This window comes from Vibrio sp. R10-SG-ISO4 (assembly GCF_059834135.1).
Window position 1 is genome coordinate 1 of sequence record NZ_JCBDHJ010000005.1, and the last position, 43,337, is coordinate 43,337.

Annotated in this window: 34 protein-coding genes, 1 tRNA gene and 2 rRNA genes; 20 read left to right on the forward strand and 17 right to left on the reverse strand. The window is 52.8% G+C overall.

Annotated elements, in window-relative coordinates; all coding sequences use genetic code 11:
• From AC6R03_RS03465 to AC6R03_RS03475, 3 genes are all read left to right on the forward strand, one after another.
• Positions 1 to 2,782, forward strand: a 23S ribosomal RNA gene (locus tag AC6R03_RS03465); the annotation flags it as partial.
• 85 nt (positions 2,783 to 2,867) lie between these two features.
• A 5S ribosomal RNA gene (rrf, locus tag AC6R03_RS03470) occupies positions 2,868 to 2,983 on the forward strand.
• A 162-nt stretch (positions 2,984 to 3,145) separates the two neighbouring features.
• A tRNA-Ser gene (locus AC6R03_RS03475) sits at positions 3,146 to 3,236 on the forward strand.
• A 235-nt stretch (positions 3,237 to 3,471) separates the two neighbouring features.
• Here the strand turns inward: AC6R03_RS03475 and add are convergent.
• From add to glnA, 6 genes are all read right to left on the reverse strand, one after another.
• Complete coding sequence (gene add / locus AC6R03_RS03480; protein ID WP_487903088.1) at positions 3,472 to 4,476, reverse strand: adenosine deaminase; 1,005 nt, start codon at positions 4,474 to 4,476, stop codon at positions 3,472 to 3,474.
• A 96-nt stretch (positions 4,477 to 4,572) separates the two neighbouring features.
• Positions 4,573 to 7,128 carry a phosphodiesterase GepA gene (gene gepA, locus AC6R03_RS03485; protein ID WP_500630190.1) on the reverse strand — a complete coding sequence of 852 codons (2,556 nt, stop codon included), beginning with the start codon at positions 7,126 to 7,128 and terminating at the stop codon, positions 4,573 to 4,575.
• A 139-nt stretch (positions 7,129 to 7,267) separates the two neighbouring features.
• Positions 7,268 to 8,671, reverse strand: a complete 1,404-nt coding sequence (gene glnG, locus AC6R03_RS03490) for a nitrogen regulation protein NR(I) (RefSeq protein ID WP_334554965.1) — start codon at positions 8,669 to 8,671, stop codon at positions 7,268 to 7,270.
• Between the two features lie 79 nt (positions 8,672 to 8,750).
• Positions 8,751 to 9,797 carry a nitrogen regulation protein NR(II) gene (gene glnL / locus AC6R03_RS03495; RefSeq protein WP_334554963.1) on the reverse strand — a complete coding sequence of 349 codons (1,047 nt, stop codon included), beginning with the start codon at positions 9,795 to 9,797 and terminating at the stop codon, positions 8,751 to 8,753.
• A gap of 118 nt (positions 9,798 to 9,915) precedes the next feature.
• Positions 9,916 to 10,536, reverse strand: coding sequence for a DUF4124 domain-containing protein (locus AC6R03_RS03500; RefSeq protein ID WP_500630189.1), 621 nt, complete (start codon positions 10,534 to 10,536; stop codon positions 9,916 to 9,918).
• A gap of 142 nt (positions 10,537 to 10,678) precedes the next feature.
• A complete protein-coding gene (glnA, locus tag AC6R03_RS03505; RefSeq protein WP_500630188.1) occupies positions 10,679 to 12,088 on the reverse strand; it encodes a glutamate--ammonia ligase in 1,410 nt (469 codons plus the stop codon).
• 542 nt (positions 12,089 to 12,630) lie between these two features.
• Here glnA and typA point away from each other — a divergent pair.
• Positions 12,631 to 14,460, forward strand: a complete 1,830-nt coding sequence (gene typA / locus AC6R03_RS03510; protein WP_487903085.1) for a translational GTPase TypA — start codon at positions 12,631 to 12,633, stop codon at positions 14,458 to 14,460.
• 131 nt (positions 14,461 to 14,591) lie between these two features.
• Here typA and AC6R03_RS03515 read toward each other — a convergent pair whose 3' ends face one another.
• A complete protein-coding gene (locus AC6R03_RS03515; protein ID WP_500630187.1) occupies positions 14,592 to 15,230 on the reverse strand; it encodes a DUF2959 domain-containing protein in 639 nt (212 codons plus the stop codon).
• A 103-nt stretch (positions 15,231 to 15,333) separates the two neighbouring features.
• Between AC6R03_RS03515 and AC6R03_RS03520 the strand changes: the two genes are divergently transcribed.
• Genes AC6R03_RS03520 through AC6R03_RS03530 form a run of 3 tightly spaced genes read left to right on the forward strand, consistent with a single transcriptional unit; the run spans position 15,334 to position 17,642 of the window.
• Positions 15,334 to 16,275 carry a virulence factor BrkB family protein gene (locus AC6R03_RS03520; RefSeq protein WP_487903083.1) on the forward strand — a complete coding sequence of 314 codons (942 nt, stop codon included), beginning with the start codon at positions 15,334 to 15,336 and terminating at the stop codon, positions 16,273 to 16,275.
• Positions 16,247 to 16,681, forward strand: a complete 435-nt coding sequence (dtd, locus tag AC6R03_RS03525) for a D-aminoacyl-tRNA deacylase (RefSeq protein WP_500625617.1) — start codon at positions 16,247 to 16,249, stop codon at positions 16,679 to 16,681. Before AC6R03_RS03520 ends, dtd begins: the two co-directional genes overlap by 29 nt.
• A gap of 22 nt (positions 16,682 to 16,703) precedes the next feature.
• Positions 16,704 to 17,642, forward strand: coding sequence for a bifunctional GNAT family N-acetyltransferase/hotdog fold thioesterase (locus AC6R03_RS03530; protein ID WP_500628046.1), 939 nt, complete (start codon positions 16,704 to 16,706; stop codon positions 17,640 to 17,642).
• Between the two features lie 8 nt (positions 17,643 to 17,650).
• On the opposite strand, the gene AC6R03_RS03535 is transcribed toward AC6R03_RS03530, so the two are convergent.
• From AC6R03_RS03535 to hslR, 4 genes are all read right to left on the reverse strand, one after another.
• On the reverse strand, positions 17,651 to 19,594 hold the full coding sequence (locus AC6R03_RS03535; RefSeq protein WP_500630186.1) for an AsmA family protein: 1,944 nt from the start codon (positions 19,592 to 19,594) through the stop codon (positions 17,651 to 17,653).
• A gap of 113 nt (positions 19,595 to 19,707) precedes the next feature.
• A complete protein-coding gene (gene pckA / locus AC6R03_RS03540; protein ID WP_500630185.1) occupies positions 19,708 to 21,336 on the reverse strand; it encodes a phosphoenolpyruvate carboxykinase (ATP) in 1,629 nt (542 codons plus the stop codon).
• Between the two features lie 338 nt (positions 21,337 to 21,674).
• The gene (gene hslO, locus AC6R03_RS03545) at positions 21,675 to 22,550 is read right to left on the reverse strand and encodes an Hsp33 family molecular chaperone HslO (protein ID WP_500630184.1); all 876 of its coding nucleotides are present in this window, start codon (positions 22,548 to 22,550) and stop codon (positions 21,675 to 21,677) included.
• 45 nt (positions 22,551 to 22,595) lie between these two features.
• On the reverse strand, positions 22,596 to 22,982 hold the full coding sequence (gene hslR, locus AC6R03_RS03550; RefSeq protein ID WP_334554939.1) for a ribosome-associated heat shock protein Hsp15: 387 nt from the start codon (positions 22,980 to 22,982) through the stop codon (positions 22,596 to 22,598).
• A 374-nt stretch (positions 22,983 to 23,356) separates the two neighbouring features.
• Between hslR and gspC the strand changes: the two genes are divergently transcribed.
• The 12 genes from gspC (at position 23,357) to AC6R03_RS03610 (ending at position 34,645) form a co-directional block, all read left to right on the forward strand.
• Entirely contained in the window at positions 23,357 to 24,229 is an 873-nt protein-coding gene (gene gspC / locus AC6R03_RS03555) for a type II secretion system protein GspC (RefSeq protein ID WP_500630192.1), read from the forward strand.
• Between the two features lie 87 nt (positions 24,230 to 24,316).
• On the forward strand, positions 24,317 to 26,323 hold the full coding sequence (gene gspD, locus AC6R03_RS03560; RefSeq protein ID WP_500630183.1) for a type II secretion system secretin GspD: 2,007 nt from the start codon (positions 24,317 to 24,319) through the stop codon (positions 26,321 to 26,323).
• Entirely contained in the window at positions 26,323 to 27,813 is a 1,491-nt protein-coding gene (gspE, locus tag AC6R03_RS03565; protein ID WP_500630182.1) for a type II secretion system ATPase GspE, read from the forward strand. Before gspD ends, gspE begins: the two co-directional genes overlap by 1 nt.
• Complete coding sequence (gene gspF / locus AC6R03_RS03570) at positions 27,813 to 29,036, forward strand: type II secretion system inner membrane protein GspF (RefSeq protein ID WP_500630181.1); 1,224 nt, start codon at positions 27,813 to 27,815, stop codon at positions 29,034 to 29,036. The genes gspE and gspF overlap by 1 nt, the downstream gene beginning before the upstream one ends.
• 23 nt (positions 29,037 to 29,059) lie before the next feature.
• On the forward strand, positions 29,060 to 29,503 hold the full coding sequence (gene gspG / locus AC6R03_RS03575) for a type II secretion system major pseudopilin GspG (protein ID WP_334554933.1): 444 nt from the start codon (positions 29,060 to 29,062) through the stop codon (positions 29,501 to 29,503).
• Positions 29,503 to 30,093, forward strand: coding sequence for a prepilin-type N-terminal cleavage/methylation domain-containing protein (locus AC6R03_RS03580; RefSeq protein WP_500630180.1), 591 nt, complete (start codon positions 29,503 to 29,505; stop codon positions 30,091 to 30,093). Before gspG ends, AC6R03_RS03580 begins: the two co-directional genes overlap by 1 nt.
• A complete protein-coding gene (gspI, locus tag AC6R03_RS03585; protein WP_500630179.1) occupies positions 30,086 to 30,484 on the forward strand; it encodes a type II secretion system minor pseudopilin GspI in 399 nt (132 codons plus the stop codon). Before AC6R03_RS03580 ends, gspI begins: the two co-directional genes overlap by 8 nt.
• Positions 30,471 to 31,124 carry a type II secretion system minor pseudopilin GspJ gene (gene gspJ, locus AC6R03_RS03590; protein ID WP_500630700.1) on the forward strand — a complete coding sequence of 218 codons (654 nt, stop codon included), beginning with the start codon at positions 30,471 to 30,473 and terminating at the stop codon, positions 31,122 to 31,124. The genes gspI and gspJ overlap by 14 nt, the downstream gene beginning before the upstream one ends.
• Positions 31,111 to 32,136, forward strand: coding sequence for a type II secretion system minor pseudopilin GspK (gspK, locus tag AC6R03_RS03595; protein WP_334554925.1), 1,026 nt, complete (start codon positions 31,111 to 31,113; stop codon positions 32,134 to 32,136). Before gspJ ends, gspK begins: the two co-directional genes overlap by 14 nt.
• Complete coding sequence (gspL, locus tag AC6R03_RS03600; protein WP_500630701.1) at positions 32,096 to 33,337, forward strand: type II secretion system protein GspL; 1,242 nt, start codon at positions 32,096 to 32,098, stop codon at positions 33,335 to 33,337. Before gspK ends, gspL begins: the two co-directional genes overlap by 41 nt.
• Positions 33,338 to 33,381: 44 nt before the next feature.
• Positions 33,382 to 33,873, forward strand: a complete 492-nt coding sequence (locus AC6R03_RS03605; protein ID WP_500628058.1) for a type II secretion system protein M — start codon at positions 33,382 to 33,384, stop codon at positions 33,871 to 33,873.
• Positions 33,874 to 33,877: 4 nt separating this feature from the next.
• Complete coding sequence (locus tag AC6R03_RS03610; protein WP_500630702.1) at positions 33,878 to 34,645, forward strand: type II secretion system protein N; 768 nt, start codon at positions 33,878 to 33,880, stop codon at positions 34,643 to 34,645.
• Between the two features lie 117 nt (positions 34,646 to 34,762).
• Here AC6R03_RS03610 and envZ read toward each other — a convergent pair whose 3' ends face one another.
• From envZ to AC6R03_RS03630, 4 genes are all read right to left on the reverse strand, one after another.
• Complete coding sequence (gene envZ / locus AC6R03_RS03615; RefSeq protein ID WP_500653634.1) at positions 34,763 to 36,094, reverse strand: two-component system sensor histidine kinase EnvZ; 1,332 nt, start codon at positions 36,092 to 36,094, stop codon at positions 34,763 to 34,765.
• Between the two features lie 78 nt (positions 36,095 to 36,172).
• Positions 36,173 to 36,892: an osmolarity response regulator transcription factor OmpR gene (gene ompR / locus AC6R03_RS03620; RefSeq protein ID WP_500630597.1), complete on the reverse strand. Its 720-nt coding sequence runs from the start codon at positions 36,890 to 36,892 to the stop codon at positions 36,173 to 36,175.
• 164 nt (positions 36,893 to 37,056) lie between these two features.
• A complete protein-coding gene (gene greB, locus AC6R03_RS03625; RefSeq protein ID WP_500630596.1) occupies positions 37,057 to 37,542 on the reverse strand; it encodes a transcription elongation factor GreB in 486 nt (161 codons plus the stop codon).
• 43 nt (positions 37,543 to 37,585) lie between these two features.
• Positions 37,586 to 39,535 carry a putative ATP-dependent zinc protease gene (locus AC6R03_RS03630; protein ID WP_500630595.1) on the reverse strand — a complete coding sequence of 650 codons (1,950 nt, stop codon included), beginning with the start codon at positions 39,533 to 39,535 and terminating at the stop codon, positions 37,586 to 37,588.
• A gap of 240 nt (positions 39,536 to 39,775) precedes the next feature.
• On the opposite strand from AC6R03_RS03630, the gene AC6R03_RS03635 reads away from it, so the two are divergent.
• Positions 39,776 to 42,103: a Tex family protein gene (locus AC6R03_RS03635; RefSeq protein ID WP_500630599.1), complete on the forward strand. Its 2,328-nt coding sequence runs from the start codon at positions 39,776 to 39,778 to the stop codon at positions 42,101 to 42,103.
• A 130-nt stretch (positions 42,104 to 42,233) separates the two neighbouring features.
• Here the strand turns inward: AC6R03_RS03635 and AC6R03_RS03640 are convergent, their stop codons facing one another.
• Both AC6R03_RS03640 and AC6R03_RS03645 read right to left on the reverse strand, forming a co-directional pair.
• Positions 42,234 to 42,704 (reverse strand): ATP-dependent Lon protease, encoded by a 471-nt coding sequence (locus AC6R03_RS03640; protein WP_500630594.1) that lies wholly within the window; start codon positions 42,702 to 42,704, stop codon positions 42,234 to 42,236.
• Positions 42,705 to 42,933: 229 nt separating this feature from the next.
• The coding region (locus AC6R03_RS03645) for an alpha/beta fold hydrolase (protein ID WP_500653635.1) at positions 42,934 to 43,337 on the reverse strand (404 nt) is incomplete at its 5' end.

The window sequence follows — 43,337 nt, forward strand, 5'->3', positions numbered from 1 at the left end:
GGGATTTCCGAATGGGGAAACCCACCTGCATAAGCAGGTATCGTTATGTGAATACATAGCATAACGAGGCGAACCGGGGGAACTGAAACATCTAAGTACCCCGAGGAAAAGAAATCAACCGAGATTCCGAAAGTAGCGGCGAGCGAAATTGGACTAGCCCTTAAGCTTTATATGCGTTAGACGAACGGTCTGGAAAGTCCGGCAATAAAGGGTGATAGCCCCGTAGTTGACAACGCACATTCAGTGAAATCGAGTAGGGCGGGACACGTGATATCCTGTCTGAATATGGGGGGACCATCCTCCAAGGCTAAATACTACTGACTGACCGATAGTGAACCAGTACCGTGAGGGAAAGGCGAAAAGAACCCCTGTGAGGGGAGTGAAATAGAACCTGAAACCGTGTACGTACAAGCAGTAGGAGCACCTTCGTGGTGTGACTGCGTACCTTTTGTATAATGGGTCAGCGACTTATATTCAGTGGCAAGGTTAACCATCTAGGGGAGCCGTAGGGAAACCGAGTCTTAACTGGGCGCTCAGTCTCTGGATATAGACCCGAAACCAGGTGATCTAGCCATGGGCAGGTTGAAGGTTGAGTAACATCAACTGGAGGACCGAACCGACTAATGTTGAAAAATTAGCGGATGACTTGTGGCTAGGGGTGAAAGGCCAATCAAACCTGGAGATAGCTGGTTCTCCCCGAAAGCTATTTAGGTAGCGCCTCGGACGAATACTACTGGGGGTAGAGCACTGTTAAGGCTAGGGGGTCATCCCGACTTACCAACCCTTTGCAAACTCCGAATACCAGTAAGTACTATCCGGGAGACACACGGCGGGTGCTAACGTCCGTCGTGGAGAGGGAAACAACCCAGACCGCCAGCTAAGGTCCCAAATTATAGCTAAGTGGGAAACGATGTGGGAAGGCTTAGACAGCTAGGATGTTGGCTTAGAAGCAGCCATCATTTAAAGAAAGCGTAATAGCTCACTAGTCGAGTCGGCCTGCGCGGAAGATGTAACGGGGCTAAGCTATAAACCGAAGCTGCGGCAATACCTTTTAGGTATTGGGTAGGGGAGCGTTCTGTAAGCCGTTGAAGGTGTGTTGTAAAGCATGCTGGAGGTATCAGAAGTGCGAATGCTGACATGAGTAACGATAAAGGGGGTGAAAAACCTCCTCGCCGGAAGACCAAGGGTTCCTGTCCAACGTTAATCGGGGCAGGGTAAGTCGACCCCTAAGGCGAGGCCGAAAGGCGTAGTCGATGGGAAACGGGTTAATATTCCCGTACTTCAACTTATTGCGATGGGGGGACGGAGAAGGCTAGGTGGGCCTGGCGACGGTTGTCCAGGTTCAAGTGCGTAGGCTTGAGAGTTAGGTAAATCCGGCTCTCTTTAAGGCTGAGACACGACGTCGAGCGCCCAAGGGCGTGAAGTCATTGATGCCATGCTTCCAGGAAAAGCCTCTAAGCTTCAGATAAGTTGGAATCGTACCCCAAACCGACACAGGTGGTCGGGTAGAGAATACCAAGGCGCTTGAGAGAACTCGGGTGAAGGAACTAGGCAAAATGGTACCGTAACTTCGGGAGAAGGTACGCTCTTGACGGTGAAGTCCCTTGCGGATGGAGCTATTGAGAGTCGCAGATACCAGGTGGCTGCAACTGTTTATTAAAAACACAGCACTGTGCAAAATCGTAAGATGACGTATACGGTGTGACGCCTGCCCGGTGCCGGAAGGTTAATTGATGGGGTTAGACTTCGGTCGAAGCTCTTGATCGAAGCCCCGGTAAACGGCGGCCGTAACTATAACGGTCCTAAGGTAGCGAAATTCCTTGTCGGGTAAGTTCCGACCTGCACGAATGGCGTAATGATGGCCACGCTGTCTCCACCCGAGACTCAGTGAAATTGAAATCGCTGTGAAGATGCAGTGTACCCGCGGCTAGACGGAAAGACCCCGTGAACCTTTACTACAGCTTGGCACTGAACATTGAGCCTACATGTGTAGGATAGGTGGGAGGCTTTGAAGCAGGTACGCCAGTATCTGTGGAGCCGACCTTGAAATACCACCCTTGTATGTTTGATGTTCTAACTTAGCCCCGTTATCCGGGGTGAGGACAGTGCCTGGTGGGTAGTTTGACTGGGGCGGTCTCCTCCCAAAGAGTAACGGAGGAGCACGAAGGTGGGCTAATCACGGTTGGACATCGTGAGGTTAGTGCAATGGCATAAGCCCGCTTGACTGCGAGAATGACAATTCGAGCAGGTGCGAAAGCAGGTCATAGTGATCCGGTGGTTCTGAATGGAAGGGCCATCGCTCAACGGATAAAAGGTACTCCGGGGATAACAGGCTGATACCGCCCAAGAGTTCATATCGACGGCGGTGTTTGGCACCTCGATGTCGGCTCATCACATCCTGGGGCTGAAGTCGGTCCCAAGGGTATGGCTGTTCGCCATTTAAAGTGGTACGCGAGCTGGGTTTAGAACGTCGTGAGACAGTTCGGTCCCTATCTGCCGTGGGCGTTGGAAGATTGAAGGGGGCTGCTCCTAGTACGAGAGGACCGGAGTGGACGAACCTCTGGTGTTCGGGTTGTGTCGCCAGACGCATTGCCCGGTAGCTAAGTTCGGAATCGATAACCGCTGAAAGCATCTAAGCGGGAAGCGAGCCCTGAGATGAGTCTTCCCTGGCACTTTAAGTGCCCTTAAGGGTTGTTCGAGACTAGAACGTTGATAGGCAGGGTGTGTAAGCGCTGTGAGGCGTTGAGCTAACCTGTACTAATTGCCCGTGAGGCTTAACCATACAACACCCAAAGGGTTTTGATGGACTCAATGTAAGAACATTGAATGTGTAAGAACGTAAACAGCTTTCCGAATTAAAGAATTTGCTTGGCGACCATAGCGATTTGGACCCACCTGATTCCATGCCGAACTCAGAAGTGAAACGAATTAGCGCCGATGGTAGTGTGGGGCTTCCCCATGTGAGAGTAGGACATCGCCAGGCTTCGATTGTAAATTGTTCCCGTAACTTGCATCTTTTGTTGCTGCGATGCTCATGTGCGACTGCACACTGCGCTTCTCACACCAAAATCTGCGGCGTTACAGAAACAATTTCTTAATCAAAGCGACCTTTAAGGGTGAGTAAGACTTTGATTACACAATTTGTGGAGAGATGGCTGAGTGGTTGAAAGCACCGGTCTTGAAAACCGGCATACGTTAATAGCGTATCTAGGGTTCAAATCCCTATCTCTCCGCCACTATTGAAAGCCTCGCTAGTGATAGCGAGGCTTTTTTCATATCTGCGCATATCTATTTTTTCAAATCTATATCTACCGACTGCGACTGTCACTATCATGTGTTTTTCGAGTCGCTGCAACCTACCTGTCCTTGACCTTTCCCCTCAAAAACGACACCCACAAACGCCAAATACAAAAAAGCCAGCACGATGGCTGGCTAGATGCGGTCGGCTAGATACGGACGGTAAGGCGTGTTCTAGACGCGCTGGGCGACTTTCTCTCTCAGGGCTTGTTTGTCGGCTTCGGACAAAAAGGCCAACTCTAAACCATTGATCTGAGCTTGACGAATTTGCTCTGCTGACAAGCCTGCTTGCGGCGCAGCGACCTCATACTCATAAGGAAGCTCAATACCCTCAACAGCAGGGTCGTCGGTGTTGAGACAGGCTAGCACGCCATGTTCAAGGAAGGTCTTAATTGGGTGGTTGGCCAATGAATCCACGGTACTGGTTTGGATATTAGACGTTAGGCAGGACTCAATGCCAATGCGCTGCTCTGCGAGATAATCCATCAATTTCGGGTCGTGGATGGCTTTTACACCGTGGCCAATACGCGTCGCACCAAGTTGGTTGATCGCTTGCCACATGCTTTCTGCTCCCGCCGCTTCGCCAGCGTGAACCGTGACGTTGAGGCCCGCATCCTTCACTTGCTTAAAGTGCTTCACGAAGCGATCACCGGGTTGGCCGAGTTCGTCACCGGCGAGGTCAACGGCAACAATGTGATCTTTCTGTGTCAAAATCGCATCCAACTCTTGCTGACAGGCATCGGTGCCAAAGGTGCGGCTCATGATCCCAATCAGATTGGCTTGAATGCCAAAATCTCGCACACCCGCTTTTACACCATCGACGACGGCTTCCACCACACCAGCCACGGGCAGTTTGTGTTTCATCGCCATGTAGTAAGGAGAGAAACGCAGCTCGGCATAGTCAATACGAGCATTCAGAGCGTCTTCCACGTTTTCATAGGCGACTCGGCGACACGCGTCAAGATCGCCCAAGACCGCTACGCCCCAATCAAGCTTGGACAAAAAGGCAACCAATGAAGGCTCTGCTTCCACAATTTGTACGTGGGGGGTTAACGATGCCACATCATACGCGGGCAAGGCGACGCCAAACTTCTGGCCCAGTTCTAAAATCGTTTGAGTGCGAATATTGCCGTCAAGGTGACGGTGCAAATCGGTAAGCGGGAGATTTTTCGTTATCATTATGACGGATCCAATGGGTCTAATTTGAGCTAAGTATAAGAGTCAATGATGTGAGTGTCAGTAGGATAAGCGCGCAAAATCGACCCGATGTGCTGATTATCGCTTCATGTTAACCAGATCTGTTGGCCAATCCTGATAGGTAATGGGGCGGCTGTAGAGGAAGCCTTGACCTAATGGACAGGCGAGGGAGGTGAGCATTTGCGCTTGCTCTTGGGTCTCGATCCCTTCGGCAACCAGTTCCACTTTCATGCTCTTGGTCATGTTGACAATCGCAGCGACGATCGACGTATCGAGCTGCTCTGGGCGCATTTTGTTGACAAAGGTGCGATCGATCTTTAGACAATCGAACGGCAGCTTGTGCAAATACGCCAGTGAGCTATAACCGGTACCAAAATCATCGATGGCGATGTGGACACCAAGATCGCGAATGGCCCGCATGTTTTTGATGATCACTGGGTCATTATCGACAATACGGGACTCGGTGATTTCCAACGTCAGGTTATCGGCATCGAGACCGGACTCATCAAGGATGCGCTTGAGTGAGGCAATCAAATCGACATTCGACAGTTGTTTAACCGACAAATTGACGTGGATATGGAAATTCTCATCCCATTTGCCGTCTTGCATCCCCTTCACCGTGTCGTTGCACGCTTGACGCAAAATGGTCTCACCGATGGCGCCAATCAGTCCGCTCTCTTCAGCGATAGGGATGAACTCCATAGGAGAGATAAGCCCTGAATCTGCGGATTGCCAGCGTGCTAGCGCTTCGGCGCCGACCACTTTGCCACTGGCTAAATCAACGATCGGTTGATAGAAAGGTAAGAACTCTTGCTTCTCCACGCCGGATTGGATCTTCGCTTGCATTAGCGTGCGTTTGCGCGAAATATCCGCCATCTCGGGTTTGTAGTAACTGATGTTGGACGGCTCTTGCTTAGCGTTACTCAGGGCAATACTGCCGTTTCTTAGCCACAGGGTCATGTTGTGGCTCGGCCCTTCTTCCACAATCCCGACGGAGACATTGACTACCACATTTTCACTCGCCATGGAAAACGGCGAGGCAAACATCTGCAACACTTGGTTAGCGTAGACATTTGCAGGTTCGTTGTCGCGATGAGCGGGAATATAAATCGCAAACTCATCGCCACCGATGCGCGCCAAATAGCTGTTTTGTTCAAACCGTGTTTTCAGCCGCTCTGCAATGATCGCCAGCAGTTGATCGCCTTGCAGGTGGCCGAGGCTGTCATTGATATCACGGAATTTGTTGATCCCGACTAACAGCAGGGTCCCCTCGAGCTTTCTCAGGCTATCACAGGTATCGACCAGCCCTTCACGGCTGTATAAGCGAGTCAGCGAGTCGTACAGCAGTTGCGATTTTAAGGCTTTGAAAGAGGCTTTGAGGTTGTTTGCCATTTCGTTAAACGCGAACACCAAGAGATTGGTTTCATAGATATGGCCAGGTTTAGGCATGTGGCTATCCCAATCGCCTTTGGCAAGATGCTTGGCGGCATCAGCGGTTGAGGTGATGGGTTTGACCACTTTGTTCAGAGCGATAAGGCAGACGAGGACCCCCAAGACGCTGACCAATAAACCCGTTAACCAACCGTTGCGCTGACTTTGTGCCAAATCGCCCAGTAAATCTTGCTCAGCGATGGCGACGCCGATATACCAGGTCAAACCATGCGAGTCGGTGTAGGGCGTAATGTGGTTGAAGTAACGTTGGCCATTTAGCGAAAGCGGGAAGCGATAATATTGCTGCTGCTCGAAACGTCCTTGCTGGAATAGATTGGCCTCGCTGGCGTGCAAGGCACTGGCTTTGACCACCGGATGACCACTCTCGATGGCAAGCAGGCGGTCGCCTTTTTTGCTCTGCGCGGTACCCCAAGAAACGACGCTCCCTTCGGTGGAATGGGCGACTAAACGCTGCTCGGCATCCGTAATGTAAATAATCACGCTGTTCTTATCGCGCTGCTGACGCAAGAAGGCATTAAACGTGTCGATTTTCAGATCGGCACCCACCACGCCGACAAACTTTTCTTCAGCAAACACGGGCGTCAGTGCGGTCAGCGTGATATCTTGCCGCTCATCGGCATTGGCGTAAATGGACGACCAGGCACCATGGTGATGGTCTGCGATTGGCGTGTACCAAGGGCGCACACGCGGGTCATAGTTATCGATGACGGAGCGAACCTCTCCAGAGACCTGTTGACCGCGATAAATCACCAGTTTGTCTAAAGTGCGGCGGTCTTTTAGCATCAAGGTCAGCCCTTGATTGGCTTCGCGGCGATAACCGACATATTCGGCGCCTTCACCACCAAAACCAATCGCATCCAAGTTAGGGATCGAGCGATAGAGATCCGAAAAGCTGCTGCGCAGATACGCTTCGATTTGGCGCATATCATCATGACGATAGAGCTCACCAAAGCCGATGGTGTGGCTGATCGCCAGACTGGCATCAAAGGCGGGACTGAGAAAGTGATTGAGCTCTAAGGTGACGTTGTCGGTCAGTGACGAGAGCGCCTGGTCACTGACGTTCACGACCATGTCTTCATAACTGCTTTTTTGTACCGCAACAATCACACCCAGCGTGATGATAAAGATCATCACGAATGGGAGAACAACGGCAGTTCTTAGAGTGATTTGAGTGGTCGCCATAAAGTCCGGATTCTTGCGTGTGCGTTAAGTCATCTTATCGGCTTTAAAACAGTCAAGCGAGGAAAAAATCAGAGAAAAATCGAGACCTTGGATCCTTATAATGCAAAGGGTTGCATCTCGATTTTCTCTTTAAATACAATCAGTAAAGCTCTTTCAGTTTGCGGGTAAGTGTATTGCGCCCCCAACCAAGGAGCTTTGCGGCATCCTGCTTGTGACCGTTGGTATGTTCAAGTGCTGCTTCTAAAAGTATACGTTCAAATTCAGGAAGTGCGTAAGAGAGCAGCTCAGAGTCGCCTTTGGAGAGTGCGTCTCGCGCCCAGCTCGACAGTTGTTGCTGCCAGTTGCCTTCGCCACTGCTTTGCGTAGTATGGCTGTCTTGCAGTAACTGCGTCGGCAAATCGTTGGGCAACACTTCACTGCCACTGGCCATCACGGTCAGCCAGCGACAGACGTTCTCTAGCTGGCGCACGTTACCCGGCCAATCGAGGCGGTTTAACGTGTCTACTGTGGTCGGATGCAGTGTCTTCACGTCTACGCCCAGCTCTTCGGCGGCCAGTGCTAAGAAGTGCAGCGTCAGTTTCTCAATGTCTTGTTTGCGTTCGCGCAGTGACGGAATCTTGATGCGGATGACATTCAGGCGGTGGAACAAATCTTCGCGGAATTTGTTCTCATGAACCAATTTTTCTAAGTTTTGGTGGGTCGCAGCGACGATACGCACATCCACTTTGATTGGCGAGTGGCCGCCGACGCGATAGAACTGACCATCGGCCAAGACACGGAGCAAGCGAGTTTGAATATCGAGCGGCATGTCACCGATCTCATCCAAAAACAGGGTTCCCCCATTGGCTTGCTCAAATCGGCCTTGGCGCACGTTGTTGGCACCGGTGAAAGCGCCTTTTTCATGGCCAAACAGCTCCGATTCAATCAAATCTTTGGGAATCGCGGCCATGTTGAGGGCAATAAACGGTTTACTCGCTCGAGGGCTATGACGGTGCAGTGCGTGTGCCACCAGCTCTTTACCGGTACCGGACTCGCCATTAATCAGCACCGAAATGGACGAACGTGATAGGCGGCCGATGGCGCGAAATACCTCTTGCATTGCCGGTGCTTCACCGATGATTTCTGGCGGGCTGTAGGTGTCATGGTCGGCGGTGGCGTGCTCACGCTTTTGCTCGTGGCTGTGCGTAATCGCACGCTCCACTAAGGTGAGGGTTTCGTCGACATCAAAAGGTTTGGGCAGATATTCAAACGCCCCTTTTTGGTAGGCGTTGACCGCGGCATCCAGATCAGAGTGCGCCGTCATGATGATAACAGGCAGGTCGGGTGAGGCCTCGTGAACCTGCTTGAGTAGCTGAATGCCATCAATGCCCGGCATGCGAATATCCGACACCAATACATCGGGTGACTCGCGCTCAAGAGCCATTAAGACACTCTCAGCATCCGCGAAAGTTTCGCATTTAATATTGGCCGACGATAAGGTCTTCTCCATTACCCAACGAATCGAGCTGTCATCATCGACGACCCAAACGTATCCTTTACTCATAACTTCCTTTCCTCACAGCATCGCCAAATGACAGTCTTTCCCTTCGCCTTTGACGTCGGGCAGCAAATAAATCTCTACCTTAAATGGGCAGATAAATCGTAAATGTGGTTCTTCCTGGCCAGCTTTCGACATCGATTTTTCCTTGATGTTGATCGATAAGGTTCTGCGCGATGGATAATCCTAGACCCGTTCCGCCGTCTCGGCCGCTGACCATAGGGTAAAACAGCGTATCTTGCAGTTCAGATGGAATGCCGGGGCCGTTATCAATCACTTCAATGCGCGCTGCCAGTTTGCAGCGCTGGCCATGGATATTGGTTTGGTGCACCGTTCTGGTGCGAATGGTGATCTTGCCATTGTCTTGCGATGACAAAATCTGTCCGGCATTACTCACGATATTGAGCAGTGCCTGCTCAATCTGGTCGGCGTCCATCAAAATTTCCGGCAAACTTGGGTCGTAGTCGCGTTCTATCTCGATACGCTGATTGACTTCAAGATCCACTAACTGACGGACTTTTTCCAAAATGAGGTGTAAGTTTTCGAGCTGCTTTTTGCCCGGTTTCTGCGGGCCAAGCAGTCGGTCGACCAAGGCGCGCAGGCGATCCGCTTGCTCGATGATGATGTGGGTGTATTCGGTCAGTGTTGGATCGGGCAAGGTACGCTCGAGCAGCTGAGCGGCGCCACGCAGGCCGCCAAGTGGGTTTTTGATCTCGTGCGCAAGGCCACGCACTAAGAGTTTAGCGGCTTGCTGCTGCGCATGCTGATTCAACTCTTGTGATAAGCGACGCTGTTGACCAATCTTACGCATCTCAACCAGCAGCATCAGTTTCTTTTCCCAAGATATTGGGCTGACGGTAACCTCCAACATCAGCGGTTTGCCATCAACAACAAAGGTCACGTCACTGTCGGTAATGCTTTGACCACTTTGCAGGGGCTGCGACAACAAGGCGAGATCCATCGAAGCGTGCTGAACTAAATGAGAGAGTGGTTGGCCCACAATGCGTTTCATGCTCTGGGCAAAGAGTTGCTCGGCAGCAGGGTTGGCGTAGCGAACCTGAAGCGACTCGTTCATGATGAGTATCGCGGTCACTTGATGATTCAAGATGATGTCGTTTAATCCACTTTCCACTCGGTTTACCCTCTTCCGTGAACCTGAATAGTGCAATGCACAAAAATGGTGCACTGCAACACCCAAGTATGGCGCAATCCCAGAGAGAGTAAAAGCTCAAAAGCTTGATTTTATGGGCTTAGGGCGAGCTCGGCGCCGCAGCGGTACTGACTCTCTGTAGATGCACCGTAATAGGGTTGGAAGATGCAATAAGCTTGCCGTCTCTAAAGGCTTGAATAATAAAAGAGTGTGAGCCTCTGTCCACATTGGTCAAGGACCAGTTTGGGCGGTGTGTTGGCGCATCGAAGGGTTGACCGTTCATCAACAGTTGAAACTGCTCGCCAATCGCCAGTTTTCGGTTGGCTTCGCCTTGAATCGTCAAACGGCCGCTGTTGCTGCGCACGGCTTGATCGTCACTGGGTGAGATAATCGTCACTTGCAAAGGTGTATTCACTTGCAAAGAGGTAGCGGCGTGCTCCGAAGAGGCGCTTGTGGTCTCTTGGCTGCGCGCGTCTGCTTGTGCGTTTGAATGGTCTCTGCTTGGCACTGGCTCGGCAGCATCAAATTCCGGTTGGGGCGGCGGGGAGTCGACGTCAGGCAAGGTTAAAGCGCTCGCCCGCTCATGACCGGGTGAATCACTGAAGTGGCGCACCCCCTCATCATTGACCCAAGTGTAGACAGTCTGGGCGTGACAAAGCGGCAGGCTTACAAAGGATAGACTCAGTAAAGTGAACGCAGTGAAAGGGGCTAGAGGTTTCATACTTAAGCTCTCACGTTGACGGTGTGAACCCATAGTAGTCAAGAGTGGTAAAGTGCACAGATAAAAAAAGCTCGCCTGCGAGGCGAGCCTTAGAATTATGTAACGTGACGAAACGTCGCGACTAGATTTCTTATACCGAGACTTATACTGAGTAGTAAAGTTCGAATTCTAGTGGGTGCGTTGTCATGTTCACTTTCTCTACATCTTGCGCTTTTAGGCCGATGTAAGAGTCGATGAAGTCGTCAGAGAATACGCCACCAGCTGTCAAGAACTCACGGTCTGCATCCAGCTCTTCTAGTGCGTCTTTCAGTGAGTAGGCAACAGTTGGGATTTCTGCTGCTTCCTCAGCTGGTAGGTCGTACAAGTCTTTGTCCATTGCTTCGCCTGGGTGGATCTTGTTCTTGATACCGTCAAGACCCGCCATCAGCATTGCTGCGAAACATAGGTATGGGTTCGCTGCTGGGTCACCGAAGCGGACTTCGATACGACGCGCTTTAGGGCTTGGTACCACAGGGATACGGATTGATGCAGAGCGGTTACGCGCTGAGTAAGCGAGCATAACAGGTGCTTCAAAGCCTGGAACAAGACGCTTGTATGAGTTAGTTGACGGGTTAGCAAATGCGTTGATTGCGCGAGCGTGCTTGATGATACCGCCGATGTAGTAAAGCGCAGTTTCAGATAGGCCGCCGTACTTATCGCCAGCAAACAGGTTTACGCCGTCTTTCGCTAGAGATTGGTGAACGTGCATACCGCTACCGTTGTCACCCACGAGTGGCTTAGGCATGAAGGTGGCTGTCTTACCAAACGCGTGAGCTACGTTGTGTACGACGTACTTGTAGATTTGGATTTCATCCGCTTTTGTTGTTAGCGTGTTGAAGCGAGTTGCGATTTCGTTTTGACCCGCAGTCGCCACTTCGTGGTGGTGTGCTTCAACAACCAAACCCATCTCTTCCATGATCAAACACATGGCGCTACGGATGTCTTGAGAAGAATCAACTGGCGCGACTGGGAAGTAACCGCCTTTCACACCAGGACGGTGGCCTTTGTTGCCTTCTTCGTAGTCAGAGCCTGTGTTCCACGCTGCTTCAACGTCATCAATCTTGAAGAATGAACCTGACATGTCAGTCGCAAATTTTACGTCATCAAACAGGAAGAATTCTGGCTCAGGACCGATAAGCACTGTGTCAGCAATACCTGTTGAACGCATGAAGTCTTCCGCGCGTTTTGCGATAGAGCGTGGGTCGCGATCGTAGCCCTGCATGGTTGCAGGCTCTAGGATGTCACAACGAATGTTCAGAGTCGCATCTTCGGTAAATGGGTCAAGTACAGCGCTTGTTGCGTCTGGCATCATCACCATGTCTGACTCGTTGATGCCTTTCCAGCCAGCAACAGAAGAACCGTCAAACATTTTGCCTTCTTCGAAGAAGTCCGCATCAATTTGGTGAGCCGGGATAGAGATGTGTTGCTCTTTACCCTTTGTATCTGTGAAACGTAGGTCAACGAACTTAACTTCGTTCTCTTGGATCAGCGATAGAACATTTTCTACTGACATCTTGGAAAACCTCCAGTGTTGATAAAGCGTGAATGACTCGATTTGGAAAAATCCAGCATTGATTAATTCCGTGTCGCTTGATTAACCGATGCTGATCCAAACTAAGCCAAAATCATGCCAAAAAAATTAATCCATTAATTTCAATTAATTAGCGGATGGGGCTTAAGTTTGGTGCACGTTGTTGCACCAAAATGATCTTGTAGTGCATTGTTTTGGTGCAATTTCATTTTTATGCACCAATATGACTCAAGACCGAACACCATTCAGCCTAGATTTTGCTCAATTGTCAATCCGCATTTTTCACCTAATCTGCACTGTGCGTCGGTACGTCAGGCCGTATTGGAATGCCTGCGAGAAAAAACGGAAAATAAAGGTGAAAAGAGCCGAAGCAGATCACATATTTCTGGGTTTTTTGCGAAAATCTGGTACATTATGGCCGTTTTTTTAATCAAGTAAGCACGCGGTTTGATAGGTAATAGGGCAATGACCCTTATTCACCTAAGATAAACGGCGTGTTTCTCATATTCGAGTGAATCAAATCCATGGCTACTCCACAGATTGATAATTTAAGAAATATCGCGATCATCGCGCACGTTGACCACGGTAAAACCACGCTGGTTGACAAACTGCTCCAGCAATCAGGCACGCTTGAGTCTCGCGGTGAAGCGGAAGAGCGAGTCATGGACTCGAACGACATCGAGAAAGAGCGCGGCATCACCATTTTGGCGAAAAACACCGCCATCAACTGGAATGACTACCGCATCAACATCGTTGATACCCCAGGACACGCGGACTTCGGTGGTGAAGTAGAACGTATCATGTCGATGGTAGACTCAGTGCTACTGATCGTTGACGCGGTAGACGGCCCGATGCCGCAAACCCGTTTCGTAACGCAAAAAGCCTTCGCACACGGCCTAAAGCCTATCGTTGTCATCAACAAGATTGACCGCCCTGGTGCTCGTCCTGATTGGGTTATGGACCAAGTGTTTGACCTATTTGACAACCTAGGCGCGACCGACGAACAGCTAGACTTTAAAGTGGTCTACGCGTCAGCACTGAATGGCTGGGCTACGCTAGAAGAAGGCGCAACAGGCGAGAACATGGAACCTCTATTCCAAACCATCGTTGATGTGGTTGATGCGCCAAATGTTGACCTTGATGGTCCACTGCAGATGCAGGTTTCTCAGCTAGACTACAGCTCTTACGTGGGTGTTATCGGTGTGGCTCGTGTGACTCGTGGTAGCGTGAAAGCGAACCAACAAGTGACGATCATCGGTGCAGACGGTAAAACGCGCAACGGTAAAGTTGGCACTGTTATGGGCTACCTTGGCCTAGAGCGTCACGAAGTGGAGCAAGCGAACGCGGGTGATATCATCGCCATCACAGGTCTGGGTGAGCTTAAAATTTCTGACACCATCTGTGCACAAAACGCAGTTGAAGCGCTCCCACCACTGTCTGTTGATGAGCCAACAGTGACCATGACGTTCCAAGTCAACACGTCTCCATTCGCGGGTAAAGAAGGTAAGTTCGTGACGTCACGTAACATCCTTGAGCGTCTAGAGAAAGAACTGGTTCACAACGTAGCACTGCGTGTTGAGCAAACGGACGATCCAGACAAATTCCGTGTATCAGGCCGTGGTGAGCTTCACCTCTCTATCCTGATCGAAAACATGCGTCGTGAAGGCTTTGAGCTTGCGGTATCGCGTCCTGAAGTTATCATCAAAGAAGAGAATGGTCAGCTATTGGAACCATTCGAGACGGTAACGATCGACGTGATGGAAGAGCACCAAGGCGGCATCATGGAGAACATCGGCCTGCGTAAAGGTGAGCTGAAAGACATGTCTCCAGATGGTAAAGGCCGCGTTCGTATGGACTTCGAAATGCCATCTCGTGGTCTGATTGGTTTCCAAACCGAATTCATGACGCTAACGTCGGGTTCTGGTCTTCTTTACCATACGTTTGATCGCTACGCGCCACACAAAGGCGGTAACATCGGTCAACGTGTCAACGGTGTACTGATTGCTAACGCTATGGGTAAAGCGCTGACTAACGCGCTGTTCAACCTTCAAGAGCGTGGTCGCCTATTTATCGGTCACGGTGTGGAAGTGTACGAAGGCATGGTGATTGGTATTCACAGCCGTGACAACGACCTAACCGTTAACGCACTGAAAGGTAAGCAGCTTACCAACGTTCGTGCATCGGGTACCGATGACGCGCAGGTGCTTACTCCGCCAATCAAGATGACGCTTGAGCAAGCGCTAGAGTTCATCGATGATGACGAGCTAGTCGAAGTAACGCCGGAAAGCATCCGTATTCGTAAGAAGTTCCTAACGGAAAGCGACCGTAAGCGTGCGTCTCGCGCAGCGAAGTAATCGCCTTAAAGCATAACGTATTTAATGAGCCCCGAGTCTGAGACTAGGGGCTTTTTTTGTTTTGGGAGATGCCCCAGGAGGGAGATGCCTTGGGCAGAAATATTGTTTGGAGAGAAAGAGAGAATAGGGCTCTATTGCTGCAAAGTTTGCAAGAACTTATCGGATTCGCTGATCGCCTCGTTCATTTGCGCGATGGCAAACTGAATCTCTTTCTCTAGGTTGGTAAATTCACCCTGCAATGAACCGATCGCGCTGGCGTTGAGGTTGTGTTTGAGATAGAGCGTATTGTCACGCAGCGTGTTGAGCACTGGGGTCATCTTACTTTCTGCGCGCTTCATCGCTTTGAGCATGGTTTGGTAAGAGGCTTTGGTCTCACGCAGCTTTTGCTCGCTTGAGCGGCGCAGCGTCGCGCTGGTGTAGAGATCCAGCTCCTCTTGCCACTCATCAAACAGCGCCTCGGAAACATCTTCAATCGCGGCAATGCGCGCGGCTACCTCTTCGGCCGCCTCTTCACTGGCTTGGTACTTGTCGTTGATTTGCTCGTAGACGCTTTCCAGCTCACCGCCATCAAACTGCGTCAGTACCGATAGCGCTTCAAGCGCACTGCTGAACTCTTGCTGCGCCTCTTGCTGTGACGTTTTGGCGTCTTCAACCCGATCGATCATGATATCGCGTTTGTGATAGCCTACTTGCTCCATCGCTGAATAGTAGGTGGATTGACAGCCAACCAAGGTCAGCAGAGAGAGCATAAGGGTGAGTAACTGCGGCATAGTGAATTCCTTTTCTGACCGAACACGCGTGTGAGAAGTTTGGCTTATTGCCCCACGGCGCGCACGTTTAGGTTTATACTGTTAATCCTGATAAAGTCATAGGATGACTGAGGAAACAAGGAGATACAAGTTGAAATTGGAGCCTGTCATCAAGCTGGCTGCGCTGTTTGTGCGCTACCTCGCTGCGCGCATTGACCACGACCGCGTCAGTGTGAATGCGGGGTATTTGGCCTACATTACGCTGCTGTCGATCGTGCCCATGTTGACGGTGCTGCTGTCCATTTTGTCCTCGTTTGCGGTATTTGAGAACGCAGGCGAGGTGATTCAAGACTTTGTCATTACCCATTTTGTCCCTGCGGCGGGCGATGCGGTGAAAAACGCGCTGCTGCAATTTGTTACCAATACGGGCAAGATGACGGCGATCGGCAGTGCGTTCTTATTTGTCGCAGCGCTGATGCTGATCTCCAACATCGATAAGAATCTCAATTATATCTGGAGGGTGCGCAAAAAGCGCCGTTTGGTGTTCTCCTTTTCGATGTACTGGATGGTGCTCACACTCGGCCCTATCCTAGTTGGGGCAAGTATCGCCGCGACCTCTTACGTCACCTCGCTAAAAATTCTTGAGCATGAAACCTTGTCGAGTATCTACACCTTGATGCTGCGCTGGTTGCCGTTTTTGTTGTCCTTTTTCGCCTTTATTGGTCTTTATATGTTGGTGCCCAATAAAAAGGTCCGGTTTACCCACGCGGTGATCGGCGCGATTGTTGCGGCGCTGCTGTTTGAGGCGAGCAAAAAAGGCTTTGCCCTCTACATTACTCAGTTTCCTTCCTATCAGTTAATTTATGGCGCGCTGGCCGCGATTCCGATTTTGTTCGTTTGGGTCTATTTGTGCTGGCTGATTGTGTTGATTGGCGCAGAAGTCACAGCTTCTCTTGGTGAGCGGGAGAAGTGGAGCCAGACGTTAGCCGTGGTACACTCACGCCCAGATGAGACAGCACAACAAGAAGGAAAAGAGAGTGATAGCGCTGATTCAAAGAGTGAGTGAAGCGGCCGTTCGCGTCGATGGCGATGTCGTGGGTGAGATTGAACATGGCTTATTGGTCCTGCTTGGGGTCGAAAAAGACGACGACGAAGCCAAAGCCAAGCGCTTGATGGAGCGCGTCACCGCTTATCGCGTGTTCAGCGATGAGGAGGGGAAAATGAACCTCAACGTCCAGCAAGTGGGTGGTAAGCTGTTGGTCGTCTCGCAGTTCACCTTACCCGCAGACACCAAAAAGGGCACGCGAGCGGGCTTTTCTCGCGGCGCGGCGCCACAGGATGCCGAGCGCCTCTATAATTATTTCTCCGATCTGTGTGAGCAAGTACTGCCCACAGAGCGAGGACGCTTTGCCGCGGATATGAAAGTCTCTTTGGTCAATGATGGCCCAGTGACCTTCTGGCTCCAAGCGTAAATACACAGACACAAGGATAGATATGTTTAAGCTAATCACGCCAAAGACGGATAACCAGCTCAACAAGTATTATCATTTTCGTTGGCAAATGCTCAGAGAGCCGTGGCGGATGCCAATCGGATCTGAACGCGATGAGTTTGATCCGCTGAGCCACCATCGCATGATTGTTGATGGCCGTGGTCGACCGATGGCGATTGGGCGCTTATACATTACCTCAGACAACGAAGGTCAGATCCGCTTTATGGCGGTCAAAGGCAATCGTCGCAGCAAGGGTATGGGGTCACTGGTGTTGGTCGCGCTCGAGTCGCTTGCTCGTCAAGAAGGCGCCAAGCGCTTGGTGTGTAACGCCCGTGAGGACGCGATAGATTTCTATGAGAAAAACGGCTTTGAGCGCCGTGGTGAGTTGACGGATGAGCGTGGCCCCGTGCGCCACCAGCAAATGGTCAAGCCGCTCGATCCCATGGCAAATGTTCTGCGTAAACCCGAATGGTGCACTGAGCTGCAAGAGCGCTGGGAGCATCAAATCCCGATCAGCGACAAAATGGGCATTAAGATCAACCAGTACACGGGCTATCAATTTGAGTGTGTCTCTCAGCTCAATCCTAACCTCAACCCGCACAACACCTTGTTTGCAGGCTCCGCCTTTACATTGGCCACTCTCACTGGATGGGGCATGACTTGGCTGTTGATGAAAGAGCGTAACTTGCACGGTGACATCGTGCTCGCTGACAGCCAAATTCGCTATCGCCACCCTGTGGTACAAAACCCGGTGGCGTCGACTTCCCTGGATGGCATCAGCGGCGATTTGGACCGCTTAGCGCAAGGGCGCAAAGCGCGCATCGTCATCCATGTCACCATCTACAGTGGCGATGTGGCGGCGGTGGAGTTTATTGGTACCTACATGCTGCTGCCTGATTACCGCACTATGCTTGGCGAAGCCGGGCGTGAACTGGCCGTTTAACCCGCTGCTTAAGGGCAGCGGTCGAAGATCTGAGTAGTCTGACTGAACACTTCTGACCAAAGGTGCTGACAGCCAGATTCGCTTTTAATCAGCAAGGTAGCAAAGCGTGGTTTGGTCAAATCGATGTGACCGGCAATACTGGGCGCGTCAAACGGCGCGCTCAGTTCAATACGGCCGCGATCAAAGTGGCTGACAATCGGCTCACTGGGCAACGCGAGCTGATACTGCTGCTCACCATCACTGCTGTGCGCTTCCAACGTGGCTTGATGCATGGCCAATGTCACTTTGCCCGACACGCTGTGCGCCAGCATGTTGTAATCACCCGCTAACCCTGACAGCTCGGCGCTGAGTTCGGCAAATCCACTCAAGGTAAAGGGCAGCCAGCGCAAAAGCCAGCTTTGCTCTAGCGGCACGCCATCGCCGTGCAAAGTGAGCGACCAAGGACGGCTGATGGTGCGCCTATCGAGGTGACCGCTCGCATCAATATAGCCCGTTGCTAACGGCGCAAAAAAGCGATCCAGATAGACGATACCTTGCTCCACGCGCGCATTGAGCACCGCTTGCGTCGTCAGCAGCTTGTCGTAACTGGCGTTGTTGGCGCTCATCTCAAGCTCTCCCGCAAAGAGTCCAAGCTGGTGGTCTTGAATCAAGGTCAGCCCTTTGCCCCGAACATTGAGGCCACTGAGCTGCCAATAGGGCGCTTTTTCGATTTGGATGACTTGGCCATTGTTGATGTGCAATTGTTCGATAGAGAGTGTGTCGAGGGTGGAGTGCGAACGCTCAAACCAATTCAGCAGGCTTTGTGTATCCTCCAACCATTTGATGTTATTGAGTTTGACCTCGTCGAGCGCCACGTGCGTTGGGCTGACCTTACCGCGCAGCTGCACCCGCCCTTGTTTGAAGTCCGCATCCGACTCCTGCACATTGAGCTCACCTTGACTGAAGGTGATTTTGGTCAGTGGTGAGAGCAATACCAGCTCGCCATTGTGGATACGATCGGCGCTGAGCGATAGGTAGCCATTGTCTTGTTGCCACAGCGATTGGGTGAGGTCTAGGTTTTCCAGCGAGGCATCGAGATTGTCCAATTGCCAATCTTGATAGCGCAAGGTCGCGCCAAGAATATCCAAGCTGTTGATGTGGGCAATCGGCAGCGTTACAGCGGCGAGACTGCGGCGCAGGCGCTCAATGTTGAGCGGCTGATTTTGGTTTTGATGGGTTAACGTCACATTGACCAGTGACCAACCGTGTGGATATTGCTCCGCCTGGCCTGACAGCTGCGCGTTATTCCAGTCAAACGAGGCACCATAGACGGTGCTGTTTTGTGCGCGATAGCGACCATCAATCAGTAGGTTATTCAACGCTTCGCCGTGAATATAGAGCTGTTTCGCCGCCAGTTGAATGTCGCCAAACGGCACCGTTTGCGTATCGGATTGCCAACTTGGCGCTTGAATTTGCAGATCCACATCGCGCGCGGACCAGTGGGCACCGCTCAAATCGACATGCTTCAACGCCAGTTGCTGGGTATGAATGGGCAGAGGAGAACGCGTTGTATCGCGCAGCGGGTTCAGCCAATCGCGCAGTTGTGTGACATCCAAGCGAGCTTCTTCTATCAAAACGGAGTCGAAGGCGAGTTTGCCCTCCTTCCACGGCCACTGGCTGAGCCATAGGGTGAGCTTGGGCAACTGGAGCGTGGGGTGGTTATGGTCTGTATCGCTAAAGATGGAATCGGGCTTTCCAGCGGCAAGGTGCAGGGAGACTTGCTCCATCTCAAACTGGTAAGGCGCTGTGTAACGCAGTGACTCAATCTCGATCTGATACGGGGTCAAGGACTCAAGCAGTTGCTTGACCACTTGCGGTGCTTTGGCCGTGTGCAACACAGCAAACAGCGCACCGATAGCCATCATCGCTATCAGCAGTATTGAGATCATTAACCACTTGAGTGTTTTCTTCACAGTCCAGTCCGTTGGGGTCACCTTGTGTTTAGAGTGAAACATTTTGCTTCAACAGGCAATCAAAAAGCCCCTCAAATGAGGGGCTTGGCGACAGTTAACGGTGAAGGGTCACGTTATTTGAGTTGTGGCCCTGCCGCAACCAGTGATTGACCTTCAGCGTTGTCGGTGTACTTATCAAAGTTGTTGATAAAGCGCTCGGCCAAATCGTTGGCTTTGCTTTCCCACTGCAACGGATCAACGTAGGTATCACGGGGATCCAAAATCGCAGTGTCGACACCCGGTAGAGAGGTCGGCACTTCGAGGTTGAAGATTGGAATGTGCTTCGTTTCTGCCTGTTCAATCGAACCATCTAAAATGGCGTCGATGATGCCGCGCGTATCTTGGATAGAGATACGTTTGCCACTGCCATTCCAGCCGGTATTGACGAGGTAGGCTTCAGCACCCGCCGCTTCCATACGTTTGACCAACACTTCTGCATACTTGGTTGGGTGAAGCGTGAGGAACGCAGCACCAAAACAGGCAGAGAAGGTCGGCGTTGGCTCCGTAATGCCACGCTCTGTACCCGCAAGTTTGGCGGTAAAGCCAGACAAGAAGTGGTACTTGGTTTGCTCCGGCGTCAATTTAGACACAGGAGGCAGCACGCCGAAGGCATCCGCAGAGAGGAAGATCACTTTGTTCGCATGACCACCCTTAGACACCGGTTTAACGATGTTGTCGATGTGCTCGATAGGGTAGGAAACGCGCGTGTTTTCAGTCTTCGAACCGTCATCAAAATCGATGGAGCCGTCATTGCGTACCGTGACATTTTCCAACAAGGCATCACGACGGATGGCGTGGTAAATATCTGGCTCGGCTTCTTTCGATAGTTTGATGGTTTTGGCGTAGCAGCCGCCTTCGAAGTTGAACACGCCATCGTCATCCCAGCCGTGCTCGTCGTCACCGATCAGGGCACGTTTTGGATCGGTGGATAGTGTGGTTTTACCTGTACCAGATAGACCAAAGAAAATCGCCACATCGCCTTCTTTACCCATATTGGCACTGCAGTGCATAGACGCGATGCCTTTCAATGGTAAGAAGTAGTTCATCATGGCGAACATGCCTTTCTTCATTTCACCGCCGTACCAGGTACCGCCGATCAACTGCATGCGCTCGGTGAGGTTGAACACGGTGAAGTTCTCTGAGTTGAGGCCGTGCTCTTGCCATTTATCGTTGGTGCACTTCGCGCCGTTCATGACGACAAAGTCGGGTTCAAACGTTGCCAACTCTTCTTCGCTTGGGCGAATGAACATGTTCTTCACGAAATGGGCTTGCCACGCCACTTCAGTGATGACGCGAATACTGAGGCGCGTATCAGGGTTGGCGCCGCAGTAGCCATCAATCACAAACACGCGTTTGCCAGATAGCTGATGGGTGACCAAGGCTTTGAGGTCGTTCCAGACCGCTTGATCGATAGGTTTGTTGTCGTTTTTCACCGCGTCGGATGTCCACCACATGTGCTCTTCGGTGGTGGTGTCTTTCACGATGTATTTATCTTTTGGTGAGCGGCCGGTAAAAATCCCGGTATCAACAGCGACTGCGCCGAGTTCGGTGACTACGCCTTTTTCGTAGCCTTCCAGATCCGCGCGAGTTTCTTCTGCGAACAACATCTCGTAACTGGGGTTGCGTACCACCTCTTTTACGTTGTGAAGTCCGTGCTTGGTAAGATCAAGTGTTGCAGCCTTTGTATGTTCCATAACGGTCATAGGTGCTCCTTATAGGAATATTTTTGTAGGGATTTTGTCAATATTTTTTTATTTATCTGCTCACCATGCTAGCAATGGGCTTGCTCGAAAACAGGGATATAGTTCAAAGATTAACCGTAATTTTCGTGGGGTTTTAAGCGACTCATCACATATTGGCGCGATCAGTGTATCGTGTGCGCAAAGTATTGCGCTAGAGCGCAAGGGATTATTAATTGCTTAAAATTAAGAGGTTAGTTTATTACGGCTGAAGCGAGTGATTACGGCCATTGGATCACAAAAAGGCCGACATAGAGTCGGCCTTTTGATAGAAAAATTACACGCTTGCTGCGTTATGAAAATTAATGCAGCGTGGAATTGCCGTTTGAGGCTTGTGAGAACAGTTCGGCGACTTCGAATTCATCAAACGAATAATTCGTGCCGCAGTAATCACAATGTAAAGAAATTGAACCTTCTTCGGCCAAAATGTCGTTTACTTCCACACGGTCGAGCGTAACGATTGCTGCGCCACTGCGTTCACGCGAACAGCCACAATGGAACGCAACAGGTTGCGGATCAAACAGGCGGACTTTCTCTTGGTTGTATAGACGGTACAGCAACTCATTGGCTTCAAGTGAGAACAACTCTTCATCTTTGACGGTATTAGTGAGCTGCTCTAGGTGCTCAAAATCATCCGCGCTGCCGGTGCCATCGGGCATCACTTGGATCAACATGCCAGCGGCTTTCGGAGTCCCTTCATATTCACCGGTGCGAATCCATAGACGCGTTTTCAACTGCTCAGAGTTAGCAAAGTAGCCTTCGAGGATCTCGGCTAAGGTATCGCCTTCCAGTGCAACAATGCCTTGGTAACGTTCGCCTTGTTTCGGATCGATGGTGATCACCAAGTAGCCTTTACCCATCATATCGTGGATGCTGGCATCATCGGCAATGTCGCCCTCAAAGCGCGCCACACCGCGGATTTTCTGTTTGTTGTCACCGTTAATCACCGCGAGAGAGACCGGGCCATCCCCTTGCAGTTGCAGTGTGATGGACCCTTCAAACTTCAGCGTAGCGGTGAGAAGAGTGGTTGATACAAGCAGCTCCCCCAGTAGCTTTTGAATAGCGACTGGGTATTCCTTGCTGGAAATGATGCGTTGGTAGGCTTCGTCCAGTTGTACCAACTCGCCACGTACTGATAGATCTTCAAATAAGTAGCGATTCAAAACATTGCTTGCCATGTGGCGATTCCTCGTAAATTTTTGCCTTGCTGGTGCGGGTAGACATTATTGATGTTTAAATTTGATGATGTCGCGACGCTGCTTTTTATCCGGGCGACGATCTGGGCTTGGGTTGTGAGCATGAAGCTTACGACGCAAGGCATTGTCTTCGCGCTTGGCGATACTTTCTGTGGTTTCACTGTATAGAGTTTGCGCTTCAGGGGCGCCGCGGCGTTGATCGGAAATCTTCTCGATCACCACGGTTTTCTCTTCCGTACCTTGGCGCAGAGTGATGACAGCGCCAAGTTCCACCGCTTTACTCGGTTTACTGCGCTGGCCATTATAGTGAACTTTGCCACCATCGACCATGTTTCGTGCAATCGAGCGTGTTTTGTAAAATCGAGCCGCCCAGAGCCATTTATCCAGCCTGACGACATCTGTTTGGGAACCCATTGTGGTTTTTACTCTCTAATAAGCGTGCATGAACGTCATCGTCTCTTTCTTGGCTCTGTATTGAGATGAAAGAGGTGAAAAAGGCGACCTCATGTACGAAAAACATCGAAGTGGGATGCCGATGACCTGGTCACGGCATAACCGATTCGTTAACAATGGTGATGGAGATCCGATTTTTCAAGCAAATCGGCAGATTTTCGTTCGTTAACAGCGCGCCCAGTGGCATTGATAGTGAGCTCATAGCAAACTTTGATACAATGAGAACAGTGTTAACTCCCTGCACAGAGTCGTTTTTCCCGAATATCAGGACTCCCAGGTGCAGACAATAAGGAAATTGAGTGGAATTTTCGGCAACTCGGCTGTCGCAACTCGGCATGTCGCTCAAAAACAGTCAGGTTCAAGCAAAAATCAGTCGCGGGCTAACCGTTGTGCTCTTGGTGGTGTGCGCTTGGCTGGCGGGCGAGCTGGTCTGGTGGATGGTGGACTCGCCGAGTGTGGTGTCACGCTCCATTCGCGCCAGTGGTGAAGTCACCCGAACTGCGCCAGAGCGCTTAAACCTCTCCTCTCTGCAAAATAGCCACCTGTTTGGCCGCTACACCCAAGAGACCCCAACCGAGGCGGCGCCGATTCAAGAAGCGCCCAAAAGTCGTCTCAATTTGGTGCTGGTGGGCGCGGTGGTCAGCTCCAACAGCGAGAAGAGCTTGGCAGTCATCGCCAACAAGGGCCAGCAAGAGACAGTCGGCATCGGTGAAGCCATTCAAGGTACGCGCGCCAAGTTGGTCCAAGTCCACAGCGATCGCGTCATCATCGACAACGCGGGGCGCAATGAAACCATCATGCTGCAAGGCATCGACTACTCTGCGCAGTCGGCGCCTTCTTCCTCTTCATCGAAAGGGACCTCTTCTTCCTCATCATCGAGCCATCGAGTGGACATCTCCCCTGATACCTTAGAGCGTATCCGAGAAGAGATACGTCAAGACGCCAAACAGGTGTTTCAGTACGTGCGCATGTCGCAAATTAAAGAAGGTGATGATGTGGTGGGTTACCGCCTTTCTCCGGGTAAAGACCGAGAATTGTTTGATGAGGTGGGTTTGCAAAATGGCGATATCGCGGTGCAGATCAATGGCCTCGACCTAAAGGACGCTGCGGCAATGACACAGGTGTTCAACGCCTTGTCTGAGTTAACGGAATTGACGCTCACCGTAGAGCGAGAAGGCCAACCCTATGAGATTTATATTGAATTATAAGACTTGCCCAGCGGCGCGAGTCACAAGGAGAATAATGTGAAGCAGTGGCTTGAGAACGTTTTTTGTAGGCGCTTTTTTGGTGGGGACATGAGAATTAAGAGAAGTGCTTGGCTGTTAGCAGCAAGCTTATTGACCCCACTGGTGAGCGCCAATGATTTCAGTGCCAGCTTTAAGGGCACGGACATTCAAGAGTTCATTAACATTGTGGGGCGAAACTTAGAAAAGACCATTATCGTGGATCCAGCGGTACGCGGAAAAGTCGATGTGCGCAGCTACGACATGTTGACCGAAGAGCAGTACTACCGCTTTTTCCTCAATGTGCTAGAAGTGTATGGCTTTGCCGTGGTGGAAATGGAGAATGGCGTACTCAAAGTCATTCGCGCAAAAGACGCCAAAACCTCGGCTATTCCTGTGGTGGGTGATGGCAGCGTGCAAGGCGACGCGGTGGTCACTCGCGTAGTGGCCGTGCGCAATGTCTCGGTGCGCGAGCTCTCGCCATTGCTAAGACAGCTCAATGACAACGCAGGTGCCGGTAACGTGGTGCACTACGACCCTGCTAACATCATTTTGATCACCGGACGCGCCGCCGTGGTTAACCGCTTGGCGGACATCATCAAACGCGTCGACCAGGCGGGCGACAAAGAGATCGAAGTGGTGGATTTAGCCAACGCTTCTGCCGCAGAGATGGTGCGTATTGTCGATGCGCTGAATAAAAGCGCCGATAAGAACACCCCAGCGTTTTTGGAGCCTAAGTTGGTGGCAGACGATCGCACCAACTCGATTTTGATCTCCGGCGATCCGCAAGTGCGTGAACGCCTGCGCCGACTGATCAAGCAGCTTGACGTGGAAATGGCGTCGAAAGGCAACAACCGCGTGGTCTACCTCAAATACGCCAAAGCCGATGAAATGGTTGAGGTGCTCAAAGGCGTGTCGGCCAACCTGCAAGCGGAGAAAAAAGCTGGCAGCAACAGCAATTCGCAGCGCAATGACGTGATGATCGCTGCCCACCCGGGGACCAACGCGCTCGTGCTCACGGCGCCGCCCGATATCATGAACGCGTTGCAAGAGGTGATCGCACAGCTGGATATTCGCCGCGCGCAAGTGTTGATTGAAGCACTGATTGTTGAAATGGCGGAGGGCGATGGCATCAACCTTGGCGTGCAATGGGGCTCGCTAGAAACCGGCGCAGTGATTCAATACGGCAACACCGGCGCGGGGATCGGGCAGGTGATGGTGGGCCTTGAGGAAGCGAAGACTACGACGAAGGAAGAAACCTATTGGGACTCCACTGCTGGTGCGTACAAAACGAGAACCTATGATGAAGAAGGCGATTACTCGACACTGGCCTCGGCACTCTCTGGCGTCAATGGCGCAGCGCTCAGTGTGGTGATGGGCGACTGGACGGCGCTGATCAGCGCGGTATCGACTGACTCCAACTCCAATATTCTCTCCTCACCGAGCATTACCGTGATGGATAACGGCGAGGCCTCGTTTATTGTCGGTGAAGAGGTGCCGGTGTTAACGGGCTCTACGGCCGGTTCGAACAACGATAACCCATTTCAAACCGTCGACCGTAAAGAGGTCGGCATCAAACTCAAAGTGGTGCCGCAGATTAACGAAGGTAACTCAGTGCAGCTCAATATTGAGCAAGAGGTGTCCAACGTGCTTGGTGCCAATGGCGCGGTGGATGTGCGGTTTGCCAAGCGCCAGCTCAACACCTCTGTAATGGTCGAAGACGGTCAGATGATTGTCCTAGGCGGTTTGATTGATGAGCGCGCGCTGGAGAGCGAGTCGAAAGTACCGCTGCTGGGCGACATTCCCTATCTTGGCCATCTGTTCAAATCGACCAGTACCCAAGTGGAGAAAAAGAACCTGATGGTGTTCATCAAACCGACCATCATTCGCGATGGCATGACGGCCGATGGCATCACGCAGCGCAAATACAACTTCATACGCGCTGAGCAGCTTTATAAAGCGGACCAAGGTCTTAAGCTGATGGACGATGCGCACATTCCTGTGCTGCCAAAATTTGGGGATGAGATCCGCCATCCGGTGGAAATCCAAGCCTTCCTTGACCAAATGGATGTGCAGTAATGGAGAGACCGTCCGTTCGTCGCTTGCCGTTTAGTTTTGCCAAGCGTTTCAGCTTGGTGTTGGAAACCGCGCAGACCGAGTCACCTGGCTTGGTGCTCTATTATGTTGAACCGCTCGCGGTAGACGCTTTGCTTGAAGTGAATCGCGTGGTCGGCGAGCCGTTTGGTATGCAATCGGTCAGCAGCAGTGAGTTTGAACAGCGTTTAACCCGCGCCTACCAGCGCGACTCGTCGGAAGCGCGCCAGTTGATGGAAGATATTGGCGCGGACAGTGACGATCTCTTCTCACTGGCCGAAGAGCTGCCGCAGGATGAAGATTTGCTGGAGTCAGAAGACGACGCGCCGATCATCAAACTCATCAACGCCATGCTAGGAGAGGCAATCAAAGAGGGCGCGTCGGATATCCACATCGAAACCTTTGAGAAAAGCTTAGCGATCCGTTTTCGCGTCGATGGTGTACTGCGTGATGTGTTGTCACCCAGTCGCAAACTTGCGCCCCTTCTGGTCTCACGGGTGAAAGTGATGGCGCGGCTCGACATCGCGGAAAAACGCGTGCCTCAAGATGGGCGAATTTCCCTGCGTATCGGTGGCCGCTCGGTCGATGTGCGTGTCTCGACCATGCCATCGTCGCACGGCGAGCGCGTGGTGATGCGTCTTTTGGACAAAAACGCCACGCGATTGGATCTGCACAGCCTTGGTATGACCAAGGCCAATCACGATGATTTCCGTCAGCTCATCGGTCGCCCGCACGGCATCATTTTAGTCACCGGTCCAACCGGCTCAGGTAAATCGACCACCTTGTACGCGGGCTTAAGTGAAATCAACAGCAATGAGCGCAACATTCTGACAGTGGAAGATCCGATCGAATTTGATATCGACGGCATCGGCCAGACGCAGGTCAACCCGAGAGTGGATATGACCTTTGCGCGCGGCTTGCGCGCCATTTTGCGCCAAGACCCGGATGTGGTGATGGTCGGCGAAATTCGCGATCTCGAAACCGCGCAAATTGCCATTCAAGCTTCATTGACTGGCCATTTGGTGATGTCTACCTTGCACACCAATACCGCCACAGGGGCGATTACGCGTCTGCGTGATATGGGCATTGAACCGTTTTTGATCTCCTCCTCGCTGCTTGGTGTGTTGGCTCAGCGTTTGGTGCGCACCCTGTGCCCATCGTGTAAAGCGCCCTATCAGGCTGACGCGCAAATCAAACAGTGGTTTGCGCTCGGCGAAGACGAGAACCTCACGCTGCACAAAGCCGTTGGCTGTGAAGCGTGCAACTTTAAAGGCTATCGCGGCCGAACCGGGATCCATGAGCTGCTGCGGGTCGATAACGATGTGCAATCGCTCATCCATGATGACGCGGGCGAGCAAGCGATTGAGAAAGCCATTCGTGCCCGCACGCCAAGCATTCAACGCGATGGCCTTGAGAAAGTCAGACAAGGCATCACGACGCTTGAAGAGGTGTTGCGTGTGACCAAGGAAGCGTAATGGCGGCATTTGAATACAAAGCGTTAGACAGCAAAGGCAAAACCAAAACTGGCGTGCTCGAAGCCGATACAGCGCGCCAGTTGCGCTCGCGGCTAAAAGAGCAGGGTTTGGTGCCGATGGAGGTCAAAGAGACGCGGCAGAAAAACGCCAAGCAAGCCCATTCAGGGCGAAGCGGTTTTCGTCGTGGAATCAGTACTCCAGATTTGGCGTTGATCACCCGCCAGCTCGCCACCTTGGTGCAATCGGGCATGCCGCTTGAGGAGTGTTTGCGCGCTGTGTCTGAGCAATCAGAAAAAGCGCGCATTCGTTCGATGCTGCTTGCGGTGCGCTCCAAAGTGACCGAAGGATACACCTTAGCCGACAGCTTGGCAGACTTTCCGCATGTGTTTGATGATCTGTTTCGCTCTATGGTCGCGGCGGGGGAAAAATCGGGCCATCTGGACTCCGTGTTAGAGCGCTTGGCGGATTACGCCGAAAATCGGCAGAAAATGCGCTCGAAACTGCAGCAAGCGCTGATCTACCCTGTGGTATTGGTGGTGTTTGCGATTGGTATTGTGGCGTTTTTGTTGGCGGCGGTGGTGCCGAAAATTGTCGGTCAGTTTGTCCAGATGGGCCAAACGCTGCCGCAATCGACCCAGTTTCTGCTCGCCTCAAGCGAGTTTGTTCAGAACTTTGGTCTCTACTTATTACTTGCGGTCGTGGCGTTGGGCTACGTCATCAAGCTGGCGTTAGCCAAGCCGAGCGTGCGTCTGGCTTATGATCGAAAACTGATTGGCTTGCCGATGATTGGCAAAATCAGCAAAGGGCTCAATACCTCGCGTTTTGCCCGCACATTGTCGATTTGCACGTCGAGCGCGATCCCGATTTTGGACGGCATGAAGGTGGCGGTGGATGTGATGAGCAATCGCTACGTCAAGCAGCAAGTGACCCTTGCCGCCGATAGCGTGCGCGAAGGGGCAAGCCTGCGTCGTGCACTCGAGCAGACCAAACTGTTCCCACCTATGATGCTGCACATGATCGCCAGTGGTGAACAAAGTGGTCAGCTAGAAGGCATGCTGACGCGCGCCGCCGACAACCAAGACGCCAACTTTGAATCCATGGTGAATATTGCGCTGGGCATTTTTACTCCGGTACTGATTGCGCTGATGGCGGGATTGGTGCTGTTTATCGTGATGGCGACGTTAATGCCCATTTTAGAAATGAATAATTTAATGGCGGGATGATCCCGCACTCGGAGAGAACAACAATGACAAACAGAATCAAAAAACAGTCAGGCTTTACGTTATTAGAAGTGATGGTCGTCGTGGTGATTTTGGGGATTTTAGCCAGCTTTGTGGTGCCTAACCTGTTAGGTAACAAAGAGAAGGCGGATCAACAGAAAGCGGTCACAGACATCGTCGCCTTGGAAAACGCACTCGACATGTACAAGCTCGATAACAGCGTCTACCCGACCACAGATCAGGGCCTAGAGGCGTTGGTCAGCAAGCCATCCAACCCAGAGCCGCGTAACTACCGTGAGGGTGGTTACATTCGCCGTTTGCCAAGCGATCCTTGGGGCAACGACTACCAATACCTAAGCCCAGGTGACAACGGCAATATCGACATCTTTACCTTGGGCGCCGATGGCCAAGAGGGCGGTGAAGGTATCAATGCCGACATTGGTAACTGGAATATCCAAGACTTTCAATAATGCGTCAACGCGCTCGCGGCTTTACCTTACTTGAAGTCTTGCTGGTGGTGGTGATCGCCGCGCTGGCATCTTCGGCGGTGGTCTCCACCTTGGTCAGTCGCAGCAGTGGTGAGGCAAAAAAGCACGCCAGTGCCGCGTATCATCGCCTGCAACTCCTCAACGAAGAGGCGATGCTGGCGGGGAAAGATTACGGCTTGTGGGTCGATGAAAAGCGCGGCCGCTATCGTTTGGTAAGCTTAACCGCGAAGGGGTGGCAGCGTCTAGACGATGGCCAAATTCCGGCAGAGACGGAGCTTGGAGAAAACTTGGCACTCAAGCTCACGATGGGCGGCTCGGCGTGGCAGGACGAAGATCGCCTGTTTCGCCCCGGCAGCTTGTTTGATGATGACCGTTTTGCAGACATTGAAGAGAAAGACGCACTACCGACGCCGCAAGTCTTTATTATGTCGAGCGGTGAAGTGAGCCCGTTTGAGCTGGCGATTGCGCCAAAGGCGAGTAGCGGCCAGTGGTCACAAGAGGCCGCATGGCGCGTGATCGCCAAAGAGAACGGCCAAATTGTGCTGCTGGCGCCGGGAGAGAGCGATGAGTAAACCACGCGCGATAATGACACGGCGATTTGCTGCTCGCCCCGCCACAGAGCGCGGTTTTACCTTGCTGGAAGTGTTGGTCGCGCTCGCCATTTTTGCGACGGCGGCGATCGCCACAGTGCGCTCGGTCAGTCAGCACATCAATACGCTAAGTTACATCGAGGAAAAGACGTTCGCCGCCATGGTCGCCGACAACCAAATGGCCAAAGTACATTTAGCGGGCGTGAAGCCCAGCGCGCAAAAGGGCACTACTCAGTTAGCGGGGCGCCAATGGCAGTGGCAAGTGGTGCCAGTAAGCACCACCGGCGATCTGTTGGCGGCGTTTGATGTCAAAGTATCACTGGGCGCGCAAGCCGCGCCGATCGTGGTGGTGAGAAGCTATGTGGCGCTCTAGACAAGCAAGCCGAACACAAGGTTTTACCTTGATTGAGGTTTTAGTAGCGATGGCGATCTTTGCCAGTTTGAGCGTCGCGGCCTATCAAGTGCTCAATCAGGTGCAGCGCAGCAATGCGCTCTCAGAGCAGCGCAGTGCGCGCCTCGGAGAATTGCAGCGTAGCCTTGTCTATCTCGACAATGATTTTCGCCAAATGGCGCTGCGCCAAACGCGCACCGGCGGCGATTCGCCCTCATCTACCCTGATCGCTTGGCAAGATAACTTGCTCGACAGTGATGAAAAGGGGGTGATGTTCGCACGCCTGGGTTGGTTTAACCCGCAGCAGCAGTTCCCGCGCGGCGAGGTGACCAAAGTGGGCTATCGCATCCAAGATGGCGTATTACAACGAATTTGGTGGCGATACCCAGATACGCCCACCGGGCAGGCGGGCATCGTGATGCCACTGCTCGATAAGGTCGAGCAGTTTGATTTACGCTTTTTTGATGGCAGTGAGTGGCAGCGTGAATGGCGTGCCAGTAACCAGTTGCCGAGTGCGGTGGCACTGACCTTAACGCTGGAAGATTATGGTGAGATAGAGCGCATTTATTTGACGGGTGGCGGCACATTGGCGGGCGTAGGAGAGAGCGATGAGAACGGCTAGCTCGCAGCGCGGCGTCGCCCTGATTGTGATCCTGCTGCTGTTGGCAGTGATGGTCAGCATTGCCGCTAGCATGGCGGATCGGCTCTTTTCTCAGTTTCGCCGTGCCAGCAGTCAGCTCGATTATCAGCAGGCGTATTGGTATAGCTTGAGTGCAGAGGCGCTTGCGCGGGCGGGCATTGAACAAAGCTACCAAGATAGCGACACGGTCAATCTCTCGCAGCCTTGGGCGATAGAAGAGCAAACCTATCCGCTCGATTTTGGCACGCTGCGCGGATCACTGACCGACGGGCAAGCGTGCTTGAACCTCAATGCGCTCTACGCGGTTGTGCAGACGGCCAACTCCAACGCCACGCCCTATTTGGTTGAGGTGCTGCAAACCTTGCTCGAATACCTAGAGGTGGAGAGTTATCAAGCGCAGGCGATCGCGGAGTCGGTGTGGGAGTTCATTGATGAAGACACCACGGTGAATACCTCTTCCGGTGTGGAAGACAGCTACTATGAGTCGATGTCGCCAGCCTACCTGACGGCCAACTCTTTACTGGCGGATGCCAGCGAGCTGCGCGCGATTCATCAAGTGAGCGCAGAGGTGATGACGAAGCTGCGCGGTCATGTATGCGCGCTGCCGACCAGTGATTTTCGCCTCAACATTAATACGCTGGATGCGCGTCACAGTGCGCTGCTCGCGGCCATGTTGGCGCCCAACTTGAGTGTCGAACAAGCCAAAAACGTCATCGACAATCGCCCCTATGATGGCTGGCAATCGGTCGATGAATTTTATGCCGAGTCGGCGCTCTCTTCGGTCAGCGCCGATGTGAAAAGTCAGGCGAAAGGCTATTTGGATATCGATAGCCGTTATTTTGAAATGGATGCTGAACTGCTGGTCAACGACTCGCGCGTGCGAGTGCGGAGCCTGCTGTATAGTGAAAATCGTGAAACTGCAACGGTGATACGCCGTCGCTTTGGAGGTATCGGTGAACGAGAGTCTGATCGTTCGACTGAGTCACAACCCTAATGCCGCTGTTCAATGGTTGGTCTGGTCTGCGAGCGAGCGGGCCGTGATCGCCAGTGGCGAACTGGCCAACTATTCCCAGCGTGACGCGTTAGCGCAATACGCTAAGGGGCGCGCGACGACTGTGCTGCTCTCTGCGGCCGATGTGGTGCTCAAGCAGGTTGAAATCCCGGCCGGCGCTGGGCGTCAATTTGAGTCTATGCTGCCTTATTTGCTTGAAGATGAGTTGGCGCAAGATGTCGATGAGCTGCACTTTGTTGTGCTGGCTAAACAAGGCAATCAAGCGCACGTGTGCGCCGCGCCGCGTGTTTGGCTGGCGAGTGTGCTCGATGATCTGCGTGAGCTTGGCTGCTCGGTGCGCAAAGTGCTGCCGGATGTATTGGCACTGCCGAAGGAGACGCCGCTGTGCGCCGCGCAAATTGGTGAGCAGTGGCTGATTGGCAAAGGTCAGTGGCAAGGCGTCTCGGTAGAGGCAAGCTTTTTACCTTGGATTACCGCCTCTGATTGGGTCAAAGATAGCGCTGGCGAACCTTTGGCGCTGACTGCGCTTACCCCACTGCCTGAGTCTGTGATTAAGGCGCATCCCGCTTGGCAAGATTGCGTTTGGGAAAACGAGGAGGGCAAGCTCGTGATGCAGGTGCTCGCCGAGCACGCCTTACTCAGCCCAGTTAATCTATTAACCGGTGCATTCAAGCCTAAATCGTCACTCGGCAAATATTGGCGCGTCTGGCAAGGCAGTGCCATGGCCGCGATGCTGCTACTGGCGCTGATTTGCGTCGACAGTGTGCTGAAAACCGCGCGCTTTGAAACACAAGCCGATGCGTATCGCAACGAGAGTGAGCGTCTGTTTCGTGAGGCACTACCGGGGCGCACGCGCATCCCGACCGTCAGCTATTTAAAACGGGAGATGGAGCGAGAAGCGGCGCAACTGTCCGGTGGCAGCAGTGAAACGGTCTGGTTAGAGTGGATGGTGCAACTGCCTGATGCGGTTAGCAAAGTGCCGGGTTTGAGCTTGACCAGTATCAAGTTTGATCGCAATCGCAAAGAAGTGCGCCTTGAAGCGCAAAGCGATGATTTCCAAAGTTTTGAGCGTGCCAAAGCGCAGCTTGAATCGCGTTTTAAGGTTGAGCAAGGGCAGCTCAGTCGCAGTGGCGAGCGTGTCAACGGCTCGTTTGTTTTAACGCTACGTGACGGCCAGTCGTAAGGAGAGTCATGAAAGCACGTTTTCAATCGAGCCTTGCGCCGCTATTGGCGCCGCTTAGTACCAAGCTGAGCGCATGGTGGTCCGCCATTACCCCGCGTGAGCAGCGCCTTGTGATGGTATGCGCGGGCCTTGTGATGGCGGGCGGCCTATACTGGGGCATTGTCGAACCCTTGACCACGCGCGCAGAGCAGGCAGAGCTTAGGCTGCAAAGCGAAAAGCAGTTATTGGGCTGGGTCGAAGATCAAGCCGAGACGATCGCGAGTTTGCGCGCCGCCGGTGGGCGCTCGGTATCAACCTTACCGCTGAATCAGGCGGTCTCCTCAACGGCGAAGCGTTTCAACGTCGAGTTGGTGCGCGTTCAGCCACGCGGTGAGGAGCTACAAGTGTGGATAAGCCCAATGCCGTTCAACCAGTTCGTCAGTTGGATTGCCTTTTTGCAAGAGACCCACGGCGTGCACGTCACAGCGCTCGATCTCGATAGAGGCAAGCAAGAGGGCGTAGTGGATGTGCGTCGCTTACAGTTGGTGAAGGGGTAGAGGGATGAAAAAACGGCTTCTGCTCGGCGCAGGTTTACTGGGTGTATTTGGCTTGAGCGCGTTGGTGCACATGCCGGCATCGTTTGTTTATCACACCTTAGGTCAGTATGCCGCTATCCCAGCGCAACTGCGTGTCGATGGCATTCAAGGCACCCTTTGGCAAGGGCGCGCGGCGCAAGTGCGTTGGCAGCGCTACGATTTGGGCGCAGTGAATTGGTCGCTTGATATCGGCGCGCTTTTGAGTGGCCGCTTACAAGCGCAAGTGCGCGTGGGCCAAGGCGGCGGCCTTGTCGTGGGGCGTGGCACACTGGGTCTCAATCGCCAAGGCGCATTCGCACAAAACGTGGTGGCCAGTCTCTCCGTTGAGAAAATCACACCTTGGCTACCTCGCCCGCCCGTACCACTCGATGTGCAAGGGCGGGTGGAGTTCAATATCCAGCACTGGGATTATCAAGCGCCATGGTGCCGCTCGGCGAAAGGCAGCGTGGTGCTCAATACGCAAGGCGTCGGCACGCCCATCGCCGAATTAACCACAGGCCCTGTTGTCGCGCCGTTTACTTGTCAAGACAGCGCGCTTAGCGTCGCAGGTAATCAGCAAAGCGATCAGGTCGAGAGCGCTTTCACGCTCGATCTCACCCCCGATCGCCGCTACCAAACCCGCGCCTGGTTCACACCGCAATCCAACTTCCCCCCAGCGCTCCAAGAGCAGCTAAAATGGCTCCCCGCGCCAACGGACGGAAAGTACGCGTTTGAATATGGGGGGAGGTGGTGAAGTTTCTAGTGCCTAGTTCCTAGTTCCTAGAGGGTGATCTCTAGGCACTAGGAACTTCTTTTTCTAGGCACTCCCCTCTAGGAACTAGGCACTTCTTTTTTCTAGGAACTTATTTTCCTAGGCACTTCTTTTTCTAGACACTCCGATTTCCACCGGAAAACTCAACTGCACTTTTAATCCGCCGCCGCTGCGGTTATTGACGATCACCGAGCCGCTGTGTTGGCTCATGATACGTTTGACGATGGCAAGGCCCAGTCCGGTGCCTTCGCTGCCTCGGGCGGTGTCGCCGCGGGTGAAGGGTTCAAACAATTTGCCGATGTCGCTTTGCTTGATGCCGGGGCCATTGTCTTCAATCGATACCCAGGCCAGTTTGCTGTCGGCGGTCATGCCGGTTGAGATTTTCACCCAGCCGTTGCCGTAGCGGACGGCGTTGACCACGAGATTGCTGATCGCACGTTTAATGGCAATCGGGCTACCGCTGATCGGCTTGAGCGCAGGGTGCCAGTGGGTGTCAATTTCCATCTCATAGCCGCCCTCTGCGCTGGCGACGTCACTGGCAATCTCATTGAGTGCCACCTCAACAAACGACTCTTTATTCACCGGTTTAAGGTAATCCATAAACTGGCTGATGATTTCGTTGCACTCTTCGGTATCGCTGATGATACCTTCAGCCAAGTAGCTGTCTTCTGGCGACATCATTTCAGTGGCAAGGCGAATGCGCGTCAGCGGCGTGCGTAAATCGTGGCTGATCCCCGCCATCAGCAGCGCGCGATCTTCTTCGAGCGCCTGAATTCCCTTCGACATCTGATTAAACGCCCGGGTGACCGAGCGGATCTCTGAGGCGCCTTGCTCCACCAGTGGCGGCGGGATTTCACCGCGACCCACCACCTTGGCTGCTTTTTCTAGTGCGATCAGTGGACGGTTTTGCAAGCGAATAAACAGCCAACACCCAGCAACAATCAGCAGCGCCATGATGACGCTGTTGCGAAATAGGGGCGTGAAATCCTCTTCTTGCAGCTCAGAGAGCGGGATGCGCAGCAGCGAGCCGGGCAGGGACTCGATTTTCATCCACAGCACGTAGCTGTCTGTGCCAAGCATCATCCGCACGTCGGTTGCCGAGCCTAGCTCTTGGCTCATCTCCTCGCTCATCAAATCTATTGTCACCGCATGCTCGTACTCCGCAGCAATCGGGCTGTTTTCGGCGTGAATGGTGACCCCAAGCTGCTCAAGCACTCGGCGACGCAGCGGCGCGTCCATATCGAGCTCGCTGTCCAAGTTTTGCGTATCGTCGAGCATCAAATTGATCTCATGGCCGAGGATCTTATTGAACTGCTGCAAACTGGGCATCAACGCATAGTTGAATACGGCGTAATAGGAGTAGACTTGGCTAGCAATCAGCAAGGTCAGAAAGATGAGAATCGATTGAGTGAATGAGCTGCGAATGCGCATGGGGTTTTCCTAGCGGGTCCGAAGGGTGGCTAGGGGATGGGGAACGCCATGGGTAGGCGCGCCCCGTTCTCTAGCCGCTTAGGCGTCTTTGCCATCCGGGACAAAGACATAACCTAAGCCCCAAACGGTTTGAATGTATCTTGGCTTGCTGGGGTCGATTTCCAACATGCGGCGCAGACGTGAAATCTGCACGTCGATGGAGCGCTCCATCGCGGAGTACTCTCGGCCGCGAGCCATGTTCATCAGTTTATCACGCGACATCGGCTCGCGCGCGTTGGTCACGAGCGCTTTGAGTACCGCAAACTCGCCCGAGGTTAACGGCATCGCTTCCTCGCCGCGGTACATTTCACGCGTGCCGAGGTTTAAGCGAAACTCACCAAACTCAACAATCGACTCAGCAGAACTTGGCGCGCCTGGCAGCTCGACTGTTTGGCGGCGCAGCACCGCTTTAATGCGCGCCAACAACTCACGTGGGTTAAACGGCTTAGGCAAATAGTCATCGGCGCCCACTTCGAGGCCCACGATGCGATCGATTTCATCGCCTTTAGCGGTGAGCATCAGAATCGGTAGTGAGCTGCCGGCATTGCGCAGACGGCGACAAATCGACAAGCCATCTTCACCAGGGAGCATAAGGTCGAGCACCATCAAATGAAAGTTCTCGCGGGTTAATAAACGATCCATCTGTTCGCTGTTGGCGACACTGCGTACCTGAAATCCCTGTTCAGACAAGTAACGTTCTAACAATGCACGCAAACGGGCATCGTCATCCACGACGAGGATTTTGTGATTTTCTTGCATGTGTGAATCCACCTATGTCATTCCAATGCGACCGAGTCGATTTGAGTGGGCGCACAGTAAAATGTAACAGAGCGCCGCGCAAAGTGGTGCAAAGAATTGTTAGCGAGTATGACTTTTTTGATATTAAACCGGATCTTAATCGTGGGGTCGGTGAGAGACGCGCATCAACACTCAGGCTTCTGGTAGCTGATGGCGTTGATAAACCACTCTTTATCGCCCTCAGGGGTGCGAACGGTGACCTCGTCATCGACCTCTTTTTTGAGGAGCGCGCGCGCCATCGGTGAATCAATGGAGATGTAATCTTTGGCGTCGCCATAAATTTCTTCCGGCCCAACAATTCTGAATGTTTTGACCTCACCCGCTTCATTCTCAATCTCGACCCACGCGCCAAAAAAGACTTTACCTTCTTGTTGCGGCGAGTAGTCAACGATGGTTACCTCAGGGAGAAACTTGCGAAGAAAGCGCACTCGGCGATCGATTTGACGAAGCAAGCGCTTGTTGAAGGTGTAATCCGCGTTCTCAGAGCGATCGCCAAGGCTGGCCGCCCAGGTGACTATTTTGGTAATTTCCGGGCGTTTTTCATTCCATAGATGGTCATGCTCGGCTTTGAGCTTGTTGTAACCTTCGCGGGTGATGAGTTTTGTTTTCACTGCTGTAATCCAAGTTATTGAACCGCTTTACCGGCCTATTATGTTACTCGCCGCTTGGCTTTTTCGTCACTAGATAGTCATCATCACTGCTGACCACCACGCCATATTTGAGGAAGTTCTTGCCCAAAATCATGCTGTAGTGGAAGCGGTCGCGATCTTGCAAATTGACGCGAATCTTCTTCTCTAGCTCGCCGAGCTTGACGCGCATTTCCACCACTGGGCGCACATTGGCTTGCTCGCCTTTTTTGGCGCGCACGCTCATCTCATGCACCACCGGCAGGGTGAAGGTCTTTTTATCGCCCTGATCGTTTTCATAATCAAAACGCACCATGGCTTGACCATCACCTTCAAAGCGCTCGATGTTTTGCGCGTTCAGTGAGGAGACGTCAGCGCCGGTATCGAGTTTCACTGGGAAGGTGAGCCCTTCCACTTGCGCGACTTCAATGTGGCCGGCTTTAAACAGCGGGTAGCGGCTGAGTAATTCTTCACTGCGAGTGTTGATCAGCACGCCACCCTCGGTCATGTTACGGCCGATGATAAAGTGCTCGTGCGGTTCTTTATCGCCAAGCACCTCAATCGCGTATGGCAGCTCCACCTCTTGCCCTTTTAACATAAACGAGCCAAACACTACTGGGCGTGTGGTCTCCCCAACTTTGAGTTTTTTGTGGATCGGTTTGGAGAACTGCTTGGCCTCGCCCTTGTTGTTATTGAGCCCGATTTCGTTGTCATTGAGATAATAAGTGACCCACTCTTTGCCTTTTTGTTGATAGGTCTCAAAGCTGGCGACTTTCAATAGCGGTGTGCCCACTGTCCAAGAGGGCTCGGCGGGCAGGGCGATACCATCGAGCAGCAGCGTTTCTTGCCCCGTGATTTGAAGCGCCGCTTGCGCTTGACGACTCGAGAGCGTTTGCGCTTTGCCGGCCAATAGATCCGTCGCGCTTGGGTCAATCACAAAGTGCTCGCTGAGCGTCTGTTTACCGAGGCGAATGTCACTGCTCTTGTGCTGGCGATCGGTGAGATACACCAGCCACTGCTGACTCTGTTGCTCGCCGAGAGTGACAGGCACGTAAACCATAGGGCGCGACTTGCCGCTCACCTTAAGCGTGCGAATCACCGGGCGAGAGAGCGTTTTGCGCTCGCCTTGCGGGCCTTCAATCGTAAAACGCACTTGCATGCCATCGTCACTCACGTCAATGTCACTGGCATCGAGCGCGCTGTAGGCGGCGTTTAACGAGTAGCTGACGCGCTGCGCCACGCCGTCAATCTCTACGGTTTCTTTGCGGCCAATCAGCTGCGCGCTGTTCCACGTTTGCAGATGGTCGGCGCCGGCAAACACCCAAGCGTGATCTTTGAGGAACGTTTTGCCAATCAAGATTGGCGCTGAAAACTGACTGCGATCGGTTAAGTTGACGTCGGTGTCCACCGTTGTGCCAGCAATGGTCAGCGGCACATTGACCGTCGGACGCAAAATGGGCTCAGCGCTGGATCGGCTGCGAATCACGCCGACACGCTCGAGGGGTAGAGCCAAGGTGACGCGCTCTCCGCTATAGGGGTGAATGATGGAAAAGCGCACGCTGACTTGATACGGCTCAAACACCGCTTGGTTCCAATCGTTGTAATTAATGTCGCGCACTTGCTCGACGTCTTTGACCAGCGCGCGCATTAATGCCTCATCTTGCCACTGGGCGTAGTCCGGATGTTGGCTGGAGACGTGAATATCGATGGCGTGCATCGAGGTGGTGTCCGCGCCGGTATCAATTTTGCCGGCAAAGGGCACCCCTTCAAGAGCGGCTTGCCCTTGCTCATCTTTGACGCTCAAGGTGACGTTTTCGAGTCGACCGAGCACCAATTTTTCATCGAGGCGGGTGATGGGCGCATCAGTGGTCGCGTCGATGCGCGTATCGAGCGTGACGTACGCGGCGTCTGCCAGCGCATACGTCGGGGCCAACAGGGAAAGAAGCGTTAAGGAGAGACTGAGCCAGAGTTTTTTCATCGCATTTCCATCATGATTAGTGAATGTCACTCGTTGAAATGAGTGAGAGGGGTGCTGAGTGATTAAGTTCGTGACGTTTTCTAGTTCTGACACAATTTTCACACAATTGCCAACCAGTTTGGCGACTATCTTGACCTTGATACTGTTTGAGGTGCGATGCGTCTCGAATGGAAAATCGTTGCATTTCATCGTGCACACCCCAATATATCGCCCATTAAAGAGAAAAATGAGAGCCAACGGATGAGCCAAGCACTCTGCCAATTGATCGCTCAGGAGTTGAATGTTCGCCCTGAGCAAGTCGTGTCTGCCGTCAAGCTGATTGATGATGGCAACACGGTGCCGTTTATCGCCCGTTACCGTAAAGAGGTGACCGGCGGACTCGATGATACCCAACTGCGTACCCTAGATAGCCGCTTATCTTACCTGCGTGAGCTGGATGACCGACGTCAGACCATTCTGAAATCGATTCACGATCAAGGTAAGCTCACCCCGGAGCTGAAAGCGCAGATCGAACAAGCGGACAGCAAAACCCGTCTCGAAGATTTATACCTGCCTTACAAACCTAAGCGTCGCACCAAAGGGCAAATCGCCATTGAAGCCGGACTCGAGCCGCTCGCCGACGCCTTGTGGCATCACCCTGAACATGATCCGGAGCGTGAAGCGCTGCGTTACGTCGATGAAAGTAAAGGGGTCGCCGACAGCAAAGCGGCGCTCGATGGCGCGCGCGCTATCGTGATGGAGCGTTTGGCAGAAGACGCCAGCTTACTGGAGAAGGTGCGCGCCTACTTAACCCGCCACGCCGAGTTGGTCTCACGCGTTGTTGAAGGCAAAGAGCGTGACGGTGAGAAGTTTAAAGATTACTTTGATCACCGCGAGCCGCTCGCCAAAGTGCCGTCTCACCGCGCCTTGGCGATGTTGCGAGGCCGCAATGAAGGCTTCCTCACGCTGACCATGGACGCAGACCCAGCCCAGGAAGAGGGCGTGCGTCAATCATATTGCGAAACCCTCATCGCCGATCACTACGGCTTATCACTGAGTGACGCCCCTGCCGATGGATGGCGCAAACAAGTGGTGAGCTGGGCATGGCGCATCAAAATTGCCATGCACATGGAAACCGAACTGATGGGCGCATTGAAAGAGCGCGCAGAAATCGACGCTATTGAAGTGTTCGCCACTAACCTAAAAGATTTGTTGATGGCCGCACCAGCGGGCCCGCGCGCGACACTCGGTCTCGACCCGGGTCTGCGTACCGGCTCCAAAATTGCCGTGGTGGATGCCACAGGTAAAGTGCTGGCCACTGAGACCATCTATCCGCATCCGCCACAAAACCAATACGACAAAGCAGGCCAAGTGGTGGCTGCGCTGGTCAAGCAGCATCAGGTGGATTTGATTGCAATCGGTAACGGCACCGCCTCGCGTGAGACGGACAGCTTTGTCGCGGATCTGCTCAAGCGCTACGGATTGAAAGTGCAGAAAATCATGGTCAGTGAAGCGGGTGCCTCGGTCTACTCGGCGTCTGAGCTCGCGGCGAAAGAGTTCCCCGATCTGGACGTATCGCTGCGCGGCGCAGTGTCGATTGCGCGTCGCTTGCAAGACCCTTTGGCTGAGCTAGTAAAAATCGATCCTAAATCGATTGGTGTTGGTCAGTATCAACATGACGTGAGCCAAGCAATGTTGGCCAAGCGTTTGGACGCGGTGGTGGAAGACTGTGTGAACGCGGTCGGTGTGGATGTCAATACCGCGTCATCGGCGCTCTTGACGCGTGTGGCGGGCCTAAGCAGCACGCTGGCGCAAAACATTGTCGAATACCGCAATGAACATGGCCGATTTGATACGCGCAGCGCCTTGAAAAAAGTCGCGCGTTTGGGGCCCAAAGCATTTGAACAGTGTGCCGGTTTCTTGCGCATTATGGATGGCAAAAACCCACTCGATGCGTCAGCGGTGCACCCAGAAGCGTACCCTGTGGTGAAAAATATCGCTGAAAAAAATGGCGTAGCGCTTCAATCGCTGATTGGCGACAGTGCGTTCCTGCGCGATCTGCGTGCGGTGGATTACACCGATGCGCATTTTGGTTTGCCAACGGTGACCGACATCATCAAAGAACTCGACAAACCGGGCCGAGATCCTCGCCCTGAGTTTAAAACCGCGACCTTTGCTGAAGGTGTCAACAAAATCACCGATCTGGAACCGGGTATGGTGCTGGAAGGGGTGGTGTCGAACGTGGCCAACTTTGGCGCCTTCGTCGACATTGGCGTACACCAAGATGGCTTAGTGCATATCTCAGCGTTGACGGATCGCTATGTCGCGGACCCTCGTGATGTGGTGAAAGCCGGCGATATTGTCAAAGTGAAAGTGATGGAAGTGGACGCTGCGCGTAAGCGTATCGGCTTGTCGATGCGTCTTAATGATGAGCCAGGGCAAGAGCGCCGCGCCAATGCGCCGCGTCGTCAGGGACCATCGAATGGCCGCTCGCGTGAGCATGCCAGCAAAGCGAGCCAAGGCGATAGTGCGATAGGGGGAGCGATGGGCGGAGCCTTTGCCGCCGCGTTCGCCAAAGCAAAGCGCTAACCCCAAACCCACTACCCATAACCCTAAACCCCAAACCCAGCATCACCAAGAAAATCCCCGCCACGGCGGGGAATTTTTTTCGGCATTTCCGAGCGGTGTTTGGAGCTTCCAAGCACAGTGTCGCTCAGTACTACAATACCGCAATGACATCTGACGGCGTATTGGGGGCCACGGCATGACCGTAGTGAAATTTAATCACGGTCCGACGCTTTTCCATTTGGCCTTCAGTTATCGCCGCATCGATTATGCGTTTCGGCAAGCGAAAACGCATGGCGTAGCCTTTACCTTGGTGCTCGCTGTAGCTGGCCAGTGACAGCAGCTCAAACAGCCTATCGAGTCTATCTTTCGGCTCTTCACGAATCGCGGCGCGTGACTCTTCACTCTCATCCATCTCATAGCTCGGGTGCTCTGAGGGATCCCAAGAGGCGTCACGGCGTCGCTTATCGTCGGCTTTCACTTTCCGCTCAGCGTTGCTCTTGGCTAATGCCATTGTCGGACCAATCGGCTCGCGAACTTTGTTCTCCCGCGCCGCTTGCTCCGTTTGCACATTAACCGATGGGGCGATGAGTGGAACACTGACATTCGTTGGTGAAACGAGCATAGCTATCTTCCTCACACCCAACCAAATCCTCACCACACACGGTGATTCTCTGGTATCGATTATTTATCGACCAGTAGACGGAAAAGTTGAGGGGAAGTTTCTAGTTTCTAGAGGGGAGAGTTCCTAGTGCCTAGAGGGTGGACGTCAGGAATTCGGTATTTGTTTTTCCAGTCACTGACTTCTAGGAACTAGGAACTTGTTTTTTCTAGGCACTTCTTTTTCTAGGAACTTACTCCACCCACTCTTTAATGATTTGGCAGAAGTGGTCGAACTCGGTGATAAAGGGCGCGTGTGAGGAGGCGGTGAAGAGATGACTGGTGCTGTGTGGCATCAGGGCGCTGACGTCTTTGGCCACTTTGGCGGGTACGAGACCATCGAGTCGGCCGTACAGGCGCAGTGTGGGTTGTGAGATCGCCGCGAGCTGGTGGCGGTAGTCGCAGTCGGCGAGCAAGGTGAGCCCGGTCATCAGGGCGTTTGGATTAGGCGCAGGGCGTGAGAGCACGGCGTGTTTTAACGTCTTGATGTCTTGTCTGGCCGAAGGGCTGCCCATTGCTTGCAGTGCCATAAAGCGCTCGATGGTGAGGGCGAAATCGTCCGCCAACTGCTGGCTAAATTGGGTTAACACCTTAGGGG

What these genes read in the sequence shown, in the direction of transcription:
- gspG (WP_334554933.1), top strand. Translation starts at nt 29,060, where the DNA reads ATGACAAACAGAATCAAAAAACAGTCAGGCTTTACGTTATTAGAAGTG.
- AC6R03_RS03640 (WP_500630594.1), bottom strand. Translation starts at nt 42,704, where the DNA reads ATGCTCGTTTCACCAACGAATGTCAGTGTTCCACTCATCGCCCCATCG.
- AC6R03_RS03500 (WP_500630189.1), bottom strand. Translation starts at nt 10,536, where the DNA reads ATGAAACCTCTAGCCCCTTTCACTGCGTTCACTTTACTGAGTCTATCC.
- AC6R03_RS03635 (WP_500630599.1), top strand. Translation starts at nt 39,776, where the DNA reads ATGAGCCAAGCACTCTGCCAATTGATCGCTCAGGAGTTGAATGTTCGC.
- AC6R03_RS03630 (WP_500630595.1), bottom strand. Translation starts at nt 39,535, where the DNA reads ATGAAAAAACTCTGGCTCAGTCTCTCCTTAACGCTTCTTTCCCTGTTG.
- gspC (WP_500630192.1), top strand. Translation starts at nt 23,357, where the DNA reads ATGTCGCTCAAAAACAGTCAGGTTCAAGCAAAAATCAGTCGCGGGCTA.
- ompR (WP_500630597.1), bottom strand. Translation starts at nt 36,892, where the DNA reads ATGCAAGAAAATCACAAAATCCTCGTCGTGGATGACGATGCCCGTTTG.
- AC6R03_RS03610 (WP_500630702.1), top strand. Translation starts at nt 33,878, where the DNA reads ATGAAAAAACGGCTTCTGCTCGGCGCAGGTTTACTGGGTGTATTTGGC.
- gepA (WP_500630190.1), bottom strand. Translation starts at nt 7,128, where the DNA reads ATGGCGACCACTCAAATCACTCTAAGAACTGCCGTTGTTCTCCCATTC.
- gspJ (WP_500630700.1), top strand. Translation starts at nt 30,471, where the DNA reads ATGTGGCGCTCTAGACAAGCAAGCCGAACACAAGGTTTTACCTTGATT.
- hslO (WP_500630184.1), bottom strand. Translation starts at nt 22,550, where the DNA reads ATGGCAAGCAATGTTTTGAATCGCTACTTATTTGAAGATCTATCAGTA.
- gspE (WP_500630182.1), top strand. Translation starts at nt 26,323, where the DNA reads ATGGAGAGACCGTCCGTTCGTCGCTTGCCGTTTAGTTTTGCCAAGCGT.
- AC6R03_RS03530 (WP_500628046.1), top strand. Translation starts at nt 16,704, where the DNA reads ATGTTTAAGCTAATCACGCCAAAGACGGATAACCAGCTCAACAAGTAT.
- AC6R03_RS03515 (WP_500630187.1), bottom strand. Translation starts at nt 15,230, where the DNA reads ATGCCGCAGTTACTCACCCTTATGCTCTCTCTGCTGACCTTGGTTGGC.
- gspD (WP_500630183.1), top strand. Translation starts at nt 24,317, where the DNA reads ATGAGAATTAAGAGAAGTGCTTGGCTGTTAGCAGCAAGCTTATTGACC.
- envZ (WP_500653634.1), bottom strand. Translation starts at nt 36,094, where the DNA reads ATGCGCATTCGCAGCTCATTCACTCAATCGATTCTCATCTTTCTGACC.
- AC6R03_RS03580 (WP_500630180.1), top strand. Translation starts at nt 29,503, where the DNA reads ATGCGTCAACGCGCTCGCGGCTTTACCTTACTTGAAGTCTTGCTGGTG.
- gspF (WP_500630181.1), top strand. Translation starts at nt 27,813, where the DNA reads ATGGCGGCATTTGAATACAAAGCGTTAGACAGCAAAGGCAAAACCAAA.
- hslR (WP_334554939.1), bottom strand. Translation starts at nt 22,982, where the DNA reads ATGGGTTCCCAAACAGATGTCGTCAGGCTGGATAAATGGCTCTGGGCG.
- glnG (WP_334554965.1), bottom strand. Translation starts at nt 8,671, where the DNA reads ATGAGTAAAGGATACGTTTGGGTCGTCGATGATGACAGCTCGATTCGT.
- pckA (WP_500630185.1), bottom strand. Translation starts at nt 21,336, where the DNA reads ATGACCGTTATGGAACATACAAAGGCTGCAACACTTGATCTTACCAAG.
- typA (WP_487903085.1), top strand. Translation starts at nt 12,631, where the DNA reads ATGGCTACTCCACAGATTGATAATTTAAGAAATATCGCGATCATCGCG.
- add (WP_487903088.1), bottom strand. Translation starts at nt 4,476, where the DNA reads ATGATAACGAAAAATCTCCCGCTTACCGATTTGCACCGTCACCTTGAC.
- AC6R03_RS03520 (WP_487903083.1), top strand. Translation starts at nt 15,334, where the DNA reads ATGACTGAGGAAACAAGGAGATACAAGTTGAAATTGGAGCCTGTCATC.
- gspK (WP_334554925.1), top strand. Translation starts at nt 31,111, where the DNA reads ATGAGAACGGCTAGCTCGCAGCGCGGCGTCGCCCTGATTGTGATCCTG.
- glnA (WP_500630188.1), bottom strand. Translation starts at nt 12,088, where the DNA reads ATGTCAGTAGAAAATGTTCTATCGCTGATCCAAGAGAACGAAGTTAAG.
- gspI (WP_500630179.1), top strand. Translation starts at nt 30,086, where the DNA reads ATGAGTAAACCACGCGCGATAATGACACGGCGATTTGCTGCTCGCCCC.